This is a genomic window from Xanthomonas arboricola pv. juglandis (assembly GCF_905367715.1).
GTDB lineage: Bacteria > Pseudomonadota > Gammaproteobacteria > Xanthomonadales > Xanthomonadaceae > Xanthomonas > Xanthomonas arboricola.
In genome coordinates this window covers 1,949,815-2,007,485 of sequence record NZ_HG999362.1, presented here as the reverse complement: position 1 = coordinate 2,007,485, position 57,671 = coordinate 1,949,815, and the positions used below count along the sequence as shown (strand labels likewise).

Here is a 57,671-nt window from a genome sequence, read left to right as displayed (position 1 = left end):
CCCGGCGCCCACCGCCGCGGTTGCCGCGTAGCCGGTGACGAACAGCACGGGCAGCGTCGGCCGCGACTGCCGCCCCGCGTCGGCGACCTGACGTCCGTTCAATCCGCCGGTCAGGCCGACGTCGGTCACCAGCAGATCGATCGTCTCCTGCGAGCGCAGGCGCTCCACTGCGGCGCTGCCTTCGGCGGTCTCGATGACGCGGTAGCCCGCTTCGCTCAGCACTTCGGACATCAGCACGCGGATCGCGGTTTCGTCTTCCACCAGCAGCACCGTGCAGCTTGGCGCGGTGGAACGCAGCGGTTGCTCGGTCGCCGGCACTGCCTCGTCCTGCGCCAGCACGCCATCGAAGCGCGGCAGGTACAGCGCCATCGTGGTGCCGACGCCCACCTCCGAATCGATGCGCACGTGGCCGCCGGACTGGCGGGTGAATCCGTAGATCATCGACAAGCCCAGACCGGTGCCCTGCCCGATCGGCTTGGTGGTGAAGAACGGCTCGAACACCTTGGACATCACATCGGCGCTCATGCCGGTGCCGGTGTCCTGCACGCTCAGGCACACGTACTCGCCGATCGGCAGGTCCAGCTGCTGGGCGGCGCCGGCGTCCAGCACCCGGTTGGCGACGGCGATGGTGAGCTCCCCGCCATCGGGCATCGCATCGCGCGCGTTGATGCACAGGTTCAATAGCGCGTTTTCCAGCTGCGGCGCATCCACCAGCACTTTCCAGGGGTCGGCTGCAGGGCGCAGCCGCAAGGCGATCGAAGGCCCCAGCGTGCGCGCGATGATGTCGTGCATGCCCTGCACCAGTGCCTGCACGTCCAGCGCGGTGGGCGCCAGGGTCTGCCGGCGCGAAAACGCCAGCAGCCGCTGGGTCAATGCGGTGGCGCGCGCGGCGCTGGATTGCGCCATTTCCACGTAGCGCTCCAGGCGGTCGTACTTGCCCTGTTCGATGCGCGTCTGCAACAGCTCCAGACCGACGCTGATCGCCGTCAGCAGATTGTTGAAGTCGTGCGCCAGCCCGCCGGTCAGCTGGCCGACCGCCTCCATCTTCTGGCTCTGGCGCAGCTTTTCCTCGGCCAGCAGCAGCGCCGCGCTGCGTTCGCGCACGCGCTCTTCCAGCGTTTCGGTCAGCTGGCGCAGCTGCTGTTCGGCCAGCCGCTTGTCGGTGATGTCGGCAGCGGTGCCGAACCACTCCACGATCTGCTCGCGCTCGTCCAGCAGGGGAATCGCGCGCATCAGGGTCCAACCCACCCGCTGATCGGCATCCAGCACGCGGTATTCCACATCCAGCCCGGTCTTGTTGACGATCGAATGCGCAATGGCTTCGGCCAGCCGCGCGCGATCGTCCGGGTGCACCATCTCCTGCTGCCAGTTCAAGCTTGCCGAGAGCGCATCGCTCAGCGCCCCCTCGCCAACCAGCTGGCGAAGCTCGCGCCAGTCGGCGCTGGCCGAGAAGATCGACTGCGAGGACGCGCGCACCAGCGCATCCAGCCGGCGCTCGCTCTCGCGCAGGGCTTCGCTGGCCAGCCGCTCGGCGGTGCGGTCGCGCAGCACCTTGACAAAGCCGATCGCCGCACCGGTTTCGTCGCGCAGCACCATCAGCGACCCGTTCGCCCAGAAACGCTGGCCGGACTTGCGCACATGCCAGCGCTCGTCCATGCCGCTGCCGCTTTCCAGCGCCGCCGCCGCCTCGATCAGGATCTGCCGGCGCTCCACATCTTCCGGGGTGAAGGTGCGCTCCAGCGTCTGGCCCAGCATTTCGGCTTCGCTCCAGCCCAGAATGCGCTGCGCGCCTTCGTTCCAGGACGTGACCAGGCCGTGCAGGTCGGTGGCGATGATCGCGTAGTCCATCACGCTGTCCAGGATCTGCCGGTTGCGCACTTCCGCCTCGCGCACCGCGCGTTCCAGGCCGATGCGGTCGGTGATGTCCAGGCCCTGCACGAAGATGCCGGAGACGGTGCCGTCGGCGCCGGCGATCGGCTGGTAGACCAGATCCAGCAGGCGTCGCTCCACCGGGCCGCCCGGCTCGGCCTGCACGTTATAGGCCAGCGCATTGGCCGCATAGGCACGCCCGGACTGGTACACCTCGTCCAGGCGATGCAGATGCCCCTGCTCGACCAGATCCGGCAAGGCCTCGGCCAGCGGCTTGCCGATCACGTCGCGGTGCCCGATCAGGCGCGAATAGCACGGGTTGGCGAACTCCACCCGATGTTGCGGACCGCTCAGGAACGCCATGAACATCGGCGCCTGCTCGAACAACCGGATCAGCCGCTCGTGCTCATCGGCAAGCCGGTTTTGCGCCACCTTGCGGTCGGTGACTTCGTTGGTGACGCAGAACGCGCCGCCCACACGTCCATCGTCCAGATAGATCGGCGAGAACGAGAACGTCCACCAGGTGTCTTCCGGCGTGCCGTAGCGGTTCATGCCGATCGGCACTTCCTCGAAGCGCGAGGCGCGCCCCGCGAACGCGGCCTCGATTGGCGCACGCACCGCCTCCCAGGCATCGGCCCACAGTTCCTGCAGCGGCGCACCCAGCGCATGCGGCTGCCGCGGCCCCAGGATCGGCGTATAGGCATCGTTGTAGAAGAAGGTCAGCGCATCGCCCCACACCACATACATGCTTTCCGGCGAGCTGAGCATCAGGCTGACCGCATTGCGCAGCGGCGACGGCCATTGCGTGGTCGGCCCCAGCGTTGTTGCGGCCCAATCGTAGGCGCGCACGGCTTGCGCCATGGCGCTGTCGCCATACGGAAACGGCGCGCTCATGCGGCGCCCGATCGTGCTGCCGTCCAGCGGCAGTCGTCCTGCGTGCAATGCGCAACGCGGTGCGCGGCCGGCTTACCAATCACCCAAACAAGCATCTTTGACGAACCATTGAAGAGGAACCAGGGGCCAACGCCGCGCATCGCCGGCTGGCAGGATCGGACCAGGCCGACCTGCCGGCCTGACCTGCCACCAGCGCCATCCGGCATTGCCGTGGGCGCCCTGCCCGGCGTGCAGCGCCCGCCTACGTTACAACACTCAGGTGACGATGCCTGCTGACTGCGCGCCGGCCCCACCATGGCGCACGTTGCCGCGCGGCAGCCGGCATGGATGTCTCGACGCGGCGCGCAGGCAATGCCCCGTGGTGCGCGTGCCCGGATAAAATCGCGAGATGGCCGAAAGGCGTGGCACGGTAACGCAGATGCAGGATCGCGACGTACTCATTCACCCACTGGCTGCGGTCGCACCGGGGTATCTGGCCAACCATGCTGCGCGGGTCTTCAATCGTCTGGTGGATGCGCAACTGCGGCCGCATGGCGTGTCGCTGGCACTGATCGGGCCGATCATGCTGCTGTCCTGGAAAGGGCCGATGCTGCAACGCGATCTGGTGATCGACTCGGCGGTGAAGCAGCCGGCAATGGTGGCCCTGCTGGACAAGCTGGAGGGCCTGAAGCTGATCAAGCGCTCCCCGGCGCCGCAGGACCGCCGCGCTGCGGTGGTCTCGCTCACGCCGCGTGGGCGCAAGATCGCCGAGATCGGCGGCAAGATACTGATCGATCTCAATGCCGATGCGCTGAAGGACTTCTCCCCCGAGGAGGCGCAGCAGACTGTCGCGTTCATGCAGCGCCTGATCGCCAACCTGGAGCAGCGCGACCGAGACATGTAATATCACTTCTGATATTTATTCTTCCGGGTGATCTGTCATGGCGTGTCGCATCCTCATCACCGGCGCAAGCGTCGCCGGCAACAGCGTGGCCTGGGCGCTCGCCCGGCAGGGGTTCGACGTCAGCGTCGGCGAGCAGACCGCGCAGTTTCGCGATGGCGGCCAGAACATCGACGTGCGCGGGGTCGGCCGCGAGGTCCTGCAGCGCATGGGCCTGGAGCAGGCCGCACTCGATCACGGCACCGGCGAGGAAGGCACCGCCTGGGTCGACGACCACGGCCATGCGGTGGCGACCTTCAAGACCGACGACATGGACGGCGATGGCCCGACCGCAGAACTGGAAATCCTGCGCGGCGATCTCGCCCGCCTGCTCTACGACGCCGCCCGCCAGCAGGCCGAGTACCTGTTCGGCGACCGCATCGCCAGCATCGATGACGACGGCGAGGCTGCCACCGTCCACTTCCAAAGCGGACGCAGCGACCGCTTCGATGCCGTCATCGTCGCCGAAGGCGTCGGCTCGGCCACGCGCGAGCTGCTGTTCCCCGGCGAGAACGACCCGCGCTGGATGGATCTGACCATCGCCTACTTCACCATCGCACGCACCGCCGACGATGACCGCCTGTGGCGCTGGTATCACGCCACCGGCGGGCGCAGCATCTCGTTGCGCCCTGACCAGCACGGCACCACGCGCGCCATGCTGTCGCTGCAGAAAGCCCCCGAGGGCGAGCAGGACTGGGATATGGCGACCCAGAAGGCCTATCTGCGCGAACGCTTCGCCGACGCCGGCTGGCAGGCTGCGCGGGTGCTGGACGGCATGGACACCACCGACGATTTCTACTTCGATGCCTTGCGGCAGGTGCGCATGCCGCGCTGGCACGCCGGCCGCGTCGTGCTGACCGGCGACGCGGCCTGGTGCGCAACCCCGCTGGCCGGCATCGGCGCCACCCTGGCGGTCACCGGCGGCTACGTGCTGGCCAACGAGATCGCACGCGCCGCGACGCTGGAACAGGCCTTCGCCGCCTACGCCGACGCCATGCGGCCGATGGTGGAACAGGGCCAGGGCGTACCGAAGATCGGCCCGCGCCTGATGAATCCACACAGCCGGCTCGGCATCCAGCTGCTGCACGGCGCACTGAAATTCGCCAGCCAACCCAGCATCCAGAACATTGCCGCCAAGCTGATGACGCCGTCGATGAAGGCGCCGGATCTGTCGCGCTATGACTGAGGCCGTCTGAATCGGCGGCTGTGCTGCGGTGGCGGCACGGTGCGTGCTGATCGACGCCTGCCATCGGCCGCGGCTCCGGCGCTGCGGCCGTCTCCACGCCTCGGCCACTCGCTGAGCCTGAATCCGCTTCTGCCCTGGCGCTGACCGGCACCAAAGCGCAGCGCTGCGGCCGCGACCGGTAGCTTGCGTCCTGATCGCCCTGGCCTGACGGCATTGCGAAGCCAACCGTGGATGAATCCTGCCGCGGCGGACGGTTTCATTTCCGCTGACGCAGGCCGCTAACGAACAGGTCGAGACATCCTTCGTGCAGCGGCGACGCTGCCGACCCCATCGGTGTCCCGGGCGCATCGCCTCCCAGCTGTTGCTGGGATTCTCCCCGCTCTTCCGCTCGCCGGATCACCGATCAAACTCCCTATGTCCCTGCTTTCGAATCTGCGCATCGGTCAGCGCCTGGCCCTCGGCTTCCTCGCGATCATTGTCCTGATGGTGATCCTCACCGTCGTCGGCATCCAGCGCGTACGCAGCATCGACCAGCAGCTCACCGCCATCAACGAAGTGAACAGCGTCAAGCAACGCTATGCGATCAATTTCCGCGGCAGCGTGCACGACCGCGCGATCGCCCTGCGCGATGTCGTGCTGCTGGACGACCCCGCAGACCGGCACACGGCAGAACAATCGATCGACAAGCTCGCCGCGGACTACGCCCGCTCCGCCAAGCCACTGGACGACATGATCGCGGCCTCCACGGACGCGGAAGAAAAGGCCATCCTCCAGCGGATCAAGGCCATCGAACAGCGCACCATGCCGTTGATCACGCAGGTGCGCGCGTTTCGCGATGGCGCCGACAAGCCGCATGCCGAACAACGCCTGCTGCAGCAGGCGCGCCCCGCCTTCGTCGCCTGGCTGGCCAGCATCAACGCCTTCATCGACCTGCAGGAGGCCAAGAACCGCGCGGCCGCCAAGGACGCGGTGACCACCGCGCGCGGCTTTGCAATGCTGATGGTGGTCTCCACCGTCATCGCCTTGCTGCTGGGCGCCACCATCGCGTGGTTGCTGACCCGCAGCGTGGTGCTGCCCTTGCGCCAATCGCTGCGACTGGCCGAGCGCATCAACGACGGCGACCTGCGCAGCCAGGACCTGCCCACCAGCAAGGACGAACCCGGCCAGCTGCTGCGCGCCATGCAGCAGATGCAGCGCCGCCTGCAGGATGTGATTTCCGCCCAACGCAGCATGGCGGCCCGCCACGATGCCGGCGAGATCAGCTACCGCACCGACGCCCAGCAGTTCCCCGGCGAATACGGGCACATGGTGCAGGACACCAACGCCTTGGTGCATGCGCACGTGCAGACTCAGCTGCGCATGACCGAGGTCATGGGCAGCTATGCCATCGGCGACCTGGCCCCCGAAATCGAGCAATACCCCGGCGAGAAAGCCGCCATCACCGCCACCATGCAGCAGGTCAAGCAGAACCTGCGCGCCATCAACGCGCAGATCCAGCAGCTCACCCAGGCTGCCTGCGCCGGCAACTTCGCGCTGCGCGGCCAGCCGGAAAAGTTCGAACACGACTTCCGCCTGATGGTCGAAAACCTCAACACCATGATGGCCACCTCCGACACCAACCTGGCCAGGTTTTCCGACCTGCTGCGGTGCATCGCCGATGGTGACCTGACGGTGCGCATGACCGGCAACTTCCACGGCGTGTTCGCCTCCATGCGCGACGATGCCAACAGCACCGTGCATCGCCTGACCGACATCGTCACGCATATCCAGACCACCTCCAACAGCATCGGCTTTGCCGCCGAAGACATCGCCAGCGGCAACCAGGAACTGTCCCGCCGCAGCGAACAGCAGGCCGCCAGCCTGGAAGAAACCGCCGCCTCGATGGAAGAACTCACCTCCACCGTCAAGCAGAATGCCGAGCACGCCGGCCGCGCCAACCAGCTCGCGCTGGGCGCCGCCGCCATCGCCTCGGAGGGACGCGACGTGGTCGGCCAGGTCATCGAACAGATGTCCGGCATCGAAGCCTCGTCCAGGCGTATTGCCGACATCATCTCGGTCATCGACGGCATCGCCTTCCAGACCAACATCCTCGCGCTCAATGCCGCCGTCGAGGCCGCACGCGCCGGCGAACAAGGCCGCGGTTTTGCCGTGGTGGCCTCGGAAGTGCGCACCCTCTCGCACCGCTCATCGGACGCCGCCAAGGAGATCAAACGCCTGATCGACGACTCCGTGCAACGCGTCGCCGACGGTGCAACGCTGGTGCACAAGGCCGGCACCACCATGGGCGAGGTCGTCACCAGCGTCCAGCATGTCACCGACATCATGGGCCACATCTCCGCCGCCTCGCAGGAACAGGCCGGCGGCATCGAACAGGTCAACCTGACCATCGCCCAGATGGATGAAACCACGCAGCAGAACGTCAGCCTGGTCGAAGCCGCGAGCACGGCGGCCCGTTCGCTGGAAGCGCATTCGACCCAGCTGACGCAGGCGGTCGAGGTGTTCAAGGTCAATGCCTCGGTGATCTGACTGGCCGGGTGGCGCGATCCTTAGTGACTGGCCGTATTGCTGCCTACTCTCGCGCAATGCTGACACTTGCGCGAGCGCACCATGGCGAAATGACGCTGCATCGCATTGATGTGGTCGCTACATCCGCACAGTGCACCGAAGACACCAGCTTGCATCTCCACAACACACGGGCATGATTGCCGCCATGGAACGTCTCCGCCCCGTCCGCACGCTGGTGCTTGCAACACTTCTGGTCGCCTGGCTTGCCGCGTGCGCGGCGGCTGGCCCCATTGCCAGCCAGCCCATCGAAGGCCCGGTACGGCTGGGAGAAATCGCGTCGGTCGATGGCCCCAAGGTTCGTCCCGACCGCGTCATCGAAGACAGCCGTTGCCCGGCCGGGGTGCAGTGCGTCGTGGCGGGCCGGTTGATCGTCAGGGCCACCGTGCTCGGCGGCGGCTGGTCCAAACAGATCGATCTCACGCTTGGCATCCCGGTGCCTGTGGCCGATGGCCAGTTGACGTTGGTCGCCGCCACTGCCCCGCCAGCAGACTCGGCAACGGCCGCCGCGTCGGACATGCGCTTCACCTTTCGCTTTCAGGGCGGCCGTTGATCAAAGTGCTTCAGACCCGGGGCGATGCAGCACGAACGCGAGGCCCTGCAGGCGCCCACACGTCATCCAGCGCTGCTCGTAGCCGTTGAACCGAGGCGTACGCGTGTTCTTGCGTTGCAAAGCCTGAGAATCCCATCAGCAAACCGCCCGACGATGAGGGGCGCATTCGCCACCTGCTCAATGCCTGAAGTGGCAGTCCATGTGCTTGGGCGGCCTGCGCCAGCAGCGCATCGCTTTGCCCTGTCGCCGGATAGGCCAGCACCTGGAGTCCGCCGGCCTGAGGCTGGATCGCCATGCGGGAGCCAAAGATATCGGTGAGCGCATCGACCAAATAGCTGCGCCGCTGACTGTAGAGTGCGCGCATCTTGCGCAAGTGACGGGAGAAGTGCCCTTGCTCCATGAACTCGGCGACCGTGGCCTGTGACACGAAGGATCCCACGCCGCCAAGCTGCCCGGCTGCATCGATGAAACGTTCGGTCTGGGCCTTGGGGACAACCAGATAGGCCAGGCGAAGACCAGGGAAAAGCACCTTGCTGAAAGACCCCGTATAGAGCACGCGCGCATTGTCATCCAGGCTACTGAGCGCCGGGAGGGGCCTGCCTTGGTAACGAAATTCGCTGTCGTAGTCGTCTTCTATCACCCATCCATTAGCCTGGCTGGCCCAGTCCAGCAGTTGCAGGCGGCGAGGCAATGACAGTGCCACGCCCGTCGGGCTTTGATGGGCAGGTGTGACCACGGCGAATCGCGCCGCAGGGCTTTGCTTCAGACCTTCGCCTACGTTCAAGCCCTCCTCGTCTACTGACACCGGCTGCAGCTGCATCCCGGAGCGCTGCAGAAACTGGCGGGCGAACAGATAGCCCGGATCTTCGTACCAGCCGACATCTCCTGTTTTCAGCAGGGTGCGACAGATCAAGTCCAGGGCACCCGGGTAGCCTGCGGTCACGAACACCTGCTCGTATGTGCAGGCAACGCCTCGAGCGCTGGCCAGGTAGTTGGCAATCGCACGGCGTAGCGGCTCATAACCTGCCGCTTCGGGGTAGCCCATGGCTGCCGTATCCAGCGAGCGCAGGTGACGCCCCGCCAGGCGTTTCCACACCTTGCTGGGGAATGCATCGAACGCCGGCACGCCGAGTTGGAAAGGCCTGCTGAGCACGCCTGCAGACGACGCATCCAGCGAAGGCACCGCGCGCAGCGGAGGGTGACGTTGACGCCGGCCAGCGCCCACGCTGCATGCCATGGGCGACACCACGGTTCCGGCTGGCCCCCTGGTCAGAAGGTAGCCCTCACTCACGAGCAGCTCGTAAGCCTTCTCTACCGTTCCCCGCGCAACCCCTACTTCGCTGGCAAGACTGCGCACCGAAGGCACCCGGTCACCCGGGCGCAGCCCGCCTTGCGCAATTGCGTTTCGGTAGCGCCAATACAACTGCAGAAACATCGGCAAGTCGCGCGCCGGCTCGCACTGCCCCCTGTCACTCATGCCCTACTCAACTCTTCAATTCTTGCCCCATCCAGCTGGGACATCAGTCTCCTAAAGTAGCCGTAGTCGCACAAGATGCGGCTGAAGTTCCGCCGGGCACCCGAGCATTGCTCGCCGCTCATCCCTGTTCTGCGGCCTCATTGGCGCAGCGGCAGCGTCAGCGGGTTTGCCTCCTAAAAACGGCTGCTTGCTGCCACTGACTCAAGACTGGATTCTGCGTGAAAACACTTCGTTTGCCTTACCAAACCCTATCTCCAGATGCCTACAAAGGATTTGGCATCACCAAGAAGGCACTGGAGCAGAGCAGCCTCGGCAAGCCCCTGATTGAACTTGTCTACCTGCGCGTTTCGCAACTCAATGGCTGCGCCTTTTGCCTGGAAATGCACGCTGCTGCGCTACGTGCCGGCAGCATGCCCGACGCCAAGTTGGACAGCCTGGCCGGGTGGCGGGTGAGTCCGCATTTCAGCGAACGTGAGCGCCTGGCCCTGGGGTGGACCGAGTCACTGACAGATATTGCAAATAGCCGAGCACCTGACGATGACTTTGCTCTTCTGAAAGCTCATTTCAGTGACGCCGAGATTGCCGACCTGAGCTTTGCCATCGCGCTGATGGCCGCATTCAATCGTTTGGCGATTGGCATGCGTCAGTAAGCTCCAGCGCTTCAAGGCAAGCTGCCCGCCCTGTCACGCAACGCTGATAGCCGCCAAGGCTCAGAACAGGAGCTTGAGGACCGGCTAGAGTCCGGCGCCAGCACACTGCACTGCTGGCGACTGCTCATTGTTGCCTTCGCTGATCCAGGCGCGGCGTATGACTACGCTATGCATTGGATGGCCAGGTGCTGTGTATCGAGCGGAATGGCAAGCTCTGCCTTGCAGTAGCCCGGGCTAGGATTGCCCTCTGGCCTGGGGAAAACAGCGCTCCATTCGATCCGTCCACGCTGCCAACTGCTCAAGCGTATACGCCTCGATCGGCTTTGCCATTGTCGAGGAGGCCTTGTGTTGCGAAACGGTCGCAACCAAGGAGGAGGAAAGGCGATCCCAACAACGCATCAGCAGCACCGGCGATGGATGCGAAGCAACCAGGGCCTCAAGCACCGCGCCTTGAGCCACCCTTGCTGCCTGCAGGTCACTCAAGGCATCCACAACCGCTGTCATCCATTGCTCGTTCAACTGCTCCATACCTTTCAACAACGCTGTGGGAAGCGCATAGCGTATCCGGATCCACATGTCCTTGGTGGTGCGTTTTGCCAGTCGGCGCAAACACAGCTGAACAAGCAAGGTGATGCCGAGTTCAAGCAGAGCATTGCATGACAGACGTCAGCGGTTGCCGACAGCTAACGTAGTTTCTGCAACCTAGAACCATGGCTTGAAGAGATACATGGCAGGACGAAACCACGCTGGTTGGACGATGATCGATGCCACCTGACGTTGAGCGCGGCAATCAATGCTCAAGCTGTGATCAGGCAACTCAAGACGGATGGCGAAGGCACCAAGGACATCGTCATTTCGGAGCGATGTGCAGTCCAACCTGAAACGAATCCCCAGCCACCACCAGAAAATGAAATGAGAGCATGGAGCGGCTGCCAACTGAAAAGCTGTGCTGATGCAGACCTTGCTTGGACTCAATGCAAACCCGCCAGCGATGAAGGTCGAAATCCAGGCGCTGCCAGCAGCGTCTTCACCGCACACGGCGACATCGGCCGGCCCCACTTCAATGTGCGGATCACGGTCGAGCGCCTGAAACAGCGCATGTCTCTCCCTCTCGCAGTCAGCAACCCATGCCCTCTGGCACAGGACGCTTGTCGTTCCCGTGGTTACCGTTCGAGGACCTACTCGATCCTTCGTCCAGCATGTTTCAACAAGGCTCCTCAAGCGCACATCCCCGCCCGGGCATTCCTGCACTGGGACATCCTCTGGCACGCATCGCAGCGATCGCTGTCATCCTCGCACTGGCGCACTACCGCTGGGTGCAGTTTCCCTGGCGGATGCCGCTTGTCGGCATTCTAGGGATTGCCCTGGTCTGGCTGGAAACGCGCTCGCTGAGTGCCTGCGGATTAAAGCCTCAGTCGTCTCGCGCCTTGCTCGGCTGGACGCTGCTGCTGCTCGCGCTGGTCATCGGCGTCATCAATCCGTTCGTGCAACCGCTGATCGATGCGCTGACCGGGACCAAGGCCGACTACAGCGGCTACGGCGCACTGCTTGGCAACGTCAACGCGGCCGCCCACCTGGCAGGCGGCGCCTGGCTCAGCGCCGCACTTGGCGAGGAACTGGTCTTCCGTGCGTTTCTGATGCACCACCTCGATCACCTGCTGGGCCGCCATCGTGGCGGACGCGTGATGGCGGCAGTGGCAGGGGGAGCCCTGTTTGGCGCGATGCACCTGACCCAAGGCATCTCGGGGGTGCTGCTGACCGGGCTTGTCGGCGCGTTGTTCGGCTATGTCTATCTGCGATCACGACGCAACCTCTGGGCGATGATCCTGGCGCATGGCTTGATCGACAGCTGGGGCATTGCGACGCTGTATCTGGGTTGGTATTAGCAGACATCCACCAGGATCCGCTTGCTTCGGTGCCTCACTGCCAGCAAATCCTTGGCACGTCATCCGTAGATGCTGGACGATAGCGTCTTGTCCTTCTCTACACGAGCATTGTCAGACATGACCACCGATAGCGTGCTTTCGATCGTTCAAGCGCAGCTGGATGCGTACAACGCCAAGGATATCGACGCGTTGCTGGCCACCTATGCTGACGATGCCGAGCATTACACCTTGCACGGACCACAGCTGGCCAAGGGACATGCCATGCTTCGCGAGCGGTTTCTGGCCCGCTTTCAAGAGCCGGACCTGCATGCGCAGCTGTTGTCGCGGACCGTCGTCGGCAACATCGTCACCGACGCGGAGCGCATCACCCGCAACTTTCCTGACGGCATCGGCCTTGTTGAGATGCTATGCATCTACGAGGTGGTCGATGGAAAAATCCAGAGAGCCTCATTCGCGACGGGCGCACGCATTGGCACTGCACCTGCTCGATGAAACATTTCAGGCGATCGGTCTACACCGGGCGCCTTTTTCAGGCCAAGCATAGAAAAGCCATTGAACCCATTCTGGTTTCCAGTGCACCGCCCTGCTTCCCGGCATTACCAGGTCACAGGGCGGCACCGGCTACACGCGTTATGCAGCCAATGCGAGCTTCGCCTTGCCAGCGACGCTGCGTGAACTGTTGGCAACACTCTCCACCAACGCAGTCGCCTGATCCTCAAGTGCACGGGCCGACGATGCCATGGTGTCAACCAGAGCGGAATTCTGCTGCGTCGCTGCATCCATCTGCGAGATGGTTTGATTGATCTGCTCGATGCCAGCGCTCTGCTCGTGACTGGCCGCGGCAATGCCGCTCATGATGTCGTTGACCTGCCGCACCGAGGAAAGCAGTTCTTCCATGGCCTTGCCCGCCACGTTGACCTGCTCCGCGCCCTGCCCCACCTTTGCACCCGAATCGGCGATCAGGTCGCGGATCTCCTTGGCCGCCATGGTGCAGCGCTGCGCGAGGCTGCGCACCTCGGACGCAACGACCGCAAAGCCACGTCCCTGCTCGCCAGCCCGCGCCGCTTCCACGGCCGCGTTCAAGGCAAGGATATTGGTCTGGAACGCGATGCCATCGATGACGGTGATGATTTCGCCGATCTTCAGCGACGACGCCTGGATTGCCGCCATGGTGCTGACGACACCATTGACCAGCTCACCGCCATGCAACGCGGTCTCCGCGGCCTTGCTCGCCAGCGAATTGGCCTGACGCGCACCTTCGGCGTTCTTGCGAACGATGCTGGTCATTTCCTCCATGGAGCTTGCAGTCTCCTCGAGCGCCGCCGCCTGCTGCTCCGTGCGCCGCGACAGGTCATCGTTGCTGCGCACGATGTCGCCTGCCGCACTGCTGAGCGTATTTGCCACCTCGCCCAGCTGACGCCCGGCTTCCACGTCCATCAATGCTCCAACCGCGCGCAACGGCGTGCCGTCGGCAGCGCGCTTGGTCAGGCCGCGTGCGCGGAACCAGCGGTACTGGCCGTTCTTGAGCTGCAGGCGATACTCGATATCGAAGTTGGTGCGGCCACTGCGGTCGTTCAAATGCGCCGCGAACGCGTTCAGAGAGCGCTCCTTGTCTTCCGGGTGCAGCCGTGACGCCCAGCTATCGAGCACGTTGGGGAAGTCCTGCTCGGACTCGAAGCCGAGCAGATGGCGGAACTGCTGCGACCACCAGAATTCATTATTCGGATTGATCGGGTCACCCGCGATCACGCTCATGTCCCACAAGCCGTCGCTGAGCATCTGTGAGCCGAGCTCGAAGCGCGTCAGCGTGATGTCGAGGAACTGCTCGCGCTCGCGACGCTCGGTAATGTCGGTGAGCGAACCCGCCACCCGGAGCGGCAAGCCCTGCGCATCGCGCTCGGTGGTGCCGAATGCGCGGAACCAGCGATATTCGCCTGACTTCAGACGCAGGCGGTTTTCGACATCGTAAGGAGTTCGACCGCTGCGATCGGCAAGGTGCGCCGCAAAGGCATCCAGCGTCGGCTGCTTGTCATCCGGGTGCAGGCATGCGACCCAACTGTCCAGGACGTTGGGAAAATCCTGTTCAGAGGCAAAGCCCAGCAGCCGACGCATCTGCGGCGACCACCACACCGGGCTGTCGGGGTGGCTGGGATCGCCGGCGATGACGCCAATATCCCAGAGCCCGTCGGTCGTACCGCTGGCGACCAGCTCGAAACGGCCCTCCAGATGGCGTAACGCGGTGGTCGCGTCTTCCGCCTGGGCCTTGGCCAGGTCACGCTCCTGCTGGGCCGCATACAAACGCTCGGCCATCTTCTTGAGCAGCAGAGCCGATCCGTTGTTGGGCCACTGCGCACTGCCACCTTTCAACGTGGCATCAACCGCCTTGGTCAGTGCGTCCACCTTGTGGCTGTCGGAGAAAAACATAGCGGCCTCTGCTGCTTGCGTTGGGGATGCGTCCCTAGCGGCAGCAATCGGCCGTTCTTGATGGTTCTTTCCCGATCCACCACCTTGGGTGAGTCGAGCATTCAGCTAGGCAGAAACACCAGTCCTGATGGATCGAGCCCGCGCTCTGCTCCTCCTTGCCAAACGCGGCGGCGGTCACCCTGGCATACCAAGCTGGTCGCCGCGTTCGCTCAAGGACTTATCAAAATCCTTACCTGGTAGCTGCGATCCGCGGCACTCCGGCCCGCGGATGCAGAGAGACTGCATGACACGAGGCAAGCAGCGAGAACAACTAGACGCCAGTCGGCTCGTGGATCGGGCAGCGATTGAATTCGGAGCGGAATCGGCGCGAGGCTGCCATCACGATACGGCGCGCCCGGTTGATAGCGCCCAGCGGCCGGTGAGCGGCCAGGGCATGCCACGGCGAGAAGGCGATACGGTCTTCCAACTGCTGCGAGTTCTCTCCGTCCCAACCGGCCTGGCGCTCGACCACCACGCGCGCGACCGCCACAAAGGGGCTGATGGATTGCGACCACTCTATCGACGCATCCTCGACCGGCATCTTTTCCACATCCCGGCACAACTGCACGCGCAACTCCCACTCGGCCGGGCTATCCAGGGTGCTGATGGCGTGATGAACGGCCTCGCGCTGTGCATCCGGGGAGTCGCCAACTTCCTGCCCATCGAGTTCAACGAGATTGCTGGACACCGGCGCCAGCGAGAACTTGGCGATGTAACGCCCGTAGAGATACGGCACCTGCGAGAAAAACGTCTCGCCCAGCGGATGAACCTGCGGCTGTCCGCCCATCTGCTTAATGCTGCCGCTTCCGCCGCCGATCTTTTCAAGCGTGTGCTCGACACCCCGAAGCACTCTTGAAAGCGCCGCCTTGGCGCCCGGCGCCTTTTCCGTGGTCGTCGCCAGCACCCGGAAATTACGCAAGAACCCATCGGGGCCAGGAGTGGTGAAGGAAGGGCCATTGACCATCAAGAAATCCTGGCTGTGCTTCTCGTCTCCGCCCTCGACGCGCTCGCCGCTGACACCCAACACCTTCAAGGCCAGGGCGCGCGGGGTCGAGACAGCATCGCTCAGTTGTTCTGCAGGTGGCGATGACAGGCGGATGTAAGCATCGTACTGCCCGGTCCCTGCGAACAGGCCTTGTCGCAGCTCTTCGGGCAGATCGTTGAATACGCTGAGCTTGGCGGTAAACAGGCCCTGCCCTTTCGCATGGACTGCGCGGTGTGCATGTCCTTCCTTCTCGGCCACGGTCGTTGCCATGTCAACGAACAGCGCTTCCAAGGAACGAATGGTTTCCTGCTCACTGACGCTGGGCGTTTCCAGATCGGGGCGATATTCGACGGGCGCGTTCATGAGGTTCCTGGCTTTATGGCTGGTCAGGCCAATGTGCTCCACCCGCTGTTTACGCTCCGTCGAAGCCGTAGGCAGTCACTTGTCGAGGGCCGCACGCCTAATCTGGCCTGCACTTGCAATGGCAATGGCAATGGCTAATAGACGCGCGATCCGGCCTACACCCGGCATTCCTTTCGTTTTTCTAGTCGAAGCTGCCGCTTCGTTAGAGAAACCCGCGGCAGTCCTCGCAGGCGGCTGATCTTGCTCATTTCATGAACAATTTATAGCCAGGCCACGCCCCTGATGTTTTTCCTCGTTCGCTGCCGCAAGGCTTAACTCCCATCAGCACACCAACACACAGTAATCACCGTTTGAAAGACGGCGGTGTTGTCGCACTGGCAGCCTGCACCTGCACCTGCACCTGCACCGAGGTCAGGGCACTCGCTCAAACGACACCATATCGCGTTGACCATGCAAGAGCAGCGAAAGCACGGCGCTGCCATCCGGACGCATATGCATCCTGGCTTGGCTGTCGCTGAGCCGCCGGCGGTAGCCTCTATCGTTGGCACCGATCCAGGTAGTCAAAGCACCTGCCTGCGCGCGCTCAGAACGGCATAAACCTGCCCTGTGCCGCCGCTGGTGGACAGGATTCCGCGCCAATCCCCGGGCGGAATACTGTCAGCCGCAGCAGCCGATGCTGCAGGCAGCACTAAGCAAAGAGCGAGCGCCAATCATGCGAAAGACGCGACGAGGACGATGATGTCGACCGGACATTGGAAGCGCCCATGGCGAATTTGACCGCGTGGAGAGGCCGTCTCGGCATTGCTCAGCAACGGCTGCAGCAATCGCGGGGACGGCAAGCAGATGATGGCCATGAACCAGCTGCTGCGCCGAGACAGAGACGGCAGAGATTTGCAGACGCGTTGGCTACATCGGTTGGCAGCTGCCCTGCGCACGGTCCGCTGCAAACGGCACAGCACTGCCTGCCATGACGAATCGGCGGGTCTTGAAAAAAGCGGGCGCCTTAGTGCTCTGCAGCGACATATGGCGGACCGCGACCGCGCCCGACGATGATGAGCACTACGTCTACGCTATAGCCCTCTAACGCCGCATTCTCTGCCGCCGTGCGCGGAAATTTGCGTTTATGAGGCGGAAATAGCGACGTTCGAGGCGCTCTCTCGACGCCCATGCATCATGGCCTGCGCGATCACGTCGGCATCTTCCTCGTCGATACCGAACAAACCTAAGCGAAGCTGATAGCCCCAGTTGGCGCCGACCTGGGTGAAGGCGAGCCGGCCAAGCAGTGGCAGGATCGGGGTTTCTTCCGCAGACTGCCAAACGACATCCCGCCGCCAGGGCCTGAAGCCGCTTGCCATCTCCACCTGGTAAGGTGCGCTATCGCGCGCTGCGCCGATCGCGGTGAAGGCTTGGCAACGTTCCTTGGCCCCGAAGGTGACGGTCGGCGAATAGTAAATCACGCAGTCGCCCGGCCTGATGCGCCTGAGCGGCGCCGCTTTGCCGTGACAGACCTGCATGAAGCCGGCCTCTCGACCGATCCGGACATGCTCCGCCGAGGCTACGGCAATCCAGGCCTTGGACATGGCTCACATCTCCTCGTTCACGGTGTAGACGCGCAGACGATGCCCGTCCGGATCGGCGGCGACGAAGCTCCGACCGAAATCGAGGTCGGTGGGCGGCAGGGCGATATCCGCGCCCTTGTTCCGCCAATCGGCATGGGTCGCATCGACCATGGCGGCCGTATCGACCTTGAACCCTATGTCGCAGCCGCCGCCCACAGCCGCCGGCGCGGGTTCCACGCCCGTCTTGCCCCAGAGGCCGAGCCCCAGGCCGGAGGGCAGGATGAACATGGCGAAGGTCGGGCTTGCGTCCACGGGTTCCTGCCCGAGCAGTTTCGTGTAGAAGGCGGCGCTCTTCAGCGCGTCGGTCACATAGAGAAGAATGCTGTTGCTGTTGGTCATGAGTTGCACCTGTCGTTCGTTGGACAGGCATGATCCTATGACCTGATGCTGCCAGTTTCCGGCAGCATCAAGCATCCGGGCGCGGTATTTTCTGGATCTCCCGCCACTGTTTCAGCAGCACCTGACGTCGCTTGGGATAGCGGGCGTCGAGTATCTCCGCACAGGCGATGCGATCCGTGCGGAAGGAGCGAAAATCCTGGCGCAGTTCGCACCATCCGACCAAAACGCGCACTTGATCGAAAAAGGCGAGCGCGAATGGCCAAACCACACGCTCCGACCCTGTCCCTGATCCATCGCGATAGGACAGCGACAGTTTGCGTTCGGTGCGGATCGCTTTGCGCAGCAGCGCCGGGTCGATCGCGTCGGCCGGGATGTTGGCACCAGGCCCGACCAGCAGTGACGACGCATCCAGCTCGTCGCGTAGTTCGGGTGGCAATATGGCGGCGATCCGCGCCAGTGCGCTTCTCGCCGCATCACGCAGATGATTGTCTGCTCTGTCCGCTACCCAGCGCGAGCCCAAGACGAGCGCTTCGATCTCCTCTGCCGGAAACATCAGCGGCGGCAGAAGGAATCCCGGTTTCAGGACGTAGCCGACACCCGGCTCGCCCTCGATGGTGGCGCCTTGCGCTTGAAGGCTGGCGATATCGCGATAGAGGGTACGGATGCTGACGCCGATCTCTTCGGCCAGCACCTTGCCGCTCACCGGACGGCGGTGGCGGCGAAGCGTCTGGAGAAGGTCGAAAAGGCGTTCGGAGCGGGACATGCAAGCAAGCTTATAGCCACTTCCTGCTGCCATATAGTGGCAGGATGAGACTTGGCAGGTACAGCAGCCATGCGGCAATCGGCGGCTTTGGTGTCGCTATCGCACAGAATTTCGCGCCACGGCGTGAAATCGGCAGGCTGGCGGAGAGAGTGGGATTCGAACCCACGGAAGGTTTGACCCTTCGCCGGTTTTCAAGACCGGTGCCTTAAACCGCTCGGCCATCTCTCCGATGCTGCCTTGCGTGACCGCCGAAGGCGTCGTGTGATCACGCTTGCGCCACGCGCGATGCGGGTGACGTATGTCGATGGACGCGGCATTGAGCGGCGCCATCAACCCGGGATTGCTCCCGGGCGCGCATTCTCGCATGCCCGGACGCGCTTTGCTAAGCGCCACGTGTTGTTGAGCTGCACAGCTCTGCCAAGCGGTTCCGCTTGCCGGGTTACGCAGCGTTCTCGATTACGCAGCGCTGCCAGGCGACAGCGCTGATGTGCCGACGTCGACGACCAGGCGCAGCGCTTGGCCGGCTTCAGCCACGAACAGGCACGACGCTCAGCCGGCTTCCGCCACGGCCAGGCGCGGTGCGGTCGCGGCCGCACGCTTGAGCTTTTCGGCCAGCTCGGCGCAGTTGCCGCCGCAATCCAGGCGCGAGCGTTCGATTTCCTGCGGCAGGTGCTCGGCCAGGAAGTCGATGAACACCCGCACCGCCGGCAGCAGGCCGCGGCGCGAGGCGAACACCGCGTGGCAGATGCCTTGCGGCAGCGACCAGTGCGGCAGCACCACTTCCAGCTCGCCGCTGCGCACTGCCTGGGCGCACACGGTTTCCGGCAGCATGGTGATGCCGAAGCCATCGCGCGCCATCGACTGCAGCAGCGGGAAATCGAAGCCGGCCAGACGCGGCTGCAGGTCCACGCGGCGCATCTCGCCGTTAGGGCCGTGCAGTTCCCAGCGCTGGTGCGCTTCGTCTTCGCTGGTGCTCATGGTGGTGTGGTTGGCCAGCTCGCTCGGGTCCTTGGGACGCCCGGCGCGGTCCAGGTATTTGGGGCTGGCCACCAGCAACTCCTGCACCTGACCGAAGCTGCGCATCACCAGGCTGCCGTCATCATCCAGGCGCGATCGCACGCGCAGCGCGATGTCGTAGCCTTCGTTGATGACGTCGACGCGGCGATTGCTGATGTTGAGCTGCAGCCGCACCTTGGGGTACTTGGCCAGGAATTCCGGCAACAGCTTGGGCAGTTGGATCTGCGCCAGCGAGACCGGAACGCTCACACGTACAAGGCCACGCGGCTCGGCACTGAGACGATCCACCACCTCGCGCGCGGCCTGGGCTTCGGCCAGCATGGTCTGCGCGTGCCGATGCACGCTGGTGCCGACGTCGGTGACCGCGAAGCGGCGCGTGGAACGCTGCAGCAGGCGCACGCCAAGATCCGTTTCGAGCTGGCTGATACGGCGGCTCAGACGCGACTTGGGGATCCCGAGCGCACGCTCGGCCGCGGCAAAGCCGCCGTGGTCCACCACCATCGCGAAGTAGTACAGGTCATTCAGGTCGTGCATGGCGCTGGCATCCATGAATAGAACGATAGGTGATATTTAACCACCTTTATTCCAACAGAGCAACGACCTGATACATCAGAAATGTAGTTCCTTGCAGCCAGAACATCGGCCTCTTGTGCACGGAGCTCCATCGTTTTCGCCGCCGCTACGCGCGGCACCCAGCGCAAATGTCGGCGGGTAGCGCTCGCAAGATCCGCCAGGGTCTTCCAGGCAATGCAACAAGCCGTGCGCCATGGAAATGCAAACGGGGCCAGTGCCGGCCCCGTTCTCGATCAATATTTTTAACAGCTACCCCACCGCAACCTGGGCAGCTAAGCGGCAGCGAGCAACATGCTCAACAAGGCTGACGAGCGAGCCGGAGCTGGCAATCGCCAGTCGAGACTGGCTGCCCGCCCGGAATTGAAAATGAAGATGCACGCGCGCCCCTTCCCGGCCTCGGCCGCGCCCGTCTGGACGCCGCGCAGCCGGTGCCTCGGCCGCTCTTATCCGATCCGCTCGAGCCCACCCATATACGGACGCAGCACCTCGGGCACATCGATCGAGCCGTCGGCGTTTTGGTAGTTCTCCATCACCGCGATCATCGCGCGGCCCACGGCGGTGCCGGAGCCGTTGAGCGTGTGCAACAGCTCCGGTTTGCCGCTGGCCGGGTTACGCCAGCGCGCCTGCATGCGCCGCGCCTGGAAATCGCCGCAGTTCGAGCACGACGAAATCTCGCGATAGGTGTCCTGCGACGGCAGCCACACTTCCAAATCGTAGGTCTTGATCGCCGAGAAGCCCATGTCGCCGGTGCACAGCAGCACCTTGCGATACGGCAGGCCGAGTTTTTCCAGCACCACCTCGGCGCAGCGGGTCATGCGCTGATGCTCGGCATCGCTGTGTTCCGGCGCGCAGGCAGTGACCAGTTCGACCTTTTCGAACTGGTGCTGGCGGATCATGCCGCGTGTGTCGCGGCCACCGCTGCCGGCTTCGGCGCGGAAGCACATCGAGTGCGCGGTCATGCGCAACGGCAGACGCTCGGCATCGACGATTTCGTCGCGCACGATATTGGTCAGCGGCACTTCCGAGGTGGGGATCAGATAGCGGCGCGACTCGCCCACTTCGGTCTGAAACAGGTCGTCCTCGAACTTGGGCAGTTGCCCGGTGCCGCGCATCGACTCGGCATTGACCAGCAGCGGCACGTTGGTCTCTTCGTAGCCATGCTCGCCGACATGCAGGTCGAGCATGAATTGCGCCAGCGCGCGGTGCAGCCGCGCGACCGGCCCGCGCAGCACGGTGAAACGCGCGCCCGACAGCTTGGCGGCGGTCTCGCCGTCCAGCCAGCCGTGCGGCGCACCGAGTTCCACATGGTCCTTGACCGGGAAGTCGAACTGGCGCGGCGTGCCCCAGCGCGACTGCTCGACATTCTCGCTCTCGTCCTTGCCCTGCGGCACGTCGTCGGCCGGCAGATTGGGCAAGCCCAGCGCGATGGTCTCCAGCTTGGCGCGAATCACCTCCAGCGCTTCTTCGGAGGCTTTGAGCTCATCACCGAAACCGGCCACTTCGGCCATCAGCGCAGTGACATCCTCGCCCTTGGCCTTGGCCTGCCCGATCGCCTTGGACTTGGAATTGCGCTGACTCTGCAATTCCTGCGTGCGCACCTGGATGCGCTTGCGCTCGCTTTCCAGCGACTCCAGTTCCGCAGTGTCCAGGGAGAAACTGCGCGTGCTGCGCAGGCGCTCGGCAAGGTCGGCGGGATGTTGGCGAAGCAGGGCCGGATCTAGCATCGGGAGTCTGTGTGTCGGTAGGAAGCGCGAGATTATCGCCTGTTCCGTCACCTGCTGCGATCGATTCACCGCTGCTATGCCAGAATTGGCCCGATCCTTCAGGTGAGCCCTATGCCCGCGCCCCGCCCTGCGTCCGATCGTCAGATCGTCCTGCGTCTGCCCCGCCACACCCTGAAAATTGCCGGTATCGCCTTCGTTGCCGGCCTGCTGCTGTTCCTGCTGGTGTGGGCCACCGGCCGCAAGGACGACTTCTACAAGGCCTCGCCGGCGCAACCGGCTGCAGGCGCGCAGGCTGACGACAACATCCAGCCGCTGCCCGCACCGCTTCCGGCCCAGGACGGCGCCAGCGACATGCCGCAGGCCAAGCCACCGGAAGAAGCCCCGACACTGGTGGAAACTGCGCCGCCAGCCCCGCCCGCGCCGACGCCCTTGCCGGAGGACGCGGTTCCCGGCGCGCCGGGCGCAGCACCGGCAAACACCGCGGCGGCCGCAGGCGGAGATCGCCCGGTGCCGATGCAGGGCCAGATGCCGCCGCCGCGCTACCCCTCGGCTGCCTTGCGTCGCGGCGACGCCGGCGATGTGGTGGTGCGGGTAGACGTGGACGCGGCGGGCAACCCGGGCGGAGTGACGCTGGTGCAACGCAGCGGCTCGCGCGATCTGGACCGCGCCGCGATGGAAGCGGTGCGTCACTGGCGCTTCCATCCGGCCCAGCGCAACGGCCAGCCGATTGCCGGCAGTCTGGATATCCCGTTCGAGTTCAAGCCGGCGCAGTAAGCCCCACCAATAAGTCGCGTCGTGCGCACCGCACACGACGACGGCCGGACTGCCGCAATCGACGAACATCACTGCGCGCTAACCGGACAAGGCGGGTCGAACCAGACCCTGACTCGGCTTGACCAAGCTGAATGTCTACCGCCGTTTAAATCGTCCTGAGCGCCCTGCCTTAGCTGGGCCTCAGGCAAGGCCGACCAGACTGGTCACGTCATCCCAAAGATGCGCCAGGAGGCCGGCCATGTCCTTCATCTCCAATTCCTCGTCACACCCTACCCAGGCACTGCCGCCCCGCCCCGTGCATGCGCAAGACCGTGTGGGCGACGACATGGCCGACGGCGCCTCGCCGTGGCTGTGGGCGACCCTGCTGGCGCTGCTGGTGGTGGTGCCGACCTGGTGGTGGGCCCGCCATAGCGATGAATCGTTTGCGACCGACACGCGCCCCGCGCCTGCGGCCAGTCGGCAGATCCTGCCGACCTCGGAGGGCCCGCGTGCGATGACCATGATCGCGCATCAACCCACGCGCGCGCCGGTCAGCACCGAAGAAGCGATTCCGCTGCCGGGCAATGCGATGCCGAGCTACCCGTCGGACATCGCGCAGGCCGGGATCTCAGGCAGCCGCACCGCGCGCCTGCAGCTGGACGTGCAAGGCCGGGTGAGCGATGTGAGCATCGTCGATCGCAGCGGCAGCAATGACCCGCGCCTGGATGCAGCGGTGATCGACAGCTTGCGTCAGTGGCGTTTCGAGCCAGCCACCCGTGATGGCCATGCCGTCGTCAGCAGCGTGCAGGTGCCGGTGGAGTTCACCGCAGAGCGCTGAGCGGGATCATCAACCAATTCGGATCGTAATAGCGCCGTGCTGGCTGCAACGCGGCATCTAAAACTCAACTTACAGGCGTCGCCACTCACGACGCCCTTCGATCGATCAGTCCTCATCCGACGAGCAGTCCTCAACCGGTAAGGGAGCTGCCCGCCTTTCCTGTCGAAGCCGTGTCGCTACTCAGGCCGTTTCGAGCCCAAAACCGGCGCCCCGCGCCAGGCTGTCGAAGCCCGGGAACGAGGTTGCGACATTGGCCACGTCGTTGACCCGCACGCTGCCGGTGGATAGCTGCCCGGCAATGGCAAACGCCATCGCGATGCGGTGGTCGCCGTGGCTTTCGATCACGCCGCTGCCGATGCTGCCGCCGTGAATGGTGGCGCCATCAGGGGTTTCGTCCACACGCACGCCCAGCGCGCGCAGCCCGGTGGCCATGGCTGCAAGGCGGTCAGATTCCTTGACCCGCAGTTCGGCAGCGCCGGTGACCACCGTCTGCCCGGTTGCCGCAGCGGCGGCCACAAACAGCGCCGGGAATTCGTCGATCATGTCCGGCACCAGCGCTTCGGGAATCTGCGCGCCCTGCAGCGGCGCATAGCGCACGCGCAGATCGGCCACCGGCTCGCCGCCATGTTCGGCATGACGTTCTTCGGCGATATTTGCGCCCATCAGCCGCAGTGCCGCCAGCAACCCGGTGCGACGTGGATTCAGGCCCACCGCACGCAGCAGCACCTCCGAACCGGGAATGATGCTGGCTGCCACGATGAAGAACGCGGCCGACGAGAAGTCGGCAGGCACCGCGATATCGGTGGCGCGCAGACGCTGACCACCGCGCAACCGCGCCTTGCCGGGCGAGAAATCGATCTCCACCCCAAACGCGGACAACATGCGCTCGGTGTAATCGCGGGTGGGATGCGGCTCGCTGACCGACGTCTCGCCCTGCGCATAAAGGCCTGCCAGCAACACCGCGGATTTGACCTGCGCACTGGCCACCGGCGAGACGAAGTCGATGCCATGCAAGGTCTGGCCGCCGTGCACACGCAGCGGCGGGGTGCCGTCGTCCTCGGTGTCGATGCGCGCGCCCATCTGTGCCAGCGGGCCGGTCACACGCCGCATCGGGCGCTTGGACAGCGACGCATCGCCGACCAACTCGCTATCGAAACGCTGCGCCGCCAGCAGGCCGGCGAGCAGACGCATGCCGGTGCCGGCGTTGCCACAGTCCAGCGCCTGGCTGGGCGGCTGCAGGCCATCCACGCCGACGCCGTGCACGATGCGCTGCGACGCCGACGGCGTGTCGATGCGCACACCGAGCTGGGCGAAAATGGCCGCGGTGGAGCGCGTGTCTTCGCCTTCGAGAAAGCCGTCGATCTGCGAGACGCCATCGGCCAGCGCGGCGAACATCACCGCGCGATGCGAGACCGACTTGTCGCCGGGAATGGCCAGGCTGCCCTGCAATGCGCTGCCCTGCCGGGCGATCCAGTGGTGCGTGCTGCTGCTCATGCGTGTGATCCGATTGCTGCGGCATCGCCCTGTGCGGCGATACGTGTTGAAGAGTGTCGTGGCGCTACCGTCACCTCGGCCGGTGACGGCGCGCCCGTCAGGACGGCGCTGGCGTGACGCCCGGCGCTCAGGGAATGGCGACCGGGTACGAGCCCAGCACCTTGATCTGCGCCGAGTGCGCTTCCAGTTCGGCCAGCGCCTGCTTCATCGCCTCGTCTTCCACGTGGCCGGCCAGGTCGATGAAGAAGCCGTATTCCCACTTGGCCTGGTGCGAGGGACGCGACTCGATGCGGTTCATGCTGATGCCATGCCGCGCGAACGGGCTGAGCACGTCGAACAACGCACCCGGCTTGTCGTGGATGAACACCAGCACCGAGGTGCGGTCATGCCCGGAGGTGGGAAAGATCTGCCGGCCGATCACCAGAAAACGCGTGGTGTTGTCGTCGTCGTCTTCGATCGACTTCATGATGACTTTCTTCAAGCCATATACATGCGCGGCGCTCTCGCCGCCGATCGCCGCGGCGTCCTCGGCATTGCGGGCGCGGCGTGCGCCTTCGGCATTGCTGGAAACGGCGATCTTCTCGACCTTGGGCAGGTGCGAACGCAGCCAACCGGCGGTCTGCGCAAACGACTGCGAATGCGCGTAGATGCGCTCGATGTCTTCCAGCCGGCCGTTGCGCGAGAGCAGGTACTGGTGCACGCGCAACTCGACTTCGCCGCAGATTTTCAGGTTGGAGGTCAGGAACATGTCCAGGGTGACCTGGATGGTGCCCTGGCCGGAATTTTCCACCGGCACCACGCCGAAATCGGCATTGCCGGCTTCCACTTCCTGGAACACTTCCTCGATGGTTGCCATCGGCAGGCCAACTGCCGAACGGCCGAAGTGCTTGAGCACCGCCTGCTGGCTGAAGGTGCCTTCCGGGCCGAGATAGCCGATCTTCAACGGCTCCTGCTGGGCCAGGCACGCGGACATGATTTCGCGGTACACATGCACCAGCACTTCATCGCTGAGCGGGCCTTCGTTGCGGTCCACAACCATGCGCAGCACCTGCGCCTCGCGCTCGGGCCGGTAGTAATCCACCGCCGCGGCGAGCTTGCCCTTGGCCTTGCCGACCTGGTGGGCAAAGTTGGCGCGTTCGGCGATCAACGCCTGGATGGTGCGGTCGATCTCGTCGATCTTGGCGCGCACATCGGCCAGCACCGGCGCAGCGGTGGCCGGCTTGATCGCGCGCTTGTCTGAGGCGTTGGCCGCGGACTTGGCGGCGGACTTGCCTGCCGGTTTGGTCTTGCCGCCGGTGGCGGCACTGGGCTTGCTGGACTTGGGAGCCATCGCTCGGCATTCCTTGAAATTGCGGCGCATGCGCCTGCGCGGCATGCGCCGCGGTCGAAAAAAGACTCAGCCGTGACGCTGCTGGAAGTCGTGCATGAAGCTCGCCAGCGCCTGCGCGCCCGCCACCGGCATCGCGTTGTACAAGGACGCGCGAATGCCACCGACCGCCTTGTGCCCCTTCAGCGCCAGCAGACCGGCTGCCTTGGATTCGCTGACGAACAACGCATCCAGCTGCTCGTCGGCCAGGAAGAACGGGATATTCATGCGCGAGCGCACCGCCGGCTTGACCAGGTTGCGATAGAACCCGCCGGAACCATCGATCGCGCCATACACCAGCGCGGCCTTTTCGGCGTTGCGGCGGGCGAATTCGTCCACCCCGCCCTGCTCCAGCATCCACTTCACGGTGAGTCCGAGCAGATACCAGTTCCAGGTCGGCGGCGTGTTGAGCATCGAATCGCGGGCGGCATGCGAGGCGTAGTTGAAGATGTCCGCACGCGGCTGGCCGGCGCGTTCGAGCAGGTCGCGCCGCACGATCAGCACCGAGATGCCGACCGGGCCCAGATTCTTCTGCGCGCCGGCATAGATCAGCCCGTAGCGCGAGACATCCAGCGGCTCGGAGGCGATCGACGAACTGAAATCGGCAAACAGCGGCAGGGTGCCCACCGCCGGCGTGTCGCGGAACTCGACGCCGTGGATGGTTTCGTTGGCGGTGATGTGCACGTAGGCCGAGTGCGGCGACAAGGTCCAGCTGGCCACTGGCGGAATGTCGGTGAAGCCGCCCGCCTGGCCGTCTGCGGCAATGCGCGCATCCACATAGGTGGCCGCCTGCTTGATCGCGGTCTTGCCCCAGTGGCCGGTGATCACGTAGTCGGCGGCCTGGCCGGGTGCGGCGAAATTTAGCGGCAGCAGCGCCTGGATGGTGGTGGCGCCACCGGCAGTGAACAGCACCGCGTAATCGTCGGGAATCGACAACAGGGTGCGCAGATCGGCTTCGGCCGCGGCCGCCACGGCCATGAAATCGGCGCTGCGGTGGCTGATTTCCACGATCGAGGCGCCGACGCCGTTCCACTCGACCATCTCTTCCTGCGCCTGGCGCAGGACCGATTCCGGCAATGTCGCAGGGCCGGCACTGAAATTGAACGCGCGTGTCATGGCACACCTTGTCGAGCTAGCCTTCTAGTATGCCGCAGCGCACCGGCCTTGGCAGCGTTGCAGAAAAGTTGCATGTGCATCCTTCTCACCCACGGCGACGTATGGTTTGCGTAGACCATCGGCAGCGTCATCACCATGGTCCGGTATTCTCATCAGCAGCCACTGTCAGGAGCGAGCCATGTCCCTTCGCGATGTCTTGAAGACGCCGTCCAGCGAGATCACCGATGAGGCCGTCTACCGCGACCGACGCCGGCTGCTGCAGCTGTTTGCGCTGACCCCGGCGCTGGGCGTGGCCGGCTGCGCCGAGGCCGATCCGCCGCCTCCGCCCAAGACCGTGGTGACCCCGGCGCAGGCGCGCAGCGGCTTCCGTACCGCCGAGGAACTGACCCGGCTGGAAGACGTCACCAGCTACAACAACTTCTACGAGTTCGGCACCGACAAGACCGACCCGTCCAAGGCCGCCAAGACCCTCAAGCTGTCGCCGTGGTCGGTGAAGGTCAGCGGCGAATGCGAAAAGCCCGGCAGCCTGTCGCTGGACGAGTTGCTCAAGGGCATCAGCGCGGAGGAACGCATTTACCGGCTGCGCTGCGTGGAAGGCTGGTCGATGGTGATCCCGTGGACGGGCGTGCCGCTGGGTGAGGTGCTCAAGCGCTTCGCCCCGACTTCCAAGGCCAAGTACGTGGCATTCACCACGCTGGCTGATCCGCAGCAGATGCCCGGCGTGCGCTACCGCTCGATCAACTGGCCGTACCGCGAAGGCCTGCGCATCGACGAAGCGATGCATCCGCTGACCCTGTTGGCCACCGGCCTGTACGGCAAGCCGCTGCCGCAGCAGAACGGTGCGCCGCTGCGGCTGGTGGTGCCGTGGAAGTACGGCTTCAAGAGCATCAAGTCGATCGTGGAAATCCGCTTTGTCGAAAAGATGCCCGAGACCGCGTGGCACGATCTGCAGCCGTCCGAGTACGGCTTCTTTTCCAACGTCAATCCGGCGGTGGATCACCCACGCTGGAGCCAGAAGACCGAGCGCCGGATCGCCGGCACCGCCAGCAAGTTGTTCGCCGAGCGCATCGCGACCAAGCCGTTCAATGGCTATGCGGACCAGGTCGCCTCGCTGTACGCGGGGATGGACCTGAAGAAGTGGTTCTAAGGCAGTGATGCCCCCCCGCATAGGAGCGCACCCGGGCGCGACGGACGTCACCAGGAATGCCCGTCGCGCCCGGGAGCGCTCCTACGATGCATGTTGATGCCCGTGCGGCATCGCTTCCTTCTTCGAGATCGCATGGCCAAGACCTCCGCATCCCTGATCGCCGCCAAGACGCTGGTGCATGTCGCCGCGCTGACGCCGATCGCCTTGCTCGGCTGGCAGTTCTGGCAGGTATGGCAAACCGGCAGCGATGCGCTGGGCGCCGATCCGGTGGCCGAGATCGAGCACCGCACCGGGCTGTGGGCGCTGCGCTTCCTGTTGATCACCCTGGCGATCACGCCGCTGCGCCAGCTCACCGGGCAGGCGACGCTGATCCGCTTCCGGCGCATGCTCGGGCTGTACGCATTCTTCTACGCCAGCGTGCATCTGGCGGCCTACCTGAGCCTGGATCTGCGCGGCTTCTGGACGCAGATCTTCGAGGAGATCCTCAAGCGCCCCTACATCACGGTGGGCTTTGCGGCATGGCTGCTGTTGGTGCCGCTGGCGATCACCTCCACCCAGGGCTGGATGCGGCGGCTCAAGCGCAACTGGGGCCGCCTGCACATGCTGATCTACCCGATCGGGCTGCTAGCAGTGCTGCATTTCTGGTGGCTGGTGAAATCCGACATCCGCGAACCGGCGTTGTATGCCGGCATCCTGGCGGTGCTGCTGGGCTGGCGGATCTGGAAGAAACTCAGCGCGCGCCAAACCACAGCAAGGCGCTCAACGCCGCCGCCAGCAACACCGCGCTGAGCAGCAGCCATGGCCAGCGTGCAACCTTGACCGGCGCACGCACCGGCTCGCCAGGCGCGCGTGGTGGCGGCAACGGCTCCGACTCGGGAAGGTCCCAGGTGGTGCCGTGATGGATCCGCGGCACCTCCACGACAAAGCGGTGGCGGGCATCGAACACAACCTGGTCGCCGGCCTGCAGCCAGCCGTCGCGCACCTGTACGCCGTTGATCCAGCTGCCTTCTTCCGAACCGAGATCGCGGATCAGCACGCGGTCGCCGTGACGTTCCAGGCGCGCGTGCTGCGCGGCGAAGGCCGGGTCGTCGATGACGATGTCCGCAGCCGGGCCGCTGCCGACCAGGCGTGAGCGGTCCAGCGTGAAGCTGCGCCCGTGATGGCGGCCGCCCAGCCCGCGCAACAGCAGACAGACCTCGCTCAGGCCGGCATCGTCGTCTGCAACGTCGTTGGCCGGCGCGCTCGATGGCGCACTGCGCAGGAGCATCTCCACGCCGTCGGCGTAGATCGCATCGCCGGGGCGCAATAGCGCCATGCGCCGCACGGGACGTCCGTTAACGTGGATGCCGCGGATCCCGTTGGCCACCTGCAGCCACAGCCCGCGCTGGTCCAGGCAGAACTGCGCCAACAGCAACGCACCCTGCGCATCGGCAACCACCCGCACGCTGCCGGAGGCATGGCGGACGATCCGGTGGACGCCGGGCTTGAGGGAATGATCCGGCTGCTGCCGGTGGGTGAAATGAACTTGCAGATCGCGCACCCGCCGCAGCCTAGCAGGTTTGCCCCGCGCCGCGGCCAACAATGTGACCGGCGTCCTGCCGACGCAGGTACGGCACCGAAGTGGCGTCGCTGCTCGGCCACACGCGCGCCGCACTTGGAGCCTGGCCCGCGCATGCGCACAATGCACGCTTCTTTCGTCTTCCCCATGGAACCCATGTCCAGCATCGATATCCGCCACGACCATGCCTTGTCGCCGGCCCAGGCCCGCGCAGCGATCGACGCGGCGGCGCGCAAGTTGACCGATCGCTATGGCGTCGCCTCGCATTGGGAAGGCGATACCTTGCGCATCGCGCGGGCCGGCGTGGATGGGGCAATCACCCTGCTGCCGCAGCAGGTACATGTCACCGCCGAGCTCGGCTTCCTGTTGTCGGCGATGCAGCCGATGGTGGAGTCGGAGATCCGTCGCCTGCTGGCCGAAAAACTCGCCTGAGCATGCCGCGTCGCTGGTCCGGGCCTGATCGCCAGGCCATGCCCTGACCGCGCCGGTGCTTCAGCGACAAGTCACCCGCGCGGCCCGTTGCAGGCGGATGCTCTGAGCGTGCTTCACCTGCTCGATGCAGTGCCGGGACTAGGGTGAAGGCAACGTCACTTTGGCAACCCACAGGAGCATTCCATGACGACCGGATACGATCAGAACGGCAAGCGCGATGATGCCGCGCACGGCTTCCAAGCGCAGGCAGAACAGATTTCGCGCCGGCTCGGCGAATCGGCGCAGACGGTGTGGCTGGCCGGGCTCGGTGCGCTGGGACGGGTGCAGAGCGAGGGTGGCAAGTTGTTCGACTCACTGGTGCGCGAAGGCGCAGCCTACGAGCGCAGCGGCCAGCGCAAGGCAGCCGAAAGCGTCGATGAGCTGCGCGAAGAGGTGGAGACCCAGTTCGAGCAGGCACGCGACACCGCAGTACGCGGTTGGGACAAGCTGGGCAAGGCCTTCGACGAACGCGTCAAGGGCGTGCTGCGCACGCTCAACATCCCCGAGCAGGACGAACTGGAAAACCTGCGCCGCGAGGTGGAATCGCTCAAGGCCCAGGTGCGCGCCAATACCGCCGCGACCAAGCGCGCCAACCGCACCGCCAATCAGGCCGCACAGGCCGCCAGCAGCGACACCACCGGCGCAGGCTCGACCGGCGGCAACTCCAGCCCTGGCAGCGCTGCGTTCGATGGTGAATAAGCCGGTCCGGCAATGTTGCAAAGCAACATGATTTTTTAGACAATCGGGAAGGACCCGCCAGTCCTGTAATACGAAGTCCGTTTGCTCCCCTCCCCTCACGGCTTCGGACTGGCGGGTCTTTCGCTATCTGGATCACGGTGCGTGGTATCGCCGCCCGCGATCCATTGACGAATCTGCGGCGAAGGATTCTTCTAGGCGCACCGCTTCGTCATACGTGCCATACCTTCGCTTGATGCTCATGCCTTCCTGGACTGTGGCGCTTGTGGTTTCCCTGCTGCTGTGGGCGGTGGTGTGCGCCTATGTGTGGCTGGTGCGCCGCCGTGCCAACGAAACCAGCGAGGGCGTGCGTGCGTTGGCGTCGATGCACTGGCGCGACTTTTCCGCCGTGGTGCAGCGCGTGCTGCAGGAGCAACGCGGCTGGCAACCCACCCAGGTGCCGCAGGACGGCCTGCCGACGGCCGACTTCATGATGCAGACCGAGCACGGCACGCGCCTGGTGGCCTGCAAGCACGGGCGCGGCTACCGCATCGGCGTGGCAGCGGTGAACGAGCTGGGTGCGATGGCGCGGCTGGCCGGCGCGGGCGGCGGCGTGATGGTGACCGAGGGCCGCATGGAACGCGAAGGCCTGGCGGCCGCCGAGAAGCAGTCCATCGAAGTGCTGGATGGCGTGCGTCTGTGGCCCTTGCTCAAACCCTATCTGCCGGGCGATGTGGAAACCGGCGTGGTCGGCATGGCGCGCCGTCGCGCGATCCGTCACAGCCTTATTGCCGGTGCAGCGCTGGCAACCCTGGCGCTGGTCACGGTGCTGGCCTTGCAACCGGTGGCGCCGCCTGCGCCCACGCAGCAGGCAGCGGTGGTGGCCGCAGCGGTTGCTGCAACACCTGCACCGCAGGGCACGAGCTCGCCGCAGGCCGCGCCGCCATCAGCCGCACCGCTTGCATCGACACCATTGGCAAGTGATGCCGAACCGGATGCGGCGACCATGCAGGGCTATCAGCGCGAGGTGTCAAAGGCGCTGGCACAGACGCCCGGCCTGGTGCGCGGCATCTGGATCACCCAGGCAACGCTGGCGGTGGATCGCTCGGTTGACGATGCGGCGGCGTGGCCGTTGATCTGCCGCGAACTGCAGCGCTACCCCTACCTGCGCACCGTGCGCGTGCAACTCAATCCGCGCCCCGGCGTGGAGGAGGCGGTGCGCTGGCGGCAGTGCACGACGATCTGATTCATGCATCGCCCCATGCGCCTGCGCGCGAGGTTTGAGGGTCAGCGCATTCCCGGTGCGAACCGTGCCACCAGGTCGTAGGATCCGCCCAGGAACAACTGCCGCACGTAGGTGACCGGCTGGTCGCCGCGCCAGGTGTGGCGATCGATGACCAGACAGGCCGCGCCATCGTCCACCTGCAGGCGTTCGGCTTGCGCGGCGTCCGCACTGACGGCGCTGATGCGGTGTTCGGCGCGCGTCCACGGCACGTTGCGCAACAACCAACTGCCCGGCGCCACGTCGGTGAACGGCTGCAGCAATGCCTCGGGTACGGTGGTGGTGTCGATCACCCGCTGCTCCAGCGCGAACGGGCGGCCGTCTGCCAGGTGCACGCTTTCCAGCGCCAGCACCTTGCCGCTGCTGCCCAGGGCCCGCTCCTGCGGCACGCGCAGGCGCGGGCTGCGCAGTCGACGCGACAACAACGCGAACCGGTAGACGTGGCCGCGCGCGGTCATTTCCACTTCGATGTCGGGGATCGACAACGCGACCTGCTCCAGATGCGGATGCGGGCGCGCCACGAACGAGCCGGTGCGGCGACGACGTTCGATCATGCCGGCATCGGCAAGCAGGCCGAGCACCTTGTTCACGGTCATGCGCGAGCAGCCGTATTGCGCCATCAGCTCGTGCTCGGGCGGCACGCGGTGACCGGGCGGCCAGTCGCCACTGTGGATGCGGCGTTCCAGATCCTGCCGGATGCGTTGATGCAGGGTGCCGGGCGCGGCGATGGGGGTGGCGGTCAAAACAGGTCTCCGGTCAGACCCGCATTGTGCGCGCATCCGCTCATTTGCTCAGCAGCGATCGCAGAACACCGGCAAAACGCGCGGCAATCCGCGCGCGATCCACATGGCGCCCGTCGCGCACCACCGCTCGCCCGGCGCGCCAGACAGTGCGCACCGCACCGCCGCGCGCGGCGAACAGCCAACTGTCCAGCAGCGCGTCGTCGTTGCGTGCCAGCAGCGCCGGATGGGTCGGGTCCAGTTCGAGCAGATCGGCCGACGCGCCGACCCGGATGCCGCTGCGCGCAATGCCCAGGGCCTGCGCCGCACCCTCGCCCGCCTGCTCGAACAGCCAGCGCCCGCTGGAGGCGCCCGCCTGCGCCAGCACATTGCGCGCCTGTAGCTGCAGACGCTGGCCGTATTCGAGCAGGCGCAGTTCTTCGGCTGCGTCGATCAACACATTCGAATCCGAGCCCACGCCAAAGCGCCCACCCGCAGCGGCAAATGCCTGCATCGGGAACAGGCCGTCGCCCAGATTCGCCTCGGTGATCGGGCACAGCCCGACCACCGCGCCGCTGTCGACGATGGCCTGCAGCTCGCTCGCGTCCACATGCGTGGCATGCACCAGGCACCAGCGCGCATCCACCGGCGCGTTGGCCAGCAGCCACTGCAGCGGGCGCTGGCCGGACCAGGCCAGGCAGGCCTGGACCTCGCGCTGCTGCTCGGCGATATGGATGTGGATCGGCCCATCGGTGAGTGGCACCAGCGCCGCCAACTGCTCCGGCGTGACCGCGCGCAGGCTGTGTGGCGCCAGCCCGAGCACGGCATCCGGCAATGTTTTCAGGCTGCCCTTGCAGTCGTCCAGCAACCGCGCGAAGCCGTCGATGTCGTGGATCAAACGACGCTGCGCTGCGCTGGGCGCCACGCCACCGAAATCCGCATGCGCATAGAACACCGGCAACAGCGTCAGCCCGATGCCGGTATTGGCGGCGGCAGCGGCGATGCGCCCGGACATTTCGCCGGCCTGCGCATACGCCGCGCCGCCGGGGCTGTGGTGCAGGTAATGGAATTCGCCGACGCGGGTGAAGCCGCTTTCGAGCATCTCCACATAGGCCTGTTCGGCGATCGCCTGCAGGCTGTCCGGATCGAGCCGGTCGACAAAGCGGTACATCAACTCGCGCCAGCTCCAGAAACTGTCGCCACTGCGCCCGCCCACTTCGGTCAGCCCGGCCATGCCGCGCTGGAATGCGTGGCTATGCAGGTTGCCCAGCCCGGGCAGCAGCCGCTCGACCCGGTTGTCGCCGGCAGCGGGTGCGGTGCCGGGCTGCACCGAGGCGATGCGCCCCTGCGCCAGGGTGATCCGCACGTCGCCCGCCCAGCCATCGGGCAAGAGAGCCCGCGCCGCCCACAACGCCTGCACCTGTTGGTCTGCCACTGGACACCCTTGATTGCCGGTTCTATTGTATATACATATCAGACACCACGAGCCTGCGCCATGCATTGCGACGTCCTCTGGCACAACGCACAGCTGATGACCCTGGACGCAGCCGATGGTGGCCTGGGCATCGTGGACGATGGCGTTCTGGCCTGCCAGGACGGCCGCATCACCTATGCCGGCCCGGCCGCGCAGGCCCCGGCGCTGACGCCGGACGTTGCGCACGATTGCCGGCGCCGCTGGATCAGCCCCGGCCTGATCGATTGCCATACCCATCTGGTGTATGCAGGCAATCGCGCCAATGAATTCGAGCAACGCCTGCGCGGTGCCAGTTATGCCGAGATTGCCGCAGCCGGCGGCGGCATCGTGGCCACGGTGCGCGCCACCCGCGCCGCCGACGACGCAGCGCTGCTGGCCGCCAGCCTGCCGCGCCTGGACGCCATGCTCGCCGAAGGCGTGACCACGCTGGAAATCAAATCCGGCTACGGGCTGACGCTGGAGGACGAAACCAAGCAGCTGCGCGTGGCACGCCAGCTCGCGGCACTGCGCAAGGTCGAAGTGGTACCGACCTTCCTCGGTGCGCATGCGGTGCCGCCGGGCGGCGATGCGCAGAGCTATATCGACGCCGTCTGCACGCAGATGATTCCGGCGATCGCCGCGCAAGGGCTTGCCGAGGCGGTGGACGTGTTCTGCGAGCATCTGGCGTTCTCGCCCGCGCAGGCCGAACAGGTCTTCCGCGCCGCGCAGGCGCACGGCCTGTACATTAAGATCCATGCCGAGCAACTGAGCAATCAGCATGGCGCGCAACTGGCCGCACGCCATGGCGCGTTGTCGGCCGATCACATCGAATACCTGGATGACGCCGGCATCGCCGCAATGGCCGGCGCCGGCACCGTCGCGGTGCTGTTGCCGGGCGCGTTCTATTTCACCCGCGACACCCAGCTGCCGCCGATCGCGGCGTTGCGCGCCGCCGGCGTGCCGCTGGCCCTGGCCACCGACTGCAATCCGGGCACCTCGCCGCTGACCAGCCCGCTGCTGGCGATGAACATGGCCGCCACGCTGTTCCGCATGACCGTGGACGAATGCATCGCCGGGTTCACCCGCGAAGCCGCACGCGCGCTCGGGCGCGGCGAGCGACTGGGCCGGCTGCGCGCCGGCCTGCATTGCGACCTGGCGATCTGGGACATCGATGCGCCAGCCGACCTGGTCTATCGCATGGGCTTCAACCCTCTTCATGCCCGCGTCTGGCGCGGGCATTCCTGCTGAATCCGGAGTCATCATGAGTGCTTCTATTGTCTTGCAGCCCGGCCAGGTCACGCTGGCGCAGTGGCGTGCGCTGTATCGCGGCGCCGACGTCGTGCTGGACGACGCCTGCGCGGCCGCGGTGCTGCGCAGCGCGCAGACGGTGGAGGCCATCGTGGCGCGCGGCGAGCCGGTGTATGGCGTCAATACCGGCTTCGGCAAGCTGGCCAGCGTGCGCATCGAACGCGAGGACCTGCAGACCCTGCAGCGCAATATCGTGCTCTCGCACGCCGCCGGGGTCGGCGAGCCCACGCCGGTGCCGGTGGTGCGGCTGATGATGGCGCTCAAGCTCACCAGCCTGGCCCAGGGTGCTTCCGGGGTGCAGCCGCAGACGCTGGCGTTGCTGGACGCGATGCTGCGCCTGGGCATCACGCCGGTGGTGCCGTGCCAGGGCTCGGTCGGTGCCTCGGGCGATCTGGCACCGCTGTCGCACCTGGCCGCGGTGATGATCGGCGTCGGCGAAGCCTTCGTCGGCGGGCAACGCCTGCCTGCCGCCGACGCGCTGGCGCAAGCGCAGCTGCAGCCGCGCGTGCTGGGCGCCAAGGAGGGCCTGGCGCTGCTCAACGGCACCCAGTTCTCCACCGCCTGCGCCTTGGCCGGGCTGTTCGAGATCGAAACCGTGCTGCAGGCCGCGCTGGTCACCGGCGCGCTGTCGGTGGAAGCGGCCAAGGGCTCGGACACGCCGTTCGATGCACGCATCCATGCCTTGCGCGGCCAGCCGGGGCAGATCGCCACCGCTGCCGCGCTGCGCGCGCTGATGGCCGATTCGAGCATCCGCGAATCGCATCGGCTGGGCGATGTGCGCGTGCAGGATCCGTACTGCCTGCGCTGCCAGCCGCAGGTGATGGGCGCGGCGCTGGACATCATGCGTCAGGCCGCACGCACGCTGGAGATCGAGGCCAATGGCGTCTCGGATAACCCGCTGGTGTTCAGCGATACCGGCGAGGCCTTGTCCGGCGGCAACTTCCACGCCGAGCCGGTGGCCTTCGCGGCCGACATGCTGGCGATGGCGGTCTGCGAAATCGGCTCGATCAGCGAACGCCGCACCGCGATGCTGGTCGACCCGGCCTTGTCGGGCCTGCCGGCGTTTCTCACCCCGCGCCCGGGCCTGAATTCCGGTTTCATGATTCCGCAGGTCACCGCTGCGGCCCTGGTGTCGGAAAACAAGCAGCGTGCGTATCCGGCCAGTGTCGATTCAATCCCGACCTCGGCCAATCAGGAAGATCATGTGTCGATGGCGGCGCATGGCGCGCGGCGTCTGCTGGCGATGGCCGAGAACGCCGCGCACGTGATCGGCATCGAACTGCTGGCGGCCGTGCAAGGCTGCGACTTCCATGCGCCGCTGCGCTCCAGCGCCGCGCTGGAAGCCGCGCGCGCCCTGCTGCGCGCGCAGGTACCGACCCTGCAGGACGACCGCTATTTCCATCCCGACATGCTGGCGGCCAGTGCGTTGGTGCGTTCGGGCGCGCTCGCGCAGGCGGTCGCCATTGCCTTGCCAGGCGTGGAGCAGCACGCATGACGCGCCACGTCGCAGCCGCTGGAATGAGCTCGGCAGCGTGGTGTCCGCGCGTGCAAGGTTTTGCGTCACTGCCGAGCGCGCATCTGCGCGACGACCATGCACTGCGCGCGATACGTGCGCGCGGACTGCTTGCGCGTCAGGCCGTGGTGCGCGCTTGCGCGCCGCGCGCCGAGCGGATGCAGGCGCGACATCGTCGCGTCTTGACGATCGCACCAGCACAAGGCGCACCGCGATGAGCGCCCTGCCCTGGCTCAAGATCCACCGCGGCGATGCGCCGCTGATTCTCAGCTTCCCGCATACCGGCACCGAGCTGCCCGAGGAGATGGTCGACCAGTTCGTCTCGCCCTGGCTGGCACGCCGCGATGCCGATTGGTGGGTGCATCAGCTGTACGACTTCGCGCAATCCCTCGGCGCCACCACCGTGCGCACCGCGATCTCGCGCTCGGTGATCGACGTCAACCGCGATCCCAGCGGAGCGTCCCTGTACCCGGGCCAGAACACCACCGGCCTGTGTCCACTGACCACCTTCGACAACCAACCGCTGTATGCCGACGGCGCCGAACCCGACCAAGCGCAGATCGCCTGGCGCCGCACGCAGTGGTTCGACCCCTATCACGCTGCGCTCGCTGCCGAGATCGCGCGCCTGCGCACGCAACACGCCAGCATCGTGGTCTACGACGCGCATTCGATCCGCTCGCATATTCCGCATCTGTTCGATGGCGAGCTGCCGCAGTTCAACATCGGCAGCAACGACGACCGCAGTTGCGATCCGGCCCTGGCCGATGCCGTGGAGCAGCTATGCCGCAGCAGCGGCTCGAGCACCGTGCGCAACGGGCGCTTCAAGGGCGGCTGGATCACCCGCCATTACGCGCAACCCGGGCATGGCGTGCATACGCTGCAGATGGAGCTGGCGTGCCGCGGCTATATGCGCGAGCCGGACACCATCACCCCGCAGAACTGGCCCACGCCCTGGCCCCCCGCACATGCGGTCGCACTGCGCGCGGTGCTGCGCCACGTGCTGCTGGCCTGCCTGCAGTTTGCCAATACCACCGCTCACTCCTCCGCCACCACGCCGCCTGCGGCGCACCGTTGATTGCAAGGAAACCGGCATGACCCGTCACGATGCAACCCGCGTCATCCGCGCCGCCACCGGCACCACGCTCACCGCAAAAAGCTGGCTCACCGAAGCGCCGCTGCGCATGCTGATGAACAACCTGGACCCGGACGTGGCCGAGCGCCCGCAGGAACTGGTGGTCTACGGCGGGATCGGCCGCGCCGCGCGCGACTGGGAATCCTTCGATGCGATCGTCGCCGCGCTGACCCGCCTGGACGACGACCAGACCCTGCTGGTGCAGTCCGGCAAGCCGGTCGGGGTGTTCCGCACGCATGCCGATGCGCCGCGCGTGCTGATCGCCAACTCCAACCTGGTGCCGCGCTGGGCCAGCTGGGAGCATTTCAACGAACTCGATCGCAAGGGTCTGGCGATGTACGGCCAGATGACCGCTGGCAGCTGGATCTACATCGGCGCGCAAGGCATCGTGCAAGGCACCTACGAAACCTTCGTGGAGATGGGCCGCCAGCATTATGGTGGCAGCCTGGCCGGCAAGTGGCTGTTCACCGGTGGCCTGGGCGGCATGGGCGGCGCGCAGCCGCTGGCCGCGGTAATGGCCGGCGCCTCGTGCCTGGCGGTGGAATGCCGCCGTTCCAGCATCGACATGCGCCTGCGCACCGGCTACCTGGACACCTGGACCGACGACCTGGACGAAGCGCTGCGCCTGATCGAGGAATCGTGCACGGCGAAGAAGCCGCTGTCGGTCGGCCTGCTCGGCAATGTCGCAGACGTGCTGGACGAACTGCTGCTACGCGGGGTCAAGCCGGACCTGCTGACCGACCAGACCTCCGCGCACGACCCGATCAACGGCTACCTGCCGCAGGGCTGGACGGTGGAGGAATGGGACGCGAAACGCGTGAGCGCGCCGACGGAGGTGGAAGCGGCCGCGCGCGACTCGATGGCCAACCACATCCGCGCCATGCTCACCTTCCACGCACTCGGCGTGCCCACCGTCGATTACGGCAACAACCTGCGCCAGATGGCGCTGGAAACAGGCGTCGACAACGCGTTCGACTTCCCGGGCTTCGTGCCCGCCTATATCCGGCCGCTGTTCTGCCGCGGTATCGGCCCGTTCCGCTGGGTCGCGCTCAGTGGCGATCCCGACGACATCGCCAAGACCGATGCCAAGGTCAAGGAGCTCATTCCCGACGATGCGCATCTGCACCGCTGGCTGGACATGGCTGCCGAAAAGATCGCCTTCCAGGGCCTGCCTGCGCGAATCTGCTGGGTCGGTCTGGGCGACCGCCATCGGCTCGGCCTGGCCTTCAATGCGATGGTGCGCAGCGGTGAACTGAAGGCACCGGTGGTGATCGGCCGCGATCATCTGGACTCGGGCAGCGTCGCCTCGCCCAACCGCGAGACCGAGGCCATGGCCGACGGCTCGGATGCGGTCTCCGACTGGCCGCTGCTCAATGCCCTGCTCAATACCGCGTCCGGTGCGACCTGGGTGTCGCTGCATCATGGCGGCGGCGTCGGCATGGGCTTCTCGCAACACGCCGGCATGGTCATCGTCTGCGACGGCAGCGAGGCGGCCGACAGACGTCTGGAGCGCGTGCTCTGGAACGACCCGGCCACCGGCGTGATGCGCCACGCCGATGCCGGCTACGCCATCGCCACCGACTGCGCGAAGCAAAAAGACCTGGATTTGCCGGGCATTCTCGGCTGAGGATTCTCGGCCCGAGTTCCCTCGCCGACCGCGTGCACGCCGCACGCTGTCGGCACGCAGCACGCGGAGATCACCGGTTGTGAGCGCACCATCCGCAGCAGGCGACGACGATCCGCTGCGTTCTGCCGGCGGCTTCCAGCTCCATCAGGTCTACTTGCAGGCCGATGCAGCAGCGGCCAGCAATGCGTTGTCATCGAGCACCGGTGCCGCCCCGCTTGCTGGATAGGCCGCTGCGATCGCCTTCGCCGCGCGATCGGCGTCCGCCTGGATGTACCACTGCGACGACGGCGACAGCGAACGCCCGCGCACCGCCTGCTCGAATCGATACTGCCCCCAGTAGATCGCCAACGGCTCTTCCAGCGCGTTGAGCGGGTTACGCAAGGTGGCCGCACCCGGACACAGCCGCACGAAGTTGGCAGCGAGCATGCGTTTGCGCGCCAAGGGCTGCCCCGCAGACAGGTAATGACTCAATTCATGCAACACGATCGGCGCCCAGTCCATCGAGGCCGTGCCGGCACGCGCATCATGCTGCGAATACAGCAGCATGGTGCGTCCGCGTACCTTGGCCTGGGTGGTGTCCGGCTCCGGCCACCAGACGAATCTTGCCTGGAACACCGCAGGCTCCGGCACTGCAAAGAATGCCCGCATCTGCGCTGCCAACCGCGAGACGGCGGGCTTGGACAGTTCCTCGCCCAGCTCGCGCGCCTGTTGCTCGAAACGTGGTGCAACGGCGACCACGCGCCTGGCACGCGGAACGAAGCGGGCAAAATACGCGCGCAACATCGCCTGATCGTCTGCCGACTGCTCGGCAATGGCGTCGTCCGCTGACGCCTCAAATCCCGCATTCCCGAGGAAATGCCGCGAGAAAGGATCCACCTCACGGGTGGCATCTGGCGCAAACACGCGGTCGAGCATCTCCAGATCGTCGTCCTTTGCCAGCCCCGAGGTACGCCGACGGAAAGCTGCGTAGGCCACAAGTGCTGCACGATCGGCCGGGTCCAGCCCGCAATGGGTTTCGAAATAGCTGCGATACACGGGCGCCGTATAGCCCGGCAACCAGTCCGACAGGTTATCCAGCAGATTGAACAGGTCCGTGGCCTCGCTGTAACCCACCTGCGCGGGTGCCGATGACGGCATAGCTGGCGCGGCATGCGCGGTGGCACACATCACGACCCAGATCAGTCCGGCTGAGCGGACGCGCCGCAGCGTTGGCGGCCAGCGATCGATCCATCTGCGCATGCAAGGCTCCGGGCTGGCGGGTGCGCTGATTCGAGCATGCCGGGATACCGCCCGCCACGTGCCTTTGGTAAGGGGGCGCGAAAGCTTCCGGCTTCGGGTTGCAAGCGAGGACATCGTTGCCCATCACATTCTCGACGATTGCCCTCAAGTCCGCCGCGTGCGGGCCGACAAGGTATGCAACGTTTCGAGGGATCTCCATGGGCATCTTGATCTACCTGGTGCCTGCATTCGCGCTCTGGGCGCTGATTGCCACCGTGCTGGCGTTTGTGCGTGGCCGCCAGCTGCGCGCCGAATCCGGCCAGCTCGCCAGCACCCAGGACAGCCTTGCCCGCTACCAGGCTGCGCTCTCGCAGGCGAAGGCGCGTGCGGCCGCCAGCGTGCTGGAGCTGGAATCGCTGCAGCGCAGCTACACCGTCCTCAAGCAATCGCTGGAGCAGCAGGAACAGACGGCCGCCGAACAGGCGCCGGCTGCCGACAGCCAGGTGATTCCGATGGTGATGGTGCAGCGGCTGGATATCGCCAACGAGATCGGCACGTTGTTCGCGCACGTCGCACGGGTGGCACGCAGCCTGCGCCGCTACAGCGCCTACAGCCGCGGCCACACTGCGCCGGAACCGGCCACCGCCCGCTACGACCTGCATTGGCTGGCCGATTGCCTGCACAGCTTCGACCAGATCGGCTATGCCCTGTTGCGCGGCAACGTCGCGGCGCTGATCACCGCCTGCCAGGACCTGCTGTCGATGTACGACCACTATCTTAAGGACGGGTCCGGCTACAACAGCCGCGACACCTTCCAGCGCCTGAGCAGCGATGTGCCGCTGTCGGATGCCACCGATGCCATCCGTTCGATCATCGTCAAGGCCACGCTGGCGCAGGATGTGCGCGATGCGGTGATGGAAGATGCGGTTGCGGCTAACGTTGGGTGAGTCGGGAGTCGGGAATCGGGAATCGGGAATCGGGAATCGTAAGAGCGTGGGTGCGGGTTCTGTTGGGTCAACAGGTAGATGCATGCTGTTTGACCGCTTCCTGATGCAGCGACTGCTGTGATGCGATTGCCCATAAAAAAAGCGCACCGCTTGCGGTGCGCTTTTTCGTTTCAGGCCTCGGGAATGGCCGGCCTGCCTTGGTTGGCGGGTTTGACCGCTGCCTGCGTCATGGTGCCTGCTGCGGCAGCGCGTAGGCCACCACGGCATCGCCTGCGGGCGTTTCCATGAAGTGGTGGCCGCCGGCCATGATCACCAGATACTCGCGGCCGTTGTAGGCGTAGACCATCGGGTTGGCCTGGCCGCCGGCCGGCAGCTTGGCATGCCACAGCTCCTTGCCAGTGGCCAAATCGATGGCGCGGATCAGGTCGTCGGTGGCTGCGGCAATGAAGATCAAGCCACTGGCCGTCACCACCGAACCGCCATTGTTGGGCGTGCCGATCTCGATCGGCAGACCAGAGCGGATGCCGAACGGACCATTGCCGCGTGCGCTGCCGAACGGGCGGTCCCAGAGCGTCTTGCCGCTGGCCAGATCGATCGCACGGATGCCGCCATACGGTGGCTGCTTGCACAGCAGCTTGGTGAACGGCAGGCGCCAGCCGGCGTTGACGTTGATCGCATACGGCGTGCCGGCCTGCGGATCGCCCGCACCTTCCGCGCCACCAGCATCGCCGCGCACTTCATCGCGCGGTGCCCAGCCCAGTTTGTCGGCCTTGGCGCGCGGCACCAGCAGGTTGTAGTTAGGCATGTCGTTGTAGTTGGCCACGATCACGCCGCGCTGCGGGTCCACCGACACGCTGCCCCAATCCGAACCGCCGTTGTAGCCGGGATATTCGATCGAATGACGGTCGGCTTCCGGCGGCGTGTAGATGCCCTTGTAGCTGGCCTTGCGGAACTGGATGCGGCACACCAGCTGATCGATCGGCGTCATTCCCCACATGTCGCGCTCGGTCAGATCCGGCTTGCGCAGCGTGTGGTACAGCGAAAACGGCTGGGTCTTGGCACGCATCTGCGGCTCCACGCCACCACCTGGCACTGCGCGTTCTTCCACGCCTACCAGCGGCTTGCCGGTACGCCGATCCAGCACGTACAACTCGCCCTGCTTGCTCGGCAACAACACCGCCGGCACGTTGACACCGTCCTTGGGGAAGTCGATCAGGCTCGGCTGCGAGCCCAGGTCGTAATCCCACGCATCGATATGCGTGGTCTGGAAATTCCACACCGGCTTGCCGGTGGTGACATCCAGCGCCACCAGCGAGGTCGCGTAGCGATTCTCCTGCGGCGTGCGCGAGCTGCTCCAGTAATCGGCGGTGGAGTTGCCCATCGGCAGATACACATAGCCCAGCTGTTCGTCGGCCGCGGCGGTGGTCCACATGTTCGGCGTGCCACGCGTCCAGGTCTGGCCCGGCGGTGGTGCGCCGTTCCAGTCCGGATGGGTCATGTCCCAGGCCCAGCGCAATTGGCCGGTCACCGCATCGAAGCCCTCGATCACACCGGACGGCTCGTAACGCTTCTGCCCGTCCAGCACCTGATGGCCGGTGACCACCACCCCGCGCACGATGGCGGGCGGCGAATTGATCGACACATAACCCGGCGGCGTCTGCCCCATGCCGACGGTGATATCGACCTGACCGTTGTTGCCGAAATCCGTGCACGGCTTGCCGCTACGCGCATCCAGCGCGATCAGGCGGCCATCCAGCGTGCCTTCGATGATACGCGTGCGGCACAGCGGCGCCCCATCCGCTGCCACCGTTGCGGCGGCGTCGTTGGCTGCCGCCGGCACCTGGTAGTACGACACACCACGGCAGGCGGCCGTATACGGAATCGCCTCGTCCTTGACCTTGGGATCGTAACGCCAACGCTCCTTGCCACTGGCGGCATCCAGCGCGATCACCTGATTGCGCGCGGTGCACAGGTACAGGCTGTCGCCCACCTTCAGCGGCGTGGTTTCCGCACCCCAGCGCTTGCTCGGCAGGTCGCCGGTGTGGAAGACCCAGGCCTGCTTCAATTGTGCAACGTTGTCGCGGTTGATCTGCTGCAGCGGCGAATAGCGCTGCCCGGCCTGGCTGCGTCCATATGCGGCCCAGTCGTCGTCGGCAGGCGCATTGCCCGGCTGCCCGTCGGCGGCGGCCGGCGCTGCAGACGCGCTGCGCTTGACCAGACCCGCAGCCATGCCGGCGGCGTGTGCCAGCGCGCCATCGGCCTCGGTCACCCCAAACGGCACGAAGGCGAGCGCGAAGGCCACCACGAACACCGCCGCCAGAACGCCGGCCACGCTGCGCGACACCGCACGCGACACCGGGCGCTCCAGCTTCGGCAGCAGCAGCGCCAGCACGAATGCCAGGCCGACGATCAAGCCCAGCCGCGGTACCCAACGCCAGTAGTCGCTGCCCGATTCCCACCACGTCCACGGCAACGTCGCCGCCACCACTGCGGCAAACCACCACGCGCCCGCATTGCGACCGCGAAACAGCAATACGCCGGCGATCAGCAAGGCCACGCCCACAGGCGCGTAATACCAGGAGCCGCCCAGCGCGGCCAGCCACACGCCGCCTGCCAGCAGCACGGCGCCCAGCACTCCAATCACGCCTCCCAACGTCGCCAGCGCCCAGTGGCCGCGACGGGAAGGACGATGCAATGTCGTCATCAGTTGTTCCTCTTCGATCTGCGGCGACGCAACGCCGCCGCACCGCCCACAACCTTCGACCCGCGACGGTGAAAAAACCGCGTTCTTTGCGAACGCCGTCGAAAAACACTGCGTTGCAGATGTCACCGCGTGCAATAAAAAACGCCGGCTGTGCGCCGGCGTTTTTCTTCAGCTACGTTGCTCGCCAGATGCGATCACGCTTCGGTCGGTGGCAGATCGCCTGTGCTTGCTGCCGGTGCAACCGCTGCATCGTCCAGCACATCCTCTGCCTCATCCAGCGAGGCATCCAGGCGTTCGACCGCCTGCAGCTTTTCGCCCTTGGACAAGCGGATCAAGGTCACGCCCTGGGTATTGCGACCCACGCGCGAGATCTCCGAACCGCGGGTGCGCACCAGCGTACCGCCATCGGAAATCAGCAGCACTTCGTCGGTGGCGCCCAGCAGCACCGCACGCACCAGCTTGCCGTTGCGCTCGGTGGTCTGGATGCCGATCACGCCCTGCGTACCGCGGCCCTTGCGCGGGTACTCGGTCAGCGGGGTGCGCTTGCCGTAGCCGTTCTCGGTGGCGGTGAGGATGTAGGCCATGTCGTCGCTCTCGGCGACGTCGATCACTTCCGCCTCGACACCATCCGTACTCTCCACCACGTCCTCGACGCCCTCGTCCTCGACATCGCCTTCAACGCCGCCGGCACGCTCGGCCACGATCAGGCTGACCACCTCTTCGCCCTTGGTCAGACGGATGCCGCGCACGCCGGTGGCGGTACGGCCCATCGAACGCACGGTGGATTCGCCAAAGCGCACGGTCTTGCCGTTGGAGGCGAACAGCAACACGTCGCGATCGCCATCGGTCAAGGCCACACCGACCAGCGCATCGCCCTCGTCGAGGTTGATCGCGATCTTGCCGCGTGCCAGGCGGAACGCGAATTCGCTCAGCGGGGTCTTCTTGACCGTGCCGTTGCGCGTGGCGAAGAACACATAGCGGTTGTCGGCGTATTCGCGCACCGGCAGCACCGCCTGCACACGCTCGCCGGGTTCCAGCGGAATCCAGTTGATTATCGGACGGCCACGCGCATTGGAGCCGGCCTCCGGCAACTGGTACACCGGCAGCCAGAACACCTTGCCGCTGCTGGTGAAGGTCAGCAGCGTGTCGTGCGTGTTGACCAGCCACAGCTGGTCGATGAAATCCTCTTCCTTGGTCGCCGCCGCAGACCGGCCACGGCCACCACGGCGCTGCGCACGATACGCGCTGACCGGCTGGCGCTTGGCATAGCCGGCATGCGAGAGCGTCACCACCACGTCTTCCGGCGAAATCAGGTCCAGGATGTCCAGATCTTCTTCGCTGTGACGGATCTCGGTGCGGCGTTCGTCGCCGTACTCCTCGCGGATGTTGATCAGCTCGTCGCGGATCACCTGCAGCAACACGTCGGGGTTTTCCAGGATGCGGATCAGGCCCTGGATGACCTCGAGCAACTGCTTGTACTCGTCGGTCAGCTTTTCCTGCTCCAACCCGGTCAGGCGATGCAGGCGCATTTCCAGGATCTGCGAAGCCTGCACTTCACTGAGCTGATAGAAGCCGTTGGCCAGGCCCACGCCCGGGGCCAGATCTTCCGGCTTGGAGGCTTCGGCACCGGCGGCGCCCAGCAGAGCGCCGACCAGACCCGGTTCCCAGGTCTTGGCCAGCATGCGCTCGCGCGCCTCCTGCGGGTTGGCCGAGGTCTTGATCAGCTCGATCATCTCGTCGATGTTGGCCAACGCGACGGTCAGGCCTTCCAGCACGTGCGCACGCGCACGCGCCTTGCGCAGTTCAAAGATGGTGCGGCGGGTCACCACTTCGCGGCGGTGGCGGATGAACGCCTGCAGCATCTGCTTGAGGTTCATCAACTGCGGGCGGCCGTCGATCAGCGCCACCATGTTGATGCCGAACACCGACTCCATCTGGGTCTGCTGATACAGGTTGTTGAGCACAACCTCGGCCGACTCGCCGCGCTTGACCTCGATGTAGATGCGCATGCCGTCCTTGTCGGACTCGTCGCGCAACTCGCTGATGCCTTCGAGCTTCTTTTCCTTGACCAGCTCGGCGATCTTCTCGATCAGCCGCGCCTTGTTCACCTGATACGGAATCTCGGTGACGATGATCGCTTCACGGCCGTTGTCGGCCACTTCCACATCGGCCTTGGCGCGCATGCGCACGCGGCCACGGCCGGTGCGGTAACCGGCAGCGATGCCGGCGGTGCCGTTGATGATGCCGGCGGTGGGGAAATCCGGGCCGGGGATGTATTCCATCAGGCCTTCGACATCCAGCTCTGGCGTGTCGATCAAGGCGATGCAGGCGTTGATCGCCTCGGTCAGATTGTGCGGCGGGATGTTGGTGGCCATGCCCACCGCGATACCGGCCGAGCCGTTGACCAGCAGGCTCGGGAACCGGGTCGGCATGACCGTCGGTTCCTGTTCCTTCTCGTCGTAATTGGGCTGGAAATCGACGGTTTCCTTGTCGATGTCGGCCATCAGCTCATGCGCCAGCCGCGACATGCGCGACTCGGTGTAACGCATCGCCGCGGCGGAGTCGCCATCGACCGAACCGAAGTTACCCTGGCCGTCTACCATCATGTAGCGCAGCGAGAACGGCTGCGCCATGCGCACCAGCGTGTCGTACACCGACTGGTCGCCGTGCGGGTGGTATTTACCGATGACGTCGCCGACGATACGCGCCGACTTGAAGTAGGCCTTGTTGCTGTGTGCGCCCAGCTCGTGCATGGCGTACAGGACGCGACGGTGCACGGGTTTGAGGCCATCACGGGCATCGGGGAGTGCGCGGCCCACGATCACGCTCATCGCGTAATCGAGATAGCTCTTGCGCATCTCGTCTTCCAGATTGACCTGGATGATTTCCTTGGCGGTTTCTGCCATTCGGGTTCCGTAAGTGAGGTGGCGGGCGAGCCGGAAAGCCGCGTCGGGGGCGCCCTGACAACAGGCTGCCGACCCCACGCTCCCGCCGATCGATTCAAGCCCCGGATTGTATCACGAAGGGGCACCACGATGCCGCCGGTTTACCGGCCAGAAACAAGCACTTGCAGGATTTTGGCGGGACGATGCGGCGATAGTGCGCCGCACTGGCCTTAGCTGCCGAACGCCGCCTGCATGCGCGCCAGGTCCGGCTGCGCGATCACCCCGCGTTCGGTGACGATCGCATCGATCAGGCTGCCGGGGGTGACATCGAACACCGGATTCCAGGCATTGATGCCATCGGCCACCGTGCGCACGCCGCCGACCCCGAACAATTCGCCCGGGTCGCGCTGCTCGATCTCGATCTGATCGCCGCTGGCGGTGTCCATGTCCACCGTGGACGACGGTGCCACCACCATGAACTTGACGCCGTGGTGGCGCGCGGCGATCGCCAGCTGATAGGTGCCGATCTTGTTGGCGGTATCGCCGTTGGCGCAGATGCGGTCGGCGCCGACGATGACCCACTGCACCAGCCCGGACTTCATCAGATGCGCGGCGGCCGAATCGGCGATCAGGGTCGCGTCGATGCCGTCCTGCTGCAGCTCCCACACGGTCAGGCGCGCGCCCTGCAACCACGGCCGGGTCTCGCCGGCAAACACCTTGGCGATGCGCTGCTGCGCCATGCCGGCACGAATCACGCCCAGCGCGGTACCGAAGCCGGCGGTGGCCAATGAACCGGTATTGCAATGGGTCAGCACGCCGCTGCCGGTCTCGATCAACGACGCACCGAGCGCGCCCATATGCCGGTTGGCCGCCAGGTCTTCATCGGCGATGGCCTGCGCCTCGCGCGCGATCACCTCGCGCCAGTCGGCACCGGCAGCGCCCAACACGCGACGCATGCGCATCAGCGCCCAGGCCAGGTTGACCGCGGTCGGACGCGCGGCATTGAGCCGCAACAGCGCCGGCTCGAGCTTCTGCAAGGCCGCACTGCCGTCGTCGGCAGCGATGTCGCGCGCCGCCAGCACCACGCCCCACCCGGCCGCAATGCCGATCGCCGGCGCGCCGCGCACCGCCAGCGAATGGATCGCCTCGGCCACGGCGTCGCTGGTGTCGCAACGCACATGCTCGACCACGAAGGGCAGCTTGCGCTGGTCGAGCAGTTCCAGGGCATCGCCCGTCCACAGCAGCGGGCGGATATGGTCGTAGCGGGCGTAATCGATATGGGCGCTGTCGTTCATCCGGACATTGTAAGGCGCCCGGGCAGCCCAGTCAGTGGCCGCATTGCTCAGCCCGCCGGCGATGCCGCAAACCGAACTGGTCGAGTGCGCGGTGCCCGCACCGCTTGCGGGACACGCCGTGAATCCGTCCGTGGAGGATCCTTGGCGGCATCCATGCCGCCAAGGGTCCTGCAACCGGCGAGGACACCGCACCAGAGAGTTGGCCGGCAGCTTCTTGAAAGCCTGTAGCGCAGCCTGCGCGAGGCGGATGAGAAGTTGGCAGGCGGCGTGTTGAACGCCTTTCAGTTGCCCGGCTTGCAATGGCAAGGCAAAGAGAAACTGGCCGACGCACAGTGATCCAACCAGCGCACGTCATGCCCAGCTTGCACCACGCACACCGACCACCCCGACGGGTCCTTGCCCGCCTACCGTCGCGGGACCTTACGCGGCATGGATGCCGCGTAAGAGCCTACAAGGACGTACTTGCGGCGTGTCCCGCGATGGTGGGCGGGCAAGGGCCCTGCAACCGAGCCACAGATCGCCCGCTCCACGCCCGACGCATCCGCACCCCGTTCAATCACATCTCAGGACAACCGAAAGCTTGAGCGTCTCAGTCGACGATGAACTCGGCGCGGCAGCCGTCGTTGACCCACACGCCGTCGCGGCTCCAGCCCCAGGTCTGGCCTTCCACGCATTCCTTCTTGGAGATCTGCCGGCCTACCCGCACCTGGCGCTCCACCGAGATCCCGCAGGTGCGGCGCGCGCCCTTCTTCGATTCGCAGGTCACCATGCGTGGCATGGCCACGAAGCCGGAACCGTCCTCGGCAGCGACCTCGAATTCGCCATCGCAGCCGCGCGAGACCCAGATTTCGTTACGGCGCGCACCCCAGCTGCGGCCTTCCTTGCACGGCCACACCGAGCGCTGGCGTAGCAGTCGCACCGGCGCACCACGCAGCACCACCGGGCACACCACCTTGCCGCCGTTGGAATCGCAGCGCACCACGCGGCGCATCTGCGGAGCGCTCAACACCCGCGCGGCCGCAAACTCCGCACGGCAGCCCTGTTCGACCCAGACGCCACCGCGTTCGATGTCCCACTCGCTGCCACGGATGCAACTGGTCTCGGACAGCTGGCGCACCAGCTGGACGCCGTGCTCGGTATCCATCGCACAATGCACGCGCGCCATGTCCTTGGACTCGCAACGGACGACGCCGGAGGCGCGATCCGCCGCACGCGCATCGGCCAGCATCAGCAGCGGCAAGCACCACAAACCGCATAAGCTGATCAGCCACTTCATGCCGACAATCCTCACCCAAACACACTCTGCGCCGCGCCCCCGTGGACGCCACGATGAGAGCATCATCGATGTGAAGATAGCAATACGGTGGCGATGACAGCGGGATGGCAGCCGGCGCGCGCCCTGTGCCGCGCAGACACTGCGCGCCGCCGCGGGTCAGGCGCGGGCGAACGCGAAGGCCAGCACATCGGCAATCTGCGTGGTGCCGCGCATGGCCATCAACAGCCGGTCCACACCGACCGCCACGCCCGCGCAATCGGGCAGTTGCGACAACACCGCCAGCAGCCGCTCATCCACCGGCAACTGCGGCAATCCGCGCGCCGCACGCACCGCGTTATCGCGCATGAAACGCGCACGCTGCTCCTGCGCATCGTTGAGCTCGTGGTACCCGTTGGCGACCTCGTAGGCGCCCAGATACAGCTCGAAGCGCTCGGCCACCGGCGGCTCCCCGGGGCGGATGCGCGCCAACGCGCACTGGCTGGCAGGCCAGTCGTGCACTACGGTCAGCGTGTCGCTGGCAAAGCCCGGCTGGAGGCGATGGGTCATCAGCAGATCCAGCCAGTCGTCGCGGGTCAGGCCATCCGGATCGATGGCGATGTCGTGTAGCGGTGCGCGCAGCGTTTCGATCGAATCGCTTAGCGGGTCGATGCCCAGCGCCTGCACGAACAGCGTGCGATAACTCAGCACCTGCACCTGCGCCTGGCGCCCGACCAGCGCAAGCGCGCAGCGCACCAACTCAACGGTCTCCTGTGCCAGGGCGCGATCGTCCCAACCCACCCGGTACCACTCGAGCATGCTGAACTCGGGATTGTGGCGGCCGCCGGCCTCGCCATTGCGGAACACCCGCCCCAGCTCGTAGCAATCGCCCACCCCGGCCGCCAGCAGCCGCTTGAGCGGATATTCCGGCGAGGTGCGCAACCAGCGCACCGGCGCGCCGGCATCGACATGGCCGCTGAAGCGCGTGCTGAAACTGTCGATATTCGGCTCGGTGTTGCCGGCCTCCGACAGCACCGGCGTCTCCACTTCCAGCACGTCGCGCTCGGCGAAGAAAGCGCGGATCAGCGCGTTGAGCCGCGCGCGCAACCGCAACGCGTCCAGATCGACCTGCGTCGCGGTCATGGTTGCTGGCCGTGCTCGCCGAGGAAGGCCAGCAAGCGCGCCTCGTCCCAGATCTCCACGCCCAGCGACTGCGCCTTGTCCAGCTTGGACCCGGCTTCTTCGCCGGCCACCAGAAACGCGGTTTTCTTGGAGACGCTGCCGGCGACCTTGGCGCCCAGCGCTTCCAGCCGTTGCTTGGCCGCATCGCGGGTGAGCGCGGCCAGGGTCCCGGTGATCACCACGCTCTGGCCGTCGAGCGGGCCGGTTTGCAGCGCGTCGGCGTCGGGCAGACGCGACAGCACCGTTTCCATCGCCTGCTGCGCAGCGCTTGCCAAGGCCGCATTTTCCGGCCGCTCCAGCCATTGCAGCAGCGACGCCACCACCGGCGCGGGAACGCCGGCCTGCAACAAGGCATCGGACCCGGCGCTGCGCAGCGCATCGAAGGAGGCCACCGCGGCAGCCAGCTGCTGCGCACGCACCGGCGTCACCTTGGGGATATCCATGTCCTGCAGCACGCTGGCAAAGCTCAGCGCCTCGCGCAGTTTAGGCGATGGCGGATGCGCATCGCCGATGCGCACGCCGCGTTGCAGCAGGTCGTCGATGGCCTGCTGATTGCCGGGCTGGTCAAAGAAGTGCCCGAGCGAGCGCGCCACCTCGCCACCGATGTCGGGCACGCGCTTGAACAGCGGCCAAGGCAGATGGCGGATCAGCTCCAGATCGCCGAACCACGCCGACAAGGCCTTGGCGGTGCTCTCGCCGACATGCTCGATGCCGAGCGCAAACAGGAAACGCTCCAGCGTGGTATCGCGTGATTGCTCGATCGCCTCGATCAGGTTTTCCGCCCACTTGGTGGCGATCTTCTTGCGGTTCCAGTCGAACGCCGGCAGCCCGGCGCGCAACAGATCCGCCTGCCAGGTTTGCGGCGCCTCGCGCTCGCCGGCCAGGTCCACCCCGATGCCGACCACGGTGTTTTCCAGCTCGCCGTACGCACCGCTGGCCAGATGCTCGCGCGCCTCGCGCAGGAACGCTTGCGGGCTTTCGGCAGTGCTGATCATGCGCAATTGCAGCAGCTGGTCCACGTTGAGCAGATACAGATCGGCCACGCCCTGCACCACGCCACTGTCGACCAGCACCTCGATGAATTTTTCGCCCAGGCCATCGACATCCATCGCGCGGCGCGAGACGAAATGCCGGAACGCTTCCTTGCGCTGCGCCGGGCAGGTCAGCTCGCCGGAGCAGCGCCACACCGCCTCGCCTTCCTCGCGCACGATCTCCGACCCGCAGACCGGGCATTGCGTGGGCATCTGCCATGGCTGGGTGCCGGGCGGCCGTTGCTCGGCAACCACGCCGGCCACTTCGGGAATCACATCGCCCGCACGCCGCACGATCACCGTATCGCCCACGCGCACATCCAGCCGCGCGATCTGGTCGGCGTTGTGCAGCGTGGCGTTGGTGACGATCACCCCGGCCACGTGCACCGGCTTGAGCCGCGCCACCGGCGTGGCCGCACCGGTACGGCCAATCTGGATCTCGATCGCCTCCACCGTGGTGGACTGCTCCTGTGCCGGGAACTTGTGCGCGATCGCCCAGCGTGGCGCACGCGAGACAAAGCCCATCTCGCGCTGCCCGGCCAGATCGTCGAGCTTGTAGACCACGCCATCGATATCGAAGGGCAAGCCATCGCGCGCCTCACCGATGCGTTGGTAATACGCCAACAGGCCGTCGCTGCCCTGCACCACCTCGACCAGGGCGCTGACCGGGAAACCCCACGCGCGCAACTGCGCCAGGATCGCCGAATGCGTCTGCGGCAACGCACCTTCGCTCACTTCGCCCACGCCATACGCAAAGAAACTCAGCGGTCGCTGCGCAGTGATGCGCGCATCCAGCTGACGCAGCGAGCCGGCGGCGCCATTGCGCGGATTGGCCAGCACCTTGCCGCCCTGCACGCGCATCTGCGCGTTGTAGGTCTCGAAGGCGGCACGCGGCATGTACACCTCGCCGCGCACCTCCAGTACCTGCGGCCAGCCTTCGCCACGCAGGCGCAGCGGAATCGCCTTGACGGTACGCAGATTGGCGCTGACATCCTCACCGGTGGCGCCGTCGCCCCGCGTTGCGCCCTGCACGAACTCGCCGCTTTCGTAGCGCAGGCTGATCGCCAGGCCATCGAGCTTGGGCTCGGCCGAGAACAGCGGCTGCTTCACCTCCAGCCGCTCGCTGATACGCCGTACGAACTCGGTCACTTCCTCGTCGCTGAAGGCATTGCCCAACGACAGCATCGGCAGGGCATGGCGCACTTCGGCAAAGCGCGACGCGGCCAGGTGGCCGACGCGCTGGGTCGGCGAATCGGCGCTGGCCAGCTCCGGGTGCGCCGCCTCCAGGGCTTCCAGTTCACGCATCAGGCGGTCGTAGTCGACGTCGGCCATCTGCGGCTCGTCGAGCACGTGATAGCGGTAGTTGGCGTCCTCGATACGATGACGCAGGGCGCCGATGCGCTGAGCGGGATCCGGGCTGACAGTCATACGATCGCTGGGCTGGCTCTGGGCCGCCCATTCTAACGGGCCGTGCCGGTGTGCAAGTGCTGCCGGACCGCCGACCAAACCGGGCGACAGCGAGCCCGGCAGCGATTTCCCGATAGGCAGACAGGCACAAACCCGCTAGCGTGGCGCCCTCTTTGCCTGCTCGCCTGGAGCTCACCGTGCCGTTGCCCGTTTCGCGCCGTTCGTTTCTCAGCCTTGCCAGCGTTGGCGTGGCGATCTCCGCACTGGGACTGGCACCCGCGGCCGAGGCAGCCCGCAAGCGTGCCGCTGCGCCTGCCAAGCCAGGCGTGGCGCCGGCAGCGGGCGCGGTGTTTCTCAATCTCAACGAACATCCGCTCGGCCCCTCGCCCGCCGCAGTGGACGCGGCAACGCGCTCGCTGGCACGTGCAGGCCGCTATCAGTTCGAGATGGAACAGGACCTGCGCAACCTGATGACCGGCGAGCTGCAACTGCCCGGCGACCATCTGGCGTTCTTTCCCGGCTCCAGGGACGCACTGCTGCGTGCCGGCAGCCTGTTCACCTCGGCACGTGCCGGGCTGGTGGTGGCCGACCCGAGCTTCGACCCGATCATCGACAGCGCCACCGCCCGCGGCGTGCCGGTACGCAAGGTACCGCTGCGGGCCGATGGCGCGCACGACGTCAAGGCGATGGCCAAGGCCGACCCGTCCGCCGGCCTGATCTACCTGTGCAACCCCGGCAACGCCAGCGGCGCCATCACCCCGCGCGCCGATATCGAGTGGCTGCTGGCCAACAAGCCGGCCAGCGCAGTGCTGGTGGTCGACGAGGCGTATATCCACTACAGCAACGAGCCGTCCGTGGCGGACCTGGTGCGTCAGCGCCAGGACCTGATCGTGCTGCGCAGCTTCTCCAAGCTCTACGGCATGGCCGGCCTGCGCCTGGGCGCCGCGCTGGCGCCGCCGGGGCTGCAGACCAAGCTCGCCAGCCTGGGCAGCAACCCGTTGTCGGTACCGGCAATGGCCGCCGGCATCGCCAGCCTCCGCGACCCGCAACTGGTGCAGACCCGCCGCGCGGAGAACGCCCGCGTGCGCGATGACACCATCGCCTGGCTCAAGAGCAAGGGCTACACCTGCCTGCCCACGCAGGCCAGCTGCTTCCTGCTCGACGTCAAGCGCGACGCCGGCGTGTTTGCCGATTCGATGCAGAAACAGGGCGTCATCGTCGGCCGCAGCTGGCCGATCTGGCCCAAGCGGGTGCGTGTGAGCGTCGGCACCGAGGCGGAGATGCTGCGCTTTCGCGAGGCCTTTACCAAGGCCAAGCGCTGATCGCCAAGCACGGAGTGGCCATCCCTTCCCCTCTCGGGAGAAGGTGCCCCGAAAGGGCGGATGAGGGTACGCCTCGGAGATCTACCAACACCTGTAATGACAAACGCGTCGCCACGCGCCGGCAGACCTGGATCACCGACTGCTGCACTGCTTCGCCTCCGCACCCTCACCCCTCTCCCGCCGGAGAGGGGCGTTGATTTCCTATCGCGTGGGAGTTGGAAGCGGCGCGGCAGCATTCGGACGCAGCACGCGCCGGATCCACACGTAGCTGAGCGCAAACGTCAGCGCCATCGACACCGCAATCCACACCAGGAGCTGGCGCAGTATCGGCGGGCCCTGAAAGATGCGTGCGTAGTAGCTGGCATCCAACAGCGCGATCGCATGCGGCAGGAAGACAGTGACGATAGGCGTTGGCACTGGCGCAACCAGCAGCGTCACCGCAGCGGCAAACCCGATCGAGCTCCATTGCGCGCGATGTGGGCTTGTCGACGCGCCTTTGCGCAAACGCAGCGCAATCCGCGACACCACCCATAGCAGCGGTGCGGCCAGGATGGCCCACACCGCCAGCAACATCAGCACCGCCAGCGCGCCCTGCAAGCTCCACATCGTTCACCTCTACGCTAGGACGCGCCCTGCGGCAGGTCGCGACTTAGACCGCGTATGGACGACTCACGGTCGGGATGACTCACGGTCAATGGCTCGCAACCACTGGTCAGCGACGCTCGATCACCAGCGGTGCGCAATCACCACCCACGCACATCACCAGCAGCGCGCACTTAAAAGCAACACGCACTCACCAGCGCGGCGACTTGGTCAGCGGCGGTGCCTGGTGCTGGCGATCGTAGGCGCGCAGTTCGTCGCGGATATGCGCCACGCGCTGGCGGCCCAGCGCATTGCGGCTGTCGTCCAGCACCACGCCGTCGAGCAGTTCGGCCATGCGCTGCACGGTCGGCAGCATCTTTTCCCAGGCATCCAGCGCGGTCATCGGCGCCGGCAAGGTGAGGAAGAACGCAATCGCCGGGGTCTGCATCTCGCGGATGTTGGCCATGTCGAAGCTGCCGGGCTTGAGGATGCTGGCCATGCTGAAGATCGGCCCGCGCTCCGGATGCCCCTCCACCAAACGGTGGAAGACATTCATGTGACCGAACACCAGCCCGGTCTTCTCCGCAGCGACCACCACATCTTCGCCGCGCAGCACCTGGCCGGCCTTGGCGGCCACGAACAGCGAGACGATCTTGTCGAAATCCTGGTTGGGCCGCTTGCCGACATCGTTGCCGCCGGCCGCATCGGCATCGGCATCGTCCAGGTTCAGTTCGCTTTGCTCGGCGCCTTCATTGCGCTCGAACGGGTCGCCGTCCACGCCAGGCTCGCTGGAGATCACCGGCTCGCGGCGCTCGCGCGGTTGCCCGTCGTCCTTGTCGACCCGGCGCCCTTGCGGCGATTTTTTCGGGCGACCAAACAGGAAGATGGCCGCGACCAGCAGCAGTCCAGCGATCAGGATCCCGATCCGGATCATGGCCATGTCGGACATTCAGCGTGCCTCCGCATAAGAGTGACAGGTGTCGATATTCCGACAAGCATGGCACGTCATGCCGCACCCGCCAAACGTGCGGCCTCTTCCAGGTCCACGCTGACCAGGCGACTGACGCCCGGCTCGCGCATGGTCACGCCGGAGAGCTGGCGCGCGGCCTCCATCGTCGCCTTGTTGTGGCTGACGAACAGGAACTGCACCTTCTCGCTCATTTCCCGCACCATGTTGGCCAGGCGGCCGACATTGGCTTCGTCCAGCGGCGCGTCCACCTCGTCGAGCAGGCAGAACGGCGCGGGATTGAGCTGGAAGATCGCAAACACCAGCGCCACCGCGGTCATCGCCTTCTCGCCACCGGACAGCAGCGAGATGCTGGACACGCGCTTGCCCGGCGGGCGCGCCATGATGGTCACCCCGGTGTCGAGCAGGTCTTCGCCGGTGAGCTCCAGATACGCATGACCACCGCCGAACAGGCGCGGATACAGTGCCTGGACGCCGGAATTGACCCGGTCGAAGGTGTCCTTGAAGCGGCCGCGGGTTTCGCGGTCGATCTTGCGGATCGCCTCTTCCAGCGTCTCCAGTGCGGTGTTGAGATCCAGATTCTGC

The 57,671-nt window shown here is 65.9% G+C and carries 48 protein-coding genes and 1 tRNA gene (2 of these 49 only partly in view); 20 read left to right on the top strand and 29 right to left on the bottom strand.

Going from position 1 to position 57,671, the window contains the following annotated elements:
- On the bottom strand, positions 1 to 2,763 hold the 5' portion of the coding sequence (locus KHN93_RS08725) for a hybrid sensor histidine kinase/response regulator (RefSeq protein ID WP_212579397.1). 96 nt of this gene lie to the left of the window's left edge; 2,763 of the gene's 2,859 nt are visible here — the first part of the coding sequence; the start codon lies at positions 2,761 to 2,763; the stop codon falls past the left edge of the window.
- Between the two features lie 418 nt (positions 2,764 to 3,181).
- Between KHN93_RS08725 and KHN93_RS08720 the strand changes: the two genes are divergently transcribed.
- The 4 genes from KHN93_RS08720 to KHN93_RS08705 all read left to right on the top strand — a co-directional run bounded on the left by KHN93_RS08720 (position 3,182) and on the right by KHN93_RS08705 (position 7,983).
- Positions 3,182 to 3,646, top strand: coding sequence for a MarR family winged helix-turn-helix transcriptional regulator (locus KHN93_RS08720; RefSeq protein ID WP_016903380.1), 465 nt, complete (start codon positions 3,182 to 3,184; stop codon positions 3,644 to 3,646).
- Positions 3,647 to 3,683: 37 nt separating this feature from the next.
- Complete coding sequence (locus KHN93_RS08715; RefSeq protein ID WP_212579396.1) at positions 3,684 to 4,868, top strand: FAD-dependent monooxygenase; 1,185 nt, start codon at positions 3,684 to 3,686, stop codon at positions 4,866 to 4,868.
- 414 nt (positions 4,869 to 5,282) lie between these two features.
- Entirely contained in the window at positions 5,283 to 7,394 is a 2,112-nt protein-coding gene (locus tag KHN93_RS08710; RefSeq protein WP_212579395.1) for a methyl-accepting chemotaxis protein, read from the top strand.
- Between the two features lie 172 nt (positions 7,395 to 7,566).
- The gene (locus KHN93_RS08705; protein ID WP_167704121.1) at positions 7,567 to 7,983 is read left to right on the top strand and encodes a hypothetical protein; all 417 of its coding nucleotides are present in this window, start codon (positions 7,567 to 7,569) and stop codon (positions 7,981 to 7,983) included.
- Positions 7,984 to 7,993: 10 nt separating this feature from the next.
- On the opposite strand, the gene pdxR is transcribed toward KHN93_RS08705, so the two are convergent.
- Positions 7,994 to 9,460 (bottom strand): MocR-like pyridoxine biosynthesis transcription factor PdxR, encoded by a 1,467-nt coding sequence (gene pdxR / locus KHN93_RS08700; RefSeq protein ID WP_244812223.1) that lies wholly within the window; start codon positions 9,458 to 9,460, stop codon positions 7,994 to 7,996.
- A 218-nt stretch (positions 9,461 to 9,678) separates the two neighbouring features.
- On the opposite strand from pdxR, the gene KHN93_RS08695 reads away from it, so the two are divergent.
- Positions 9,679 to 10,110: a carboxymuconolactone decarboxylase family protein gene (locus tag KHN93_RS08695; protein ID WP_104559204.1), complete on the top strand. Its 432-nt coding sequence runs from the start codon at positions 9,679 to 9,681 to the stop codon at positions 10,108 to 10,110.
- Positions 10,111 to 10,344: 234 nt separating this feature from the next.
- Here KHN93_RS08695 and KHN93_RS08690 read toward each other — a convergent pair whose 3' ends face one another.
- Complete coding sequence (locus KHN93_RS08690) at positions 10,345 to 10,737, bottom strand: hypothetical protein (RefSeq protein WP_374057720.1); 393 nt, start codon at positions 10,735 to 10,737, stop codon at positions 10,345 to 10,347.
- Positions 10,738 to 10,812: 75 nt separating this feature from the next.
- Entirely contained in the window at positions 10,813 to 11,169 is a 357-nt protein-coding gene (locus KHN93_RS08685) for a hypothetical protein (protein WP_146092494.1), read from the bottom strand.
- Between the two features lie 275 nt (positions 11,170 to 11,444).
- Between KHN93_RS08685 and KHN93_RS08680 the strand changes: the two genes are divergently transcribed.
- The gene (locus tag KHN93_RS08680; protein WP_104559203.1) at positions 11,445 to 11,996 is read left to right on the top strand and encodes a CPBP family intramembrane glutamic endopeptidase; all 552 of its coding nucleotides are present in this window, start codon (positions 11,445 to 11,447) and stop codon (positions 11,994 to 11,996) included.
- A 117-nt stretch (positions 11,997 to 12,113) separates the two neighbouring features.
- Positions 12,114 to 12,488 carry a nuclear transport factor 2 family protein gene (locus KHN93_RS08675; RefSeq protein ID WP_104559202.1) on the top strand — a complete coding sequence of 125 codons (375 nt, stop codon included), beginning with the start codon at positions 12,114 to 12,116 and terminating at the stop codon, positions 12,486 to 12,488.
- Positions 12,489 to 12,626: 138 nt separating this feature from the next.
- Here KHN93_RS08675 and KHN93_RS08670 read toward each other — a convergent pair whose 3' ends face one another.
- The 8 genes from KHN93_RS08670 to serS form a co-directional block, all read right to left on the bottom strand.
- Positions 12,627 to 14,420 carry a methyl-accepting chemotaxis protein gene (locus KHN93_RS08670; protein WP_212579394.1) on the bottom strand — a complete coding sequence of 598 codons (1,794 nt, stop codon included), beginning with the start codon at positions 14,418 to 14,420 and terminating at the stop codon, positions 12,627 to 12,629.
- Positions 14,421 to 14,730: 310 nt separating this feature from the next.
- The gene (locus KHN93_RS08665) at positions 14,731 to 15,807 is read right to left on the bottom strand and encodes a catalase family protein (RefSeq protein ID WP_212579393.1); all 1,077 of its coding nucleotides are present in this window, start codon (positions 15,805 to 15,807) and stop codon (positions 14,731 to 14,733) included.
- Between the two features lie 1,121 nt (positions 15,808 to 16,928).
- The gene (locus KHN93_RS08660; protein ID WP_104559199.1) at positions 16,929 to 17,387 is read right to left on the bottom strand and encodes an EVE domain-containing protein; all 459 of its coding nucleotides are present in this window, start codon (positions 17,385 to 17,387) and stop codon (positions 16,929 to 16,931) included.
- Positions 17,388 to 17,390: 3 nt separating this feature from the next.
- A complete protein-coding gene (locus KHN93_RS08655; RefSeq protein WP_039527918.1) occupies positions 17,391 to 17,765 on the bottom strand; it encodes a VOC family protein in 375 nt (124 codons plus the stop codon).
- Between the two features lie 67 nt (positions 17,766 to 17,832).
- A complete protein-coding gene (locus tag KHN93_RS08650) occupies positions 17,833 to 18,528 on the bottom strand; it encodes a helix-turn-helix transcriptional regulator (protein WP_104559198.1) in 696 nt (231 codons plus the stop codon).
- Between the two features lie 138 nt (positions 18,529 to 18,666).
- A tRNA-Ser gene (locus tag KHN93_RS08645) sits at positions 18,667 to 18,756 on the bottom strand.
- Positions 18,757 to 19,077: 321 nt separating this feature from the next.
- Entirely contained in the window at positions 19,078 to 20,094 is a 1,017-nt protein-coding gene (locus KHN93_RS08640; RefSeq protein ID WP_104559197.1) for a LysR family transcriptional regulator, read from the bottom strand.
- Between the two features lie 467 nt (positions 20,095 to 20,561).
- On the bottom strand, positions 20,562 to 21,842 hold the full coding sequence (gene serS, locus KHN93_RS08635; RefSeq protein WP_104559196.1) for a serine--tRNA ligase: 1,281 nt from the start codon (positions 21,840 to 21,842) through the stop codon (positions 20,562 to 20,564).
- A 111-nt stretch (positions 21,843 to 21,953) separates the two neighbouring features.
- On the opposite strand from serS, the gene KHN93_RS08630 reads away from it, so the two are divergent.
- The gene (locus KHN93_RS08630; protein ID WP_039527923.1) at positions 21,954 to 22,616 is read left to right on the top strand and encodes an energy transducer TonB; all 663 of its coding nucleotides are present in this window, start codon (positions 21,954 to 21,956) and stop codon (positions 22,614 to 22,616) included.
- A gap of 349 nt (positions 22,617 to 22,965) precedes the next feature.
- Entirely contained in the window at positions 22,966 to 23,433 is a 468-nt protein-coding gene (locus KHN93_RS08625; RefSeq protein ID WP_104559701.1) for an energy transducer TonB, read from the top strand.
- Between the two features lie 180 nt (positions 23,434 to 23,613).
- Here KHN93_RS08625 and aroA read toward each other — a convergent pair whose 3' ends face one another.
- The 3 genes from aroA to serC all read right to left on the bottom strand — a co-directional run bounded on the left by aroA (position 23,614) and on the right by serC (position 27,409).
- Entirely contained in the window at positions 23,614 to 24,927 is a 1,314-nt protein-coding gene (gene aroA, locus KHN93_RS08620; RefSeq protein ID WP_104559194.1) for a 3-phosphoshikimate 1-carboxyvinyltransferase, read from the bottom strand.
- Between the two features lie 127 nt (positions 24,928 to 25,054).
- Positions 25,055 to 26,257 carry a prephenate dehydratase gene (gene pheA, locus KHN93_RS08615; protein ID WP_039520680.1) on the bottom strand — a complete coding sequence of 401 codons (1,203 nt, stop codon included), beginning with the start codon at positions 26,255 to 26,257 and terminating at the stop codon, positions 25,055 to 25,057.
- A 66-nt stretch (positions 26,258 to 26,323) separates the two neighbouring features.
- Complete coding sequence (serC, locus tag KHN93_RS08610; protein WP_024940183.1) at positions 26,324 to 27,409, bottom strand: phosphoserine transaminase; 1,086 nt, start codon at positions 27,407 to 27,409, stop codon at positions 26,324 to 26,326.
- Between the two features lie 178 nt (positions 27,410 to 27,587).
- On the opposite strand from serC, the gene msrP reads away from it, so the two are divergent.
- Together msrP and msrQ are read left to right on the top strand one after the other, a co-directional pair.
- On the top strand, positions 27,588 to 28,556 hold the full coding sequence (gene msrP / locus KHN93_RS08605; RefSeq protein WP_024940184.1) for a protein-methionine-sulfoxide reductase catalytic subunit MsrP: 969 nt from the start codon (positions 27,588 to 27,590) through the stop codon (positions 28,554 to 28,556).
- 132 nt (positions 28,557 to 28,688) lie between these two features.
- The gene (gene msrQ / locus KHN93_RS08600; protein WP_104559193.1) at positions 28,689 to 29,345 is read left to right on the top strand and encodes a protein-methionine-sulfoxide reductase heme-binding subunit MsrQ; all 657 of its coding nucleotides are present in this window, start codon (positions 28,689 to 28,691) and stop codon (positions 29,343 to 29,345) included.
- Here msrQ and KHN93_RS08595 read toward each other — a convergent pair.
- Positions 29,287 to 30,096: an FHA domain-containing protein gene (locus KHN93_RS08595; RefSeq protein WP_212579392.1), complete on the bottom strand. Its 810-nt coding sequence runs from the start codon at positions 30,094 to 30,096 to the stop codon at positions 29,287 to 29,289. The two genes, msrQ and KHN93_RS08595, sit on opposite strands and share 59 nt — an antisense overlap.
- A gap of 174 nt (positions 30,097 to 30,270) precedes the next feature.
- Here KHN93_RS08595 and KHN93_RS08590 point away from each other — a divergent pair, with 174 nt between their 5' ends.
- The 3 genes from KHN93_RS08590 (at position 30,271) to KHN93_RS08580 (ending at position 32,506) form a co-directional block, all read left to right on the top strand.
- Positions 30,271 to 30,546 carry a polyhydroxyalkanoic acid system family protein gene (locus KHN93_RS08590; protein WP_026064847.1) on the top strand — a complete coding sequence of 92 codons (276 nt, stop codon included), beginning with the start codon at positions 30,271 to 30,273 and terminating at the stop codon, positions 30,544 to 30,546.
- A 183-nt stretch (positions 30,547 to 30,729) separates the two neighbouring features.
- Entirely contained in the window at positions 30,730 to 31,284 is a 555-nt protein-coding gene (locus tag KHN93_RS08585) for a phasin family protein (protein WP_053054366.1), read from the top strand.
- A gap of 232 nt (positions 31,285 to 31,516) precedes the next feature.
- A complete protein-coding gene (locus KHN93_RS08580; RefSeq protein ID WP_212579391.1) occupies positions 31,517 to 32,506 on the top strand; it encodes a restriction endonuclease in 990 nt (329 codons plus the stop codon).
- A 41-nt stretch (positions 32,507 to 32,547) separates the two neighbouring features.
- On the opposite strand, the gene hutC is transcribed toward KHN93_RS08580, so the two are convergent.
- Both hutC and KHN93_RS08570 read right to left on the bottom strand, forming a co-directional pair.
- The gene (hutC, locus tag KHN93_RS08575; RefSeq protein WP_225879984.1) at positions 32,548 to 33,321 is read right to left on the bottom strand and encodes a histidine utilization transcriptional repressor HutC; all 774 of its coding nucleotides are present in this window, start codon (positions 33,319 to 33,321) and stop codon (positions 32,548 to 32,550) included.
- 4 nt (positions 33,322 to 33,325) lie between these two features.
- Entirely contained in the window at positions 33,326 to 34,696 is a 1,371-nt protein-coding gene (locus KHN93_RS08570; RefSeq protein WP_212579390.1) for a formimidoylglutamate deiminase, read from the bottom strand.
- A 60-nt stretch (positions 34,697 to 34,756) separates the two neighbouring features.
- Between KHN93_RS08570 and hutI the strand changes: the two genes are divergently transcribed.
- Both hutI and hutH read left to right on the top strand, forming a co-directional pair.
- Complete coding sequence (gene hutI, locus KHN93_RS08565) at positions 34,757 to 35,962, top strand: imidazolonepropionase (RefSeq protein ID WP_104559190.1); 1,206 nt, start codon at positions 34,757 to 34,759, stop codon at positions 35,960 to 35,962.
- A 13-nt stretch (positions 35,963 to 35,975) separates the two neighbouring features.
- The gene (hutH, locus tag KHN93_RS08560; RefSeq protein ID WP_047124979.1) at positions 35,976 to 37,517 is read left to right on the top strand and encodes a histidine ammonia-lyase; all 1,542 of its coding nucleotides are present in this window, start codon (positions 35,976 to 35,978) and stop codon (positions 37,515 to 37,517) included.
- A 65-nt stretch (positions 37,518 to 37,582) separates the two neighbouring features.
- Here hutH and KHN93_RS21665 read toward each other — a convergent pair whose 3' ends face one another.
- A complete protein-coding gene (locus KHN93_RS21665) occupies positions 37,583 to 37,708 on the bottom strand; it encodes a hypothetical protein (RefSeq protein WP_256468801.1) in 126 nt (41 codons plus the stop codon).
- A 41-nt stretch (positions 37,709 to 37,749) separates the two neighbouring features.
- Between KHN93_RS21665 and hutG the strand changes: the two genes are divergently transcribed.
- Together hutG and hutU are read left to right on the top strand one after the other, a co-directional pair.
- Positions 37,750 to 38,610, top strand: a complete 861-nt coding sequence (gene hutG / locus KHN93_RS08555) for an N-formylglutamate deformylase (RefSeq protein ID WP_212579389.1) — start codon at positions 37,750 to 37,752, stop codon at positions 38,608 to 38,610.
- 16 nt (positions 38,611 to 38,626) lie between these two features.
- Complete coding sequence (gene hutU, locus KHN93_RS08550; RefSeq protein WP_212579388.1) at positions 38,627 to 40,294, top strand: urocanate hydratase; 1,668 nt, start codon at positions 38,627 to 38,629, stop codon at positions 40,292 to 40,294.
- Between the two features lie 150 nt (positions 40,295 to 40,444).
- On the opposite strand, the gene KHN93_RS08545 is transcribed toward hutU, so the two are convergent.
- Positions 40,445 to 41,533: a hypothetical protein gene (locus KHN93_RS08545; protein ID WP_104559187.1), complete on the bottom strand. Its 1,089-nt coding sequence runs from the start codon at positions 41,531 to 41,533 to the stop codon at positions 40,445 to 40,447.
- A 197-nt stretch (positions 41,534 to 41,730) separates the two neighbouring features.
- On the opposite strand from KHN93_RS08545, the gene KHN93_RS08540 reads away from it, so the two are divergent.
- Positions 41,731 to 42,459: a hypothetical protein gene (locus KHN93_RS08540; RefSeq protein ID WP_039514302.1), complete on the top strand. Its 729-nt coding sequence runs from the start codon at positions 41,731 to 41,733 to the stop codon at positions 42,457 to 42,459.
- A gap of 226 nt (positions 42,460 to 42,685) precedes the next feature.
- Here KHN93_RS08540 and KHN93_RS08535 read toward each other — a convergent pair whose 3' ends face one another.
- From KHN93_RS08535 to ligA, 6 genes are all read right to left on the bottom strand, one after another.
- Positions 42,686 to 45,163, bottom strand: coding sequence for a membrane-bound PQQ-dependent dehydrogenase, glucose/quinate/shikimate family (locus KHN93_RS08535; RefSeq protein ID WP_104559186.1), 2,478 nt, complete (start codon positions 45,161 to 45,163; stop codon positions 42,686 to 42,688).
- Between the two features lie 194 nt (positions 45,164 to 45,357).
- A complete protein-coding gene (gene gyrA / locus KHN93_RS08530; RefSeq protein ID WP_104559185.1) occupies positions 45,358 to 48,069 on the bottom strand; it encodes a DNA gyrase subunit A in 2,712 nt (903 codons plus the stop codon).
- A gap of 209 nt (positions 48,070 to 48,278) precedes the next feature.
- The gene (gene mtnA, locus KHN93_RS08525) at positions 48,279 to 49,343 is read right to left on the bottom strand and encodes an S-methyl-5-thioribose-1-phosphate isomerase (protein WP_212579387.1); all 1,065 of its coding nucleotides are present in this window, start codon (positions 49,341 to 49,343) and stop codon (positions 48,279 to 48,281) included.
- 589 nt (positions 49,344 to 49,932) lie between these two features.
- Positions 49,933 to 50,619: a DUF3011 domain-containing protein gene (locus KHN93_RS08520; RefSeq protein ID WP_102253929.1), complete on the bottom strand. Its 687-nt coding sequence runs from the start codon at positions 50,617 to 50,619 to the stop codon at positions 49,933 to 49,935.
- 156 nt (positions 50,620 to 50,775) lie between these two features.
- On the bottom strand, positions 50,776 to 51,738 hold the full coding sequence (gene epmA, locus KHN93_RS08515; protein ID WP_104559183.1) for an EF-P lysine aminoacylase EpmA: 963 nt from the start codon (positions 51,736 to 51,738) through the stop codon (positions 50,776 to 50,778).
- The gene (gene ligA / locus KHN93_RS08510) at positions 51,735 to 54,236 is read right to left on the bottom strand and encodes an NAD-dependent DNA ligase LigA (RefSeq protein ID WP_104559182.1); all 2,502 of its coding nucleotides are present in this window, start codon (positions 54,234 to 54,236) and stop codon (positions 51,735 to 51,737) included. The genes epmA and ligA overlap by 4 nt, the downstream gene beginning before the upstream one ends.
- Positions 54,237 to 54,412: 176 nt before the next feature.
- On the opposite strand from ligA, the gene KHN93_RS08505 reads away from it, so the two are divergent.
- Entirely contained in the window at positions 54,413 to 55,537 is a 1,125-nt protein-coding gene (locus KHN93_RS08505; protein WP_104559181.1) for a pyridoxal phosphate-dependent aminotransferase, read from the top strand.
- 201 nt (positions 55,538 to 55,738) lie between these two features.
- Here KHN93_RS08505 and KHN93_RS08500 read toward each other — a convergent pair whose 3' ends face one another.
- The 3 genes from KHN93_RS08500 to smc form a co-directional block, all read right to left on the bottom strand.
- On the bottom strand, positions 55,739 to 56,143 hold the full coding sequence (locus KHN93_RS08500; protein ID WP_104559180.1) for a hypothetical protein: 405 nt from the start codon (positions 56,141 to 56,143) through the stop codon (positions 55,739 to 55,741).
- Between the two features lie 187 nt (positions 56,144 to 56,330).
- Positions 56,331 to 57,068, bottom strand: a complete 738-nt coding sequence (gene zipA, locus KHN93_RS08495; protein WP_104559179.1) for a cell division protein ZipA — start codon at positions 57,066 to 57,068, stop codon at positions 56,331 to 56,333.
- Between the two features lie 56 nt (positions 57,069 to 57,124).
- Positions 57,125 to 57,671: the final stretch of a chromosome segregation protein SMC gene (gene smc / locus KHN93_RS08490; RefSeq protein WP_104559178.1), read on the bottom strand. The gene runs 2,957 nt beyond the window's last position; 547 of the gene's 3,504 nt are visible here — the last part of the coding sequence; its start codon lies beyond the right edge, outside the window; its stop codon occupies positions 57,125 to 57,127.

Bases quoted from the DNA above. Each gene is read 5' to 3' on its own strand.
- KHN93_RS08720 (WP_016903380.1), top strand. From the start codon at position 3,182: ATGCAGGATCGCGACGTACTCATTCACCCACTGGCTGCGGTCGCACCG.
- KHN93_RS08715 (WP_212579396.1), top strand. From the start codon at position 3,684: ATGGCGTGTCGCATCCTCATCACCGGCGCAAGCGTCGCCGGCAACAGC.
- KHN93_RS08710 (WP_212579395.1), top strand. From the start codon at position 5,283: ATGTCCCTGCTTTCGAATCTGCGCATCGGTCAGCGCCTGGCCCTCGGC.
- KHN93_RS08705 (WP_167704121.1), top strand. From the start codon at position 7,567: ATGATTGCCGCCATGGAACGTCTCCGCCCCGTCCGCACGCTGGTGCTT.
- pdxR (WP_244812223.1), bottom strand. From the start codon at position 9,460: ATGAGTGACAGGGGGCAGTGCGAGCCGGCGCGCGACTTGCCGATGTTT.
- KHN93_RS08680 (WP_104559203.1), top strand. From the start codon at position 11,445: ATGCCGCTTGTCGGCATTCTAGGGATTGCCCTGGTCTGGCTGGAAACG.
- KHN93_RS08675 (WP_104559202.1), top strand. From the start codon at position 12,114: ATGACCACCGATAGCGTGCTTTCGATCGTTCAAGCGCAGCTGGATGCG.
- KHN93_RS08670 (WP_212579394.1), bottom strand. From the start codon at position 14,420: ATGTTTTTCTCCGACAGCCACAAGGTGGACGCACTGACCAAGGCGGTT.
- KHN93_RS08665 (WP_212579393.1), bottom strand. From the start codon at position 15,807: ATGAACGCGCCCGTCGAATATCGCCCCGATCTGGAAACGCCCAGCGTC.
- KHN93_RS08660 (WP_104559199.1), bottom strand. From the start codon at position 17,387: ATGTCCAAGGCCTGGATTGCCGTAGCCTCGGCGGAGCATGTCCGGATC.
- KHN93_RS08655 (WP_039527918.1), bottom strand. From the start codon at position 17,765: ATGACCAACAGCAACAGCATTCTTCTCTATGTGACCGACGCGCTGAAG.
- KHN93_RS08650 (WP_104559198.1), bottom strand. From the start codon at position 18,528: ATGTCCCGCTCCGAACGCCTTTTCGACCTTCTCCAGACGCTTCGCCGC.
- KHN93_RS08640 (WP_104559197.1), bottom strand. From the start codon at position 20,094: ATGGATGCCAGCGCCATGCACGACCTGAATGACCTGTACTACTTCGCG.
- serS (WP_104559196.1), bottom strand. From the start codon at position 21,842: ATGCTAGATCCGGCCCTGCTTCGCCAACATCCCGCCGACCTTGCCGAG.
- KHN93_RS08630 (WP_039527923.1), top strand. From the start codon at position 21,954: ATGCCCGCGCCCCGCCCTGCGTCCGATCGTCAGATCGTCCTGCGTCTG.
- aroA (WP_104559194.1), bottom strand. From the start codon at position 24,927: ATGAGCAGCAGCACGCACCACTGGATCGCCCGGCAGGGCAGCGCATTG.
- pheA (WP_039520680.1), bottom strand. From the start codon at position 26,257: ATGGCTCCCAAGTCCAGCAAGCCCAGTGCCGCCACCGGCGGCAAGACC.
- serC (WP_024940183.1), bottom strand. From the start codon at position 27,409: ATGACACGCGCGTTCAATTTCAGTGCCGGCCCTGCGACATTGCCGGAA.
- msrP (WP_024940184.1), top strand. From the start codon at position 27,588: ATGTCCCTTCGCGATGTCTTGAAGACGCCGTCCAGCGAGATCACCGAT.
- msrQ (WP_104559193.1), top strand. From the start codon at position 28,689: ATGGCCAAGACCTCCGCATCCCTGATCGCCGCCAAGACGCTGGTGCAT.
- KHN93_RS08590 (WP_026064847.1), top strand. From the start codon at position 30,271: ATGTCCAGCATCGATATCCGCCACGACCATGCCTTGTCGCCGGCCCAG.
- KHN93_RS08585 (WP_053054366.1), top strand. From the start codon at position 30,730: ATGACGACCGGATACGATCAGAACGGCAAGCGCGATGATGCCGCGCAC.
- KHN93_RS08580 (WP_212579391.1), top strand. From the start codon at position 31,517: ATGCTCATGCCTTCCTGGACTGTGGCGCTTGTGGTTTCCCTGCTGCTG.
- hutC (WP_225879984.1), bottom strand. From the start codon at position 33,321: ATGCGCGCACAATGCGGGTCTGACCGGAGACCTGTTTTGACCGCCACC.
- hutI (WP_104559190.1), top strand. From the start codon at position 34,757: ATGCATTGCGACGTCCTCTGGCACAACGCACAGCTGATGACCCTGGAC.
- hutH (WP_047124979.1), top strand. From the start codon at position 35,976: ATGAGTGCTTCTATTGTCTTGCAGCCCGGCCAGGTCACGCTGGCGCAG.
- KHN93_RS21665 (WP_256468801.1), bottom strand. From the start codon at position 37,708: ATGTCGCGCCTGCATCCGCTCGGCGCGCGGCGCGCAAGCGCGCACCAC.
- hutG (WP_212579389.1), top strand. From the start codon at position 37,750: ATGAGCGCCCTGCCCTGGCTCAAGATCCACCGCGGCGATGCGCCGCTG.
- hutU (WP_212579388.1), top strand. From the start codon at position 38,627: ATGACCCGTCACGATGCAACCCGCGTCATCCGCGCCGCCACCGGCACC.
- KHN93_RS08545 (WP_104559187.1), bottom strand. From the start codon at position 41,533: ATGCGCAGATGGATCGATCGCTGGCCGCCAACGCTGCGGCGCGTCCGC.
- KHN93_RS08540 (WP_039514302.1), top strand. From the start codon at position 41,731: ATGGGCATCTTGATCTACCTGGTGCCTGCATTCGCGCTCTGGGCGCTG.
- KHN93_RS08535 (WP_104559186.1), bottom strand. From the start codon at position 45,163: ATGACGACATTGCATCGTCCTTCCCGTCGCGGCCACTGGGCGCTGGCG.
- gyrA (WP_104559185.1), bottom strand. From the start codon at position 48,069: ATGGCAGAAACCGCCAAGGAAATCATCCAGGTCAATCTGGAAGACGAG.
- mtnA (WP_212579387.1), bottom strand. From the start codon at position 49,343: ATGAACGACAGCGCCCATATCGATTACGCCCGCTACGACCATATCCGC.
- KHN93_RS08520 (WP_102253929.1), bottom strand. From the start codon at position 50,619: ATGAAGTGGCTGATCAGCTTATGCGGTTTGTGGTGCTTGCCGCTGCTG.
- epmA (WP_104559183.1), bottom strand. From the start codon at position 51,738: ATGACCGCGACGCAGGTCGATCTGGACGCGTTGCGGTTGCGCGCGCGG.
- ligA (WP_104559182.1), bottom strand. From the start codon at position 54,236: ATGACTGTCAGCCCGGATCCCGCTCAGCGCATCGGCGCCCTGCGTCAT.
- KHN93_RS08500 (WP_104559180.1), bottom strand. From the start codon at position 56,143: ATGTGGAGCTTGCAGGGCGCGCTGGCGGTGCTGATGTTGCTGGCGGTG.
- zipA (WP_104559179.1), bottom strand. From the start codon at position 57,068: ATGTCCGACATGGCCATGATCCGGATCGGGATCCTGATCGCTGGACTG.